Raw genomic sequence first — 57,671 nt, 5'->3', positions numbered from 1 at the left:
ACTTGGTGCTTGCCTAATACTACATTAAACGGCTGTGGGCCGGTTACTGTCATAATGTAACCTGCTTTTTTAACACCAAAAGCGATGCGATCGCCGTTGCCATCGTGAATTTCTACCCAGCTATCTTCATTGAAGTGCATCACCACTTCGCTGTGCTCAGGATCTGCCTTTTCAGTTTGTGGCTGAGCAGCAGATTGGTTTTGTGATGCAGCTTGATTTTGTGCTTCGTTGCTGGTCGTTGGCGCATCAGCTTCAGGCTGAGCGATTTCTTGCTCGCCTTCAGCGAGTGGTTGAATGGTTTCTTCAGCTGGTGCTTCTACAGTTAAGTCAGGTGAAATATCACTGCTTTCAAGTTGGTTTGGCATCGCAGTCGTGACCGGCTCTTCGATATTCTGGTTGCTATTTTGCCACCACCAAAACACAGACGAGCCAATGATCACCGCTACGATAAAGTAGCTAAACAGCATTAAACGGCTGTCATGTGCTTCTTTTTCTGTGCGGCGAGAAAAGCTCTGCATTTTTGACTTTTTCTCAGGCTCAACGTGCTCAGGCAGTAATTCAAGCATGGCTTGGCTATCGATTTTAAGCTCACGGCAATAGCTTCTGATATAACCTTTTACGAAGGTCGCAGGGCCTAGTAGTTCGTGCTCGTCGTTTTCTAGTCGTTGTAACTGTAAAACTGATAACTTTAATGCACCAGCAAGTTGCTCAAGGCTCATTCCTGCGTCTTCGCGGCGCTTTTTTAGCGCTTGGCCGAGCGTTTCTTGTGGTTGTTCTAAATTGTTTTCTTCATTCATAATGCGTATGAGTCTGGATCTACCAATAAGAGTCTATGCCCAGGTTCTAGGGCGACATCTGGGCTCAATTTGTTCCAGCGCATTAACTGATCGATCAATACGCTATGCTGTGTGGCTATGCTAAAGAGTGTGTCGCCATCATTGATGTCGTGATAAATGTTCGGATCGTTCAAATAAATGCGAGTACCGTTTTGTACACGATCCGATTCTTTTAAGCCATTCCACAGCAAAATCTTCTGTAGTTTAACATTGTATCGCACCGAAATGCTAAAGAGGTTTTCACCATTTTCAATAATATGATACGGGATATTCAGCGCCGGTACATTTGCGTTCAGCATGGGTAAGTTAAGCGGCTCGTTTGTCACGCTAAAGTCAGTGCTATTTGCGGTTGACGCCGTTGTTTGACTGCCACTAAATACGTTTTCGTCTTTTTCTGCTTCGTAAAACACCACAGTGCTGGCATCATTTTTGGTATTTTGCGAGTTTGCTGGCGTTTGTTGTTGAACGCTTGGCGTTTGCGGTGCACCAAATGACACTATGGTCACTTCATCATTGCTTTGCGCGTCTGTTTGCTGCTTTGCAATAACTGGAGTTTGTTCAACTTTACGAGAGGAAACTGTTTGGAAACCTTCGTCAGTTTGCTTTGTGAGCGTCTCTGGCGTTGTATCGCTCGTTTGTGAAGAGGCTAAAGTCTCTGTTACGGGCTTTTCTTCGCTGTCTGAGTTTACCTCAGTAGGCACCTGCTTATTACTTTGCGCTACAGTTTGTGGCTCGGGTTGAGTTTTGTTTACAGTTGGCTGCTCAACTAGAGAAGTTTGTTCATAAGTTGTTGGAACATTTGTGGTCTTTACAAGGCTTTGCCCGGTAGCAGCCACTGACGCCTGTGCAACAACAGCTTGTTTAGCAGGCGCTTTTCTTTTCACGATGCGAATTTTTGGCTGATCTTTGCTAACTATGCTGTTATCGCTTGAGATTTTCAGTTCTTCAAGCTGCGCTTGACGGTATTTTTCTCGTAGAACTTCAAATTCTGAGCGTTTAGTTTGCCCAGATGAAATGGTTTTCGCTTCTACTGAACCTGGATAGGTTTGTAGAATAATACCTGCCGTTGTTTCAGCTTTTTCAATATGGCCCATGCGTTGCTGAATTAAGTAGCTGAGCATGAGTGCTCGAGGTGTTACTCGGCCTAAAGATTCGTATTTTTCAATGATATCTTCAGCTTTATGAAGATCGCTTTTTGCGTAATACAAACCAGCAAGGCTTATCATTGAAGAAGGACGCTGTGAGCTGTGATTTAGTGCTGACTTAAGGTATTTTTCTGCATTTTCAAAATCATCAAATTCAATCGCGCACAAGGCTAAGTTTTCGTAACTTTCAGCTACACGGATATAGCTAGGAATTGAAATCGCCTTAAGAAGCTCTTCTGCTGCGCGGTCGTATTCGCCAATGCCACACAAAAATACACCGTAGTTATTTAAGGTGTTCGGATCATTAGGGGCGATTTTTAGTGCGCGTTGATAGGCTTTATCTGCTAGCTCAGGTTCATCAACCTGTTGATAGTAATAAGCTAAAGAATAGTGTACTTCAGGAAGGTCAGGGGCAAAGTCTGCGGCACGTTCTAGGTTATATTTTGCTTGCGAGTTGTTGCCTGTCTTTAAGTACTGTAACGCAAGGGCGATACGAGTACGAGCAGCACCGGTATTATTAATCTTTTTTTCAACAACGGGTCTGTCGCTACCATTGTAGCTGTTTTCTGTAACACACCCTGTTAATGCTATTGCACTAACAGTAATGGCAAGTATAGAACGCATTACCTAATCTCTTCTTTGATTCCGTATGCCTATCTTACCGAAAAGCCTTTGTGTTGCATCTATTATTTTAAAAATAACGAGTTTGTCACAAAGGCTTATCTTTAAAAGTTACGCTTATGCTTGGTGAACATTTACCGCAATAGCGTTATCTTCGCGCATTTTCTTTTTCGCTAAACGTTTAGTACGGTCTACAACATCACCCACTAATTGACCACAAGCTGCGTCAATATCATCACCACGGGTACGGCGAACAATACAGGTAATTCCCGCTGCTTGTAATACTTTAGAGAAGCGGTCGATGCGGCTGTTGCTCGAACGGCCATATTCATTACCTGGGAATGGGTTAAACGGAATTAGGTTCACTTTTGAAGGTGTACCTTTAAGAGTTTTAACCAATTCGTGAGCTTGATCTGTGCTGTCGTTTACACCTTGTAGCATAACGTATTCGATAGTCACATCTTTGTTTGCTTTAGAGCCATCAATATAACGACGACACGCCGCTAAAAACTCTTCGATAGGGTACTTTTTATTAATTGGTACCAGTACATCACGTAGTTCATTGTTTGGCGCGTGAAGTGAAATAGCCAGCGCTACGTCAATTTTCTCTTTTAATAAATCAAGAGCAGGTACCACACCAGAGGTACTTAAAGTAACGCGACGCTTCGATAAACCAAAACCCCAGTCGTCCATCATAAGTTCCATTGCTGGTACTACATTTTTAAGGTTTAGTAATGGCTCACCCATACCCATCATTACCACGTTAGTAACTGGTCGCTTAGTGCTATCGCCATCTAAACCAATGTCTTTTGCAACACGCCATACCTGACCGATGATCTCAGATACTGATAAGTTACGGTTAAAGCCTTGTTGTGCTGTTGAACAGAAAGTACATTCAAGGGCACAACCTACTTGTGATGAAACACATAAAGTTGCACGGTCTTTTTCTGGGATCCAAACAGCTTCTACTTCTTGGCCACCTTGTAGCATCAGGGCGTATTTGATGGTGCCATCACTTGCTACTTGCTTAACTGAGATTTCAGGAGCAACAATTTCACATTCAGCTTTTAGTTTCTCTTTTAGCTTTTTGTTGACGTTTGTCATGTCGTCAAAATTGTCTACGCCAAAATGATAAATCCATTTCATCACCTGATCGCCACGGAATGGCTTTTCACCGAATGATACAAACAGCTCACGCATTGCATCTCGGTTTAAATCTAATAAATTAATCTTTTTTTCAGTGGTCATGAAACAACCTCAATCAGTGACGGTGGTAAGTAGTTTGGGTGCGCGATTGTACATTATTTAATCGACTTAGTCATTAGCTAAACATATTTACAATAAGCTTAGCTAATGACTAAAAAAGGGCCCGAAAGCCCTTTTTCTTCTGCATCACAGACTTAGCTGTGAACTCGAAATTAACGAGTACGTGGGCAGATTTCTTCGTCAGCGAAGAAGTATGCGATTTCACGTGCAGCTGATTCAACAGCGTCAGAACCGTGAACAGCATTTTCGTCGATGCTGTCTGCGTAGTCAGCACGTAAAGTACCAGCTAGTGCTTCAGCAGGGTTAGTAGCACCCATGATTTCACGGTTTTTAAGTACTGCGTTCTCACCTTCAAGAACAGTAACCATTACTGGACCAGATGTCATGAACTCAACTAAAGCACCGAAGAAAGGACGCTCGCTGTGCTCAGCGTAGAAACCTTCAGCTTTTTCTTTTGAAAGGTGAACCATTTTAGCTGCAACGATTTTAAGACCAGCAGTTTCGAAACGGTTGTAGATAGCACCGATGTGGTTTTTAGCAACTGCATCAGGTTTTACGATTGAAAAAGTACGCTCTAAAGCCATCTTTATGCTCCAATAATTTTAAATTTAAAAGGTTAAATATTAACGGGCGCGAATTATACGCGCTTTACGTGAAAATTCCTAATTTAATTAAATAGTCATTTGATGGCATTTTCATGAACCCTAACCATGTATAGCAACACGGGTATAAAGTGTGAGCGAACTTTAGCAGTTAAGTACTTGTTGTGGGCTATTTTATAGGCAATTATTAACTCAGGAAATGATAAAACTAATAAGGACAATAATGAAAAATCTTTTACTGGCTAGTTTACTTGCAAGCTGTTTAGCTGGCTGTAATTCAGACTCAAACGATGAGCTTGAGTGCTCTCCTTACCCCATTGCAATCGATATTAATAATTATGTTGTAACCCCAGAGCAAAGCAAAGCTAATACAGCACTCGCCTATGATGCCTATACCATTAAATTAGGCGGTGTTGGTGAAGGCGTTTATAGTGAAGGAAATGAGCCCGACCCTAATAAAGAGTATGCAGAGTGTGCTATCCCAGCTGTGGTACTAGGGAGCGCGAACACCATTACAGCGATTAATATATACTCAAGCGCTGATTACAACAATGAACTCACTGCGGGTATGAGTTTAAATAGTGTGTTTGATATAACGGAAATGTTTGTTACTGATTTTGATTATTACAGTGATGGCAACTATGCCAATGTAGAAGACTTCACGAGCGTATTACCCACTACAGCACCTATATTTATTGAGCTTAAACCTAACCAAGCTCCTGAAGTTGAGAGTAGTCATATTTTTTATATCGATATAAGTTTTGCAAACGGCAAAACCTTTGCGCTTGAAACTGAAGAAGTGCAGCTGTTTTAAATTGCTATTAATCAGCTATTGTCGTGGGGCTTCTCTGCTGACATACCCAATCTCTACTCGCTTACAATTTGCTCACCCAACTAAGCTAATTGGTATAAATTTACCTTCTCCATAACACATTTAAAAAATGTAAAAACAACACCATCTGTTAACCTTTTATTCACTTTATCATGGGTAAGCTAATTACCCATGATAAAATGGGATTGTTTTAAATTATTGAAAATAATCTATTTTTGATTTTTATTGTGAATTTAATCTATCTTTTCATAGAAAAATAGCAATAATAAAATTGTAATCGAAATGTTAAATTTAAGTGTACAAAACGCTACATGGTTTTTCGTGAATTCCTGAACTTATTCAATCATAAAATATTGGTGAATTGATTTTTTATAAACCAAAAATCTTACTTCCATTTTTATTTTGAATAATCAAAGGAGAGAACAATGAAACTACGCAGTGCACTTTCTAAGGTGTCATGCGCGTCAGCTTTTGCACTTGGCACCATGCTGACTTTGAGCCCCGCAGCCAATGCAATGAAACTAAAACAACAAAACTTAAAAGAGATGGCTGTTGAGTCACAGAACATTATTGCCGGTCAGGTGGTAAGCGTAACAGATGGTTTTGATAACAATCGTCCCTATACCGAAGTGACTATTCAGGTTTCGTCAGATGCTAAAGGCAAATTAAAAGAGGATTCAAATTACACTTTTCGTCAGTTTGGCTTGATCAAGCCCCGCTCTATGGGCAATGGCAAAGTGTATTTAGGTGCAACACCAGAGGGCTTCTCTAAATGGCGTGAAGGCGAACAAGTGATTGCCTTTATGTATAAGCCAGCATCAATCACAGGGTTTCAAACGACCGTTGGTTTAGCTCAAGGTAAATTTGTAGTGCGCAATGGCAAAGTAGAAAACATTTTTGCTAACAAAGGCGTTTTTGAAGGGTTAGATACCAGCAGCTTATCAGCAGAGCAACAAAATCTCTTAACCACACCAGGCGCAGTCGATGTGGGAGTTTTTATGGATTTAGTAGGTGAACTGTCTGGAGTACAACAATAATGAAATTTTCTAAAATCGCAGCAGCATTAACCCTTGCAACTATTTCGACAGGTGCGTTAGCCGGTGGCCCACTTTATATTCATGAACCGACAATGCAGCCATATAAATGGGACACCTCAAAAGGCAGTATTCCAGTGTGGACAGATGGCGGCCAACTTATCAAAGATAAAGACGGTAACGATGTCGAAACCTTCACTGTACTTGAAAAAGGCACTGTTTTTAACGTTGATGTTACTTTACCTGATGGCACAGTGATCCCTGCATACACTGAACTTGACCGAGATTATACATTTTTAACGATTGAGCAAGCCAACAAAGTAACGGCGAATGCTGTGAAAGAGTGGTCTGATGTAGAAACGTCGACCTTCGAGATGTCAGTGCAGGGCACGATTTTTGAGAAAACAGGCATTGCGGATGTGACTGCAGAAAATGTTGATCAAATTTATGGTGTTGAGAACGGTTATGGCTTTTGGGTCAATTACGACACTGATGGTGGTATTTTAGAAAACTATTTTGGTGTGCCAAGAAGCGCTGTTTTAGGTATTGCATTCCCTGAATGGGCCGATGAAGAAACCGGCGAAATAATCGAAGCGACAGCCTTAATGAATGGCTGGTTTGTTGATATTAGTGATACCGATGGCACGCAAGTTGGTGGGGTATTCACCCATGAATTTGGTCATGCGATCAATATGTCTCATTCACAAGCAAATGGCCATTTAGTGTATATGTCGGCAAGTTATAGCCCGCAATATGACGGTGTACCAGGTTGTGAAGGTGTAACTAAATTTACCAGCTCTAGTATGTTAGATTATTCTGCCATTGAGACCATGTTTCCGTTTATTAATGTGCGCGGCAGTGCTGGTGCAAATCAACACACCATTAATGTGAAAGATGACATCGTTAATATTTCAGATCTCTATCCTACCAGTGAGTACAAATCACAGTTTGGCTCTATTCAAGGTAAGCTCTTAACAAAAGAGGGAGTAGAGTACTCAGGGGTGAATTTAATAGCGCGTAACCTTGATAACCCTTACGAAGATGTGATCAGCCAACAGTCAGGTAACATGACACAAGGCCGTATCGGCCCAGATGGCTCATTTACCATTAATGGCTTAACGCCTGGGGCACGTTATGCTCTTTATACTCAAGAGATCAATGCCGGTGGTTATCCAACTCAGCAAACGAATATTCTTTCTGAAGCTGAATATTGGAATGACAACGAAAGTGCAAACCCGGGAATAGATAATGCCTGTGCGATGACAGAGATAGTTGTTTCAGCGGGTGAAACTAAACAAGTTGAGATGTTCTTCAACGGTTATCAAGATGGTATTCAATATACGCCACTGATTTCAGCGTTTGTAATGGATCACGCTAAAAACGGTAAAAAAGCACTTGGAACAACCTCTTCGGGTATTCCTTTCTTATACGACAGTGCGACTAATTCGTTTGATACTTTAGTAAGCCCTGATGGCTACGCTTTATTAAGCTCTACAAGCACAGCAATGAACAAAACAGCCACTAAAGCTGCTATTACCGCACACTTTAATGATAATGGAGTGATGCAAGGCGGCGTCTGGGATATAAACTCTGGCAAAGTATCAATGCTTGAAGATTTAACGGGGAATAGTTGCTCGCTTTCAAGTCAGCAGGGGCAAAGCTCACATAGCATCTGGGATATGGATGATGATGGTAAATTGATTGTTGGTACAACACGCTTCCCATACGATGGTTCAAATCGCTGTGCTGAAGGCGAAGCTGCGCGTTCAGTTGGTATGCCTACTGTTTGGGATGCAAACACGGGTAAAGCAAGCGTTTTACCTGGCACCCAAATGGTTGACCGTTCTTATGGTAGCGGTAAAGAAATCGCTATTATGAATGGCGATGAGCAAATTCGTCGTACGGCATGGGCACGAGCAGATCGTATCTCTGGTAATGGCGAAACCATTACAGGTTCAACGAATGGCTTTACGCAAATTGCCTGGGTAAATGGCGAGCTTGTTGATACCTACACGGAGTTTGGTGCAATCGACAATTCAGTTATTTCTGAAAATGGTCGTTATGTCGCCTTTGGCGCCATCGAAAACCGTCGTCCTGCTGGCGTTAAAGTATGGGATACAGTAACCAATACAACTCAAAAAATTGGTAGCTTACGTTGGTGTGACAACATTCCTGCGATAAGTTTCTGGACCAACTATTGCGACCTAGGCTACAGCCATGAAGAATTAGTTGAACTAGGATTTGGCTTACCTTCAGTGATGGTTCTTGATGCAAATGAGGACTTATCGATGATCACCGGACGCGCTGGTAGCCCTCTATCTGGCGGTTTTGTTGGCGCTATTTATTTAAAAGGTATTGGCTGGATGTCATCAGCAGAGTTCTTTGCTAAGCAGGGGGTTACTGAAGCAAAAGGCTTGCTTACCGATAACATGTTTGGTCTAAGTGCTGATGGTTCTGAAATCATGGCTGGCATTGCTGGCGCAGTTTTATCAATAGAAATTGACGCGAATAAGGCATTTGTATGTGATAACGGCCGCGACCGTGAACTTAGCTTCCCTAAGCAAGTGGTTGATGCGGTGTCGGCAGGTGCTGAATTTGGCCGCTGCGCACATATTAATGACTAATACCATTTTGTGTTAAGCGCTTAAAGGTCCGGCTAGGTGGCTGGGCCTTTATTTCAATATCTTTGTAACAAAGGCCTGCTAATGTATAAAAGTTCATTAATAACAATAATATGGTTATGTATTCTAAGCTTTATTCCTGATCAAGCTAGTGCGCAAACCCATCAAGCTGCAAGCTCAACCAACAAAGGGTTTAATGTTCCTGAAGAGCTATTGACCACATGGGAGCTAGATGAAGCGGCTTCAATGGAATACGCAAAAAAGTCTGCGCACTGGAATGAACATATCGCTAATTTGATGCCGAAACTAATCGCAACAAATAAACAAATTAAGTACCGCTTTAATCAGGATGAAATGGTCACCATTCAGGCTGCAAAAGAGCACGAGCTTGCCATTAGTTTGATTAAGCAAACACTGACGTCATATAAATTCAAATTTGAATTCGACGATAGGCCAAAGCAATTGCAAGTAATAAAAGCCGCAGGTGGGCGGATCAATATTCAGGCCGATGGCCTACTTGGTTATCAGTTCTTATTGTGGAAAAAACGCCGAGAACGCTTAACTGGCGTATAAAAATATCAATGTTAAGGGCTTTGCTGTTAACATTAGCAAATCCAAACCAATTACCCTGGATAGTTAATTGAGTTTGATCTAAAAAGGTGGCCATAGGATTGGTCACCTTTTTTCTTTTCTGTATAAGTCCTTGCTTAGTTTAATTTCTGTAGCTCTAAAGTGCTAGTTTTTGTCTGTGTTTATAATATTTAAGTGCTTGATTACATTTTGGTACAGATTGATACACTTTTATATTGTGTAAATATTATTTTAATATGTTGTTAATTAAGGTGTTTTTTTACAGTAAATTTAATCGTTTTTCTTGCCATGGTTTTTACCCTTTTTAGTGTGTTGAATTCTCATTTTACTTCCTCTATTACTTGTTTTGTCACTCATAACTAATTGTATAAATTAAATATATTTTATTATTGAGTGGTTTTAGCTGTTTTTAATAAAAACAAACAACAAGGAATTAATATGAAAAAAGCGCAGTTAGGGTTGTTAATCACATCATTCGCTATTATGGGTGGATGTGCAAAGTTAGACGCTCAAGTTAACGCTGGCGGCACTCTTAATTCAAAGGGTGGGGCTGGAAAAGCTGTGTTTACAGCACATGCAGCTCGTTGTGATGGAGAAGTAAGCGGAAAAGTAAATTACAAAGATGTAACTGCATTAGATTGGCAACAATCTGGAGGAGTATCATTTAACGCACAGGTTTATGGTGCAGGCTTATGTAGTGAAGATCCTGTATCACCTGATGGGGCAGAGTCTGGTGATGAGCGATTATTTTGCAAACAAGATATTTGCACTGAGGGGATGTATCAAGTTGAGTTTAATTATAACTCAACCAATCCTAGCCTGCCTGGAGAGGGGGTTGGCTTTGCATGCATGATGGATATTTCTGAAGGTATTAAATCTGGATTTGGTGCAAATGGGTTATTGAATGTGATGTTACTCGAGTCTGGTCCATACCAAGGCTATAACAATGCCGGAACAATAAGTGGCAATGTACAAGTGAAAGATTGCCCAAGTAGCAAAAATGACGACAACGCAGAGTAGAGAAGGAGTTTAATGATGATAAATAAAAAAACAGTTTTAGCGGCAAGCATTGCTCTTGCTTATAGTTTTCCTTCTTTAGCTGATCAATCAATGCGAATTGTTCTAGAAGCAAATAGTAATAAAGCCTCAGCGCTTAAATCTGAGTTGTTATCAAATAATATTAAAATAGAAAAAGAGCTTAGTTCACTAGAAAGTTTTGCAATTTCGATTGATAAAACTCAGTTAGCCAATGTTACAGGGCTTACAAACGTAAAGACTTTTTACCCTGACGTACCAAGAAAGTTAATGTCTGAAGGCGCTTCGCAATATATTCCTTATGGTTTATCGATGGTTCAAGCTGATCAAGTTCAATATCAAGGCGGACAAAAAGTGTGTGTAATTGATAGCGGTTATGCCTTAGAGCACCCAGATTTGCCGAGTGCTGGTGTTACAGGCTCAGACGATGGTGGTGCTGGTGTGTGGTATCAAGATCCATTTGGTCATGGCACTCATGTTGCTGGCACGATTGTTGCAATCGACAATGAATTTGGTACGACAGGGATTGTCGATGATCATTCCCTTGATATGCACATTGTGCGTGTTTTTGCAGGTAATGGTAGCTGGGCTTACGCTTCGGATTTAGCAGGTGCGATTGATGAGTGCCAGCAAGCCGGTTCAACGGTTATTTCAATGAGCCTTGGTGGAAAATACTCAAGCCCGATTGAAGAAAAAGCGTTAGATAAAGTTGCTCGTGCAAATATATTAATGGTTGCGGCAGCAGGAAATGCTGGTGAAGCTTCACATAGCTACCCTGCCTCTTATGACAGTGTGATTTCAGTCGCAGCGGTTGATAGCACTAAAAATCATGCAAGCTTTTCTCAGCGAAGCAGTCAAATTGAACTAGCAGCGCCAGGCGTTAATATTTTCTCAACTGTGCCTGTTGACCGCGCGCGCTTTTCAAAATTTAATGTCACGCAAGATACTGTTAATTTCCAATATTATGGTATGGATGGCTCGCGTTTTGGTACTGTGACAGGGGAGCTCGTTGATTGTGGTTTAGGTACTCAGAGCTGTGGAGATGTAACAGGAAAAATCTGTCTAATCGAACGAGGGGAAATTCCGTTTTATAAAAAAGTAGAGCAGTGTGAAGCGGATGGCGGTGTGGGAGTTATTATTCGTAATAATAACCAAAGCCAGCTAATCGGCACTATTAACCCTACTTCTATGATTGCTGGCTCTGTGACAAGAAATGAGGGTCTTAATTTAATGGACAACCTCGGTAAGGAAACCACAATAACAGTCGCTGAGTTTTCAGATCATGACTTTAAATCAGGTACTTCGATGGCAACTCCTCATGTTTCCGGCGTAGCTGCATTAGTATGGAGTAATTATCCTGAGTGTTCTGCAAATGGCATTCGGTTAGCACTGAGGGCATCTGCCGATGATCAGGGAGATATGGGTTATGATCATGCTTACGGCTGGGGCATAGTGCAAGCCAAAGCGGCTGTTGATTATATCGCTGAAAATGGATGTAAAGCATCTAATAACGTATTACGTGGCGGAGATGGCTCAGCCCACTAACTACTCCCCTATATTGTTGTTATGACCAAAGCGCTTATGGCGCTTTTTTCGTTTGTCACCTACTCAACAATAAGCTCTATGAATCAATCATGATCTAGATCAATAAAATTACTGGGCAGGTTATTATACTGCCGCGCTTCATTCTTGTATTAATTCATGCAACCGACTTGTACTCGGTTCGATGTGTGGAGCTTTCATGTCGTCACCTATTTTGACCCCTCGTCCTTTTACGCCTGAGTTGTTATCACCTGCGGGTAGTTTAAAGAATATGCGTTATGCCTTTGCCTATGGTGCAGATGCCGTTTACGCTGGCCAACCTCGTTATAGCCTTCGTGTTCGTAACAATGAGTTTGACTTAGATAACCTGCAAACCGGTATCGACGAAGCCCATGCGCAAAATAAAAAATTATATGTAGTGTCGAACATTGCTCCTCATAATGCCAAGGTAAAATCGTATTTACGCGATATTGAGCCAGTCATTGAGATGCAACCAGATGCGCTGATCATGTCTGATCCTGGGCTTATCATGTTAGTGCGTGAAAAATGGCCAGATATGCCAATTCACTTATCTGTGCAGGCCAATGCGGTGAACTATGCCACAGTGAACTTTTGGGCTCAGCAGGGTATTGAACGAGTCATTTTATCGCGCGAATTATCGCTTGAAGAAATTGCTGAAATTCGTGAACTATGCCCTAATACAGAACTTGAAGTGTTTGTTCACGGTGCACTTTGCATGGCGTATTCTGGCCGTTGTTTGCTATCGGGTTACATTAATAAACGCGATCCAAACCAAGGAACGTGCACTAATGCATGTCGTTGGAACTACGATGTGAAACCCGGCACCGAAAATGAAACCGGCGAAATGGTGCATAAAATCGACCCTAAAGCGGTGATCCCAACCCTAGGTGATGGTGCGCCAAGTAACGAAGTATTCATGCTTGAAGAGCAAGGGCGTCCAGGTGAATACATGCCTGCTTTTGAAGACGAGCATGGCACTTACATAATGAACTCAAAAGATTTACGTGCAGTTCAATATGTTGATCAACTAACGAAAATGGGCGTGCATAGTTTAAAAATTGAAGGCCGTACCAAGTCTTTCTACTATGTTGCTCGCACTGCACAAGTGTATCGTAAAGCCATTGATGATGCCGTTGCTGGTCGTCCATTCGACGCAAACTTATTTAAAACCCTCGAAAACTTAGCGCACCGCGGCTATACCGAAGGGTTTTTAAAACGCCATGCTCATCAAGACTATCAAAACTATGAGTACGGTCATTCGGTGTCAGATAAACAGCAGTTTGTGGGTGAAGTATTAGGTCGCAACGATAATGGCTTAGTTGAAATTGATGTGAAAAATAAGTTCTGTACTGGTCACTCACTTGAACTTATGACACCAAAAGGCAACATCAACTTCGAACTGGATTTTATGGAAAACAAAAAAGGCGAAGCCATTAGCGATGCAAAAGGCTCAGGTCATATTGTTAAAATTCCTCTGCCAGAAGATATCGATTTAGATCACGCAATTTTGATGCGTAATCTAGATGCCGACCAAGATACCCGTAATCCATTCAATAAAGCCTAATAGAAGATGCGCTAAGTCATACTTAGCGCATTGCTCTCATCTTTTTTTGGTATTTCACTGTCGTTACTAGTTATTTTTACTATCCTTTTTTCTAAGGGTGTTAATTAAACATAGTCAAAAATTATAGTGAAATACGTTGTTCATCCATCACATCAAAAAGAGCTTTTACACACAGTACCTTATGTTGCGGTAGGGGTATTGCTGCTGGCTGTTGTCTTACTACTTGAGCGATTAGGGCTTATTGCTGCTATTCCTTTTTATGTAGCAATGCATACGAGCGTCGAATTATTCTCAGTTGTGATCTCGTTTTTAATTTTTGCAATTGGTTGGAATACTTGGCATTTCACCAATAACTACAAACTGTTACTGCTCTCTTGTGCCATGTTGTGCGTTGCTATTTTTGATTCATTGCATTTCTTGGCTTTTGACAGCATGCATGAAGGCAATGCAGACATGAACTTGGTATTAAGTTTTTGGCTCATTGCTCGGTTATTTAATGGAGCTGCTTTTTTAATTATTGCAGCAGGGATTTGGGTTAAATATAAACCGTTAAATGCGCGCGCTTTACTTACCTCTTTGTTGCTTGGTAGTTTGTTCATCGCAAGCACATTCTTTTACTTTCCTGATTTACTGCCAGAAATACACATCGAAGGAGTAGGCGGTAGCCATATTAAGTTTCTAATTGAGCTACTTGTTTTGGCGCTATACGGTGCCGCTGTTTTGATGTTTTCGACACAACTTCGTAAGCCCAGAACAAATTTAAATATTGCCGGTAAAACATTAGTTTGCCTATTAGCTATTTTAAGTGAGGCCTGTTTTGTGGTGTCTAATGATGTCTCACACACCACCAACACCTTTAATTTTTTTGGGCATGTGTATAAAGGGCTCACCTACTTTTTACTGTATAAAATCCTCTTTGTTGAAACCGTCACTAAACCTTATGCAGCACTCGATAACTCCTCTAATCAGTTAAAAGCAACACTTACCGCACTGCCAGACTCGGTTTTTGAGCTTGAAAAAGACGGTACTTTTCGCGAAGTCTTCAGTGATAACTCCGATAGCCATGTGTTTACTAAAGAGATGGTTGGGCAAAATATTAGCTGTATGTTTGAAAAATCTGATGCGCAAGACTTTATGCGCACGCTAATGGAGGCAAAAAAATCAGCTGTGTGTTTGGTCAATACCTTACCCATTAGCGTAAATGGTTGGGTTATTCATTTTGAATTTTCGATTACCTTGTTTGAGCACGATAATGATGGCCCAACGTATTTAGTGAACGCCCGCGATGTGTCAGAAAAAGTTGGGCGTATGGCGGCACTTGCTCAGCAAAGTAAATTTAATCGGGGTTTATTACAGCTAACCGAAATTTCGTTTCAAGACGATCAAGATGTGTTGTTGAATTATGCTGTTAATCAAGCCCTCGACATTACCAATTGCGATGGCGCAGCCTTGTTTATTTGTAACGAACAAAAGCAACATGATTATCGAGCCGAGAAAGGTAATGTTTTTGATGTGTGCACTGAAAAGTTACAAGGCAAAATTGCGGCTGGGCAAGCTGTCATTGTTAACCGAAAACATGCGAAAGAATACGGGTTACCTGGCGACTCTAACTCATTGTTAGTGGTGCCAGTGATACGCCATAGTCAGTGCCATATGGCCATTATTTTACAGCATCAAACTAAGGTGTTTAGTGTGCAAGATAAAAACATGCTAACGGTTTGGGCTGAGTCAGTGTGGCAATGGTTTCATAAAATTACTCTAAACAAACGCATGCACATACTGTCACAAGCGGTTGAGCAAAATCCACACCCCATTATGTTTACCAATACAGATGCAAAAATTGAGTATATGAATCGCGCTTACCTCGATATGTGCCAGTACGAGTATGACGAACTTATAGGTCAAAGCCCACATAAAATCAGTGCCGGACAAACTGAACCGGCTGTTTACCAAGCAATGTGGGAGCACTTAAAAAATCGAAAAGCCTGGGTGGGTGCTTTGGTTAACATGACTAAGCACGGTAAAGTGATTGTTGAGCAAACTACCATTTACCCATTAAAGGATCAGCAAGGGAAGGTGAGTAACTACATTTCGTTTCAGCATGATGTAACTAAAGAAGTCGAAAGTGAAACCCTCATACATCAACTTTCTTATTTTGATCAGCTAACGGGGCTTGCAAACCAAGACAAGTTGCAGATGGAATTTGAACAAACTATTAAGCTTCAAGCAGATACTAAAGCAGCCTTTATTTTAATTGGTTTAGACAACTTTAAGATTCTCAATAAAGCATTGGGGATGGCAAGTTGCAACCTAGTGTTACAAAGCTTGAGTGCGCGAATTTGTAACTTTATGGGTGAGGATATTATGGTTGCACGGCTGCAAGGCGACCGCTTTGCATTTATTACGCCTTATACCTCCACCGGCGCTATAAATAAGAGCAGCCACGATTTATTAAAAGTGATCAGTGAGCCACTGACGATTAATGATGAACTCATTGTTGTTACAGCATCGGTCGGGGTTTCCCTGTTTCCGATGGATGGCAAAGAATTTGAGCCGCTATTGCAGATGGCCGAGTCAGCGATGTTTGAGGTTAAAAGGCAGGGTAGAAACAATGCGTTATTCTACGCCGAAGAAATGAATAAATCTGGGCTTAGGCAATTACAAATCATCAATGCCCTTAATTATGCCCTTGAAAATAATGAGCTTTATTTAGTTTTTCAACCACAAATAGATATTGCATCAGGCGCTGTGGTGGCTGTTGAAGTATTAATACGCTGGCACAGCGAAACATTAGGCAATGTATCACCTGCTGAGTTTATACCTATTGCTGAAAGCAGTGGCCGCATTAGTGAAATTGATGACTGGGTATTCGAAAATACCGTTAAAACAATTCGCCAGTGGCAAGACGACAACATGCCACCAATTACCTTTGCAATAAATCTATCGGCAACGAAGTTTGTCAAAAAACAGCTACTTGGCGATTTAATCTCTGTATTACAAACTTACTCTATAGAGCCTGAGTGTATTGAACTTGAATTAACGGAAACCATTGCCATTGGTAACCCTCAGTTTGCTTTAAGTACGATTACAAAACTGCGTGAAGCAGGGTTTAAAATGTCGATTGATGACTTTGGCACAGGCTATTCGTCAATGAATTATTTAAAAGATTTTGCTCTCGATAAGCTCAAAATCGACAAATCATTTATTGATGATTTAGAAAACCCCAGCGACGCTGACAAAGCAATTGTTAAAGCTATGATTGATTTAGCCAGCGCGTTAAATATGGAATCAATTGCTGAAGGCGTTGAAAGCGAGCAGCAACTGAACATACTTAAAGAGCTTGAGTGTTCTCAAGTACAAGGCTATTACTTCAGTAAACCCCTGCCAATTAGAGTGTTATATGAGTTTGTGAAGTCACCAAGTTTTTCAAGGTAAGCCTACTTTTTAAATTGACTGGCAAGCTCTGCAAGCGACACTTCAGCAAAACGTTTTAATAACAGTGCTTCTGCATCATCCATCGCATTTTGCAGGGCGCTGTTCACTGCATGCTCGATAGGGCAGTTGCTGTGCTCATCGGTTAGACCAATTACAAACAGGTTCTTTTCGCCAAGCGCTTGGTGAATATCAAATAAAGTGATGTCAGTTAAGGGAGTGGCCAGTAGCCAGCCGCCATTGTGACCTTTGATTGCCGATACATAACCTGCTTGGCGCAGTAACGCCATAGTACGGCGCACAACCACAGGGTTGGTCAATAACATGTTTGCTAATGTCTCTGATGTAACAGGGTGGCTGTAACTGTTTAAATGGATCAGCACATGTAAAACCCGTGATAGTCGGCTGTCTTTTCTCATCTCAAATCGTCAATATGCGTTTTTTGCAGTGTATCACGAACTGCTTAATATTGACCGTTTGAATTACCAAACTAACGCTCACTAAACCAATTCCCAGCCAGCCAATTTGCTGAAATTGCTCATTTAAAATCACAATAGCCAGTACGGTGGCGATAATAGGCTCAAGTAAAGTAATGAGCACGGCTTGGCTAGCCGCTATGGTTCTTAAGCCAATACTAAATAGCCAATAACCGAAAAACATCGGTACTATGGCCATGTAAAGCGCCACGCTGGTATTGGTAGCTGTGGCAAAAAGCGCATCTCCAGTAATTAATAACGAAGGCAATAGCACACATGCAGCGCCGCCAAATAGGCTTGCCATGGTCGCTCTTGAATGAATGCCGTAGCTAATTAAGCGTTTGGCAACCCATGAATAACCCGCATAGGTAAGTCCTGCAATTAAGCCAAGTAAAATGCCGATGTTTTGGCTAAACAGCCCCTTAGCAGCAAGGTTATGCTCTTTACCTAATGCGATTAAGCCAATGCCAATAGCACCAAAGCAAAAGCTGACTAGCCAGCGAGTTGCAATGGGCTTTTTCTCAATTAAGTATTCTAATAAGACGGTAAATAAAGGCGCGCTGGCAATCGAAACAACAGTGCCAATTGCCACACCTGCGCTATTCATAGAGGTATAAAATGCCAGCGGATAAATAGCAACACAAGCTGAACCTAGTAGGGTTAGGGGGTAGTGCTTTCGCAGTGTACTAGCATTGTTTATTAGCTGTTTTATTGAGGTTAGGCAAAGTAATACGCCGCCAAATCCCATCGCAAACGCACCTATCGCAAAAGGGCTAATGTCTGGTGCAAAGCTTGCGGCTGTGCCTGTTGTGCCCCAAAAAACACTGGCAACTAAAACGGCAATGGTCGCGATGGTATGGTTCATTGATGATTCGCTTTAAATTTAAGATATCAAAAGCATAATCAAAATTGATGTGCAGTTTTTGACAAAAAGGACGGTTTTGTTGGCGTTTAAAACTAAAGTTACTTTTTGAATTTACTCGGTGATAAGCCAAAGTACTTTGAAAAACTGCGGCTAAAAGATGAAAGCTCATTGTAACCAACTAACTCACTAATACGTTGTAACGGATAGTCGGTATGACTGAGTAAGGCTTGGGCTTTTTCCATTCGCTGTTTGGTTACATAGTTCATGACAGTCAATCCGGTTTGTTGCTTAAACAGCAGCTTAAATTGCGTTGGGCTTAAACAGGCAATGCTGGCAAGGTGTTTGATTTGAAGAGGAGTACCTAAGTGACTGTCAATATAAAGCAGGGCCTCGCTAATACGGCTGTCGACCTTAGGCTGCATAATTTGCTCAGCTAACAGCAAATTGAAGGTGTTAAACATGGCAAGTTCTAATTCACGATTAACCGCTTGCTCAAGTTGCTTTGCCACAAACTGCAAAAATGCCCAAAGTGATTGATTAATTGCAAACACGCAGCGCTCAGCAGTGGCTAGGTTACCTGGTAGCTTTGGCATATCGGCCACCACAAATCGCGCCTCTGGCATTGCGGTAAACAGGTGTGTTTGCGAGGCTTTGACAACCACGCATTCACCGGGGGCGACTTTACCTTGAAAATCACCGACACTAATAGCAATCACACCTTTTAAGGGCAGTACAAGTTGATGATAGTCATGGCTATGACTAACAGGCTTAGTACTGTAAGAGCGGATAGATAGATTGCCTTGCATCATTTTGTGATAACCGTTTGCTGAATAACGCTATTATGCCTGTTTGCGAGGGATGATCAATTTTAGGCCATTAACGGGGTTAGCACATGCTCGTAGGCAATCATTAGTGCGACATAAACCAACAAAATAGCCATCAGCTTATTAAACATGTTAAAAACACCCGGCCGTGATACTTGCTTGCCAAGCATTAAGCCCGCTAACGAGTAACTTGTAGGCGCACCAAAGGCAAGAATGGCTAAAATAAGAGACCAAAATACGATTGCAGCGCCGGTAATATCTGCGCTTGGGAACTGAATCGTAGCAATTGGCAAAGTGGCCACCAAGGCTTTTGGATTTAATAGCTGCATAAACAGGCCATCGAAAAAGCTAAGTGAGGCATCCGCTGAGGTATCACTCACCTGTACTTTTGCTTTTGCGACCTTCCAAGCAATATACAAAATATAGCCGCAACCAATTAAGCTCACATAAGGCAAAAACTGCGGGTTGAAAACTTGTAAGCCAAGGTAGCCAAGTAGCACAAATAAGATAAACATCGCGCTACCCACGCCAATAAAAAATCCAAGGTGTGAACGAGTTTGTTTATTTAAGCCACTACTTAAGCCGAGCAAATTGATTGGCCCAGGGGTGTACATAATGCCAATAGCATATGCAAAAATATCTGCCATAACAGCTCCAAATCAGTAATTTAGCTCTATCTATGAGCCCATTGCAGTTGAAATTGTTTTGGTGTCATACCGAATACTCGTTTGAAGTTACGATTGAGGTGGCTGGCATCTGCAAAGCCAGATTCAACCGCTACGCTGGTGGCATCGCGGCCAACTTGTAACGCTCTACGGGCATAATTAATACGACAGTTCAAAACATATTGATGTGGAGTAATACCGAAGTGCTCGCGAAAGCGGCGGATAAAATGATACTTCGACATAGTGGCAGCATGGGCAATGTCATCAATAGCAATGTCATTGTCGATATTTGCCAAAATGTAGTCTTTTGCGCGCAGAAGTAAGCTATCAACTCGGGTGCTTAAAGCCGGTAAATCAAGGCTACCGTTTAGCCTTACTAAAGATTGCGCCATTTGCAATACTGCAGCTTCTCGCTCTATTTTGCTGGTGCTATTGGTTTGTAAAAGCCTTGATAAGTGAATCACTTGATTACGCAGTAATGGATCAGCATACAAGGTGTTTGCCATACGTAATGTACAATCTTGCTGATATCCTAGCGCTTTGAACAAAGGCTGAAATTCATCGGGATGAATATACAGCATTAGATACTCTAGGTTTTGCTCAGTGCCAGAGTGACCATCGTGAATATCTTCAGGGTTAAACAAAATAACATTGCCAGGTACGCTTTTATAAAACGCATTACGACAAAAGAAATCTTGCCGCCCCTGTAGAGTAATGCCAATTGAATACTCTTCGTGAGCATGCTTTGCATAGGTAAAATCACTCATAGTCGCAGTCAACATCGAGATGCTCTGATGCTGTTCGTTGTTGATGTACTTAAAGTGATTGTCTTTGCTCACAGATGCTCCAGAAGGTTGTGCGCTTCGTTATTATTCCTACGCCAATATAGCGAAGCAGGCAACCTAAAAACTTGAACAAAATTGCTGATATTGAAAAAAAGAGGTTTATTTTTTGCCTAAATAAAATCAAGCAGTGTCGATTCTTTTCATAATTTTTCAATGGTTTATAAAAAATGACTATCAGAATTTTCTTATATTTTAATTCAGTGTGAATGTTTTTATCCCTAACTGAGGTCTTTTAAACAAGCAGTAGAGAGGGGTTTAAATGAATTTACGTACATCAAATAATTTAGTGATTGCACTTATCACCATCAGTTTTTCGTTATTGGGTTTGTCTTTTATCTTGGGAGCAAACCCCAATGCCATTGGCAGTATTTTTTCGTTCTATAAATTAGACGCTCAGGTGCCAGCTCACATCATGAGTATGATCGCAGGCTTTGCTTTTTGCTTTGTTGGCATTACCAGCCTTCATTCACATTTGGGGTTTATCAATAGAGCGCTTCCGACCATCACTGCATTTGCTATATCAATGCTCTGTTTGATTACGCTGTTTGGCGCTAATCGTTGGCTTGCAAGTGAAGGAGGCTTTCCTGTGATTGGTTCAGGGCAGGGGATCATTAAGTATTTTGCTGTTATTCCACTGTTTTTATTTGTGTTTTACAAAGAGGCTTTAAGTGATAAAGCGCATATTGCTTTAAATTATGCATCGGTGGCATTAGTGTTGGTTTGGATTGGCGCCATGAAGTTTTTTGCTTTTGAAGCGAAGGGGATTGTGAGCCTTGTAGAAACATCGCCGTTTATGTCGTGGTTATATCAGGTTTTTAGTGTGCAGGGTGCATCGAATGTAATTGGTGTGTTTGATATTGTCAGTGTGCTGTTGCTTTGTGTTGGCTTGTTGATTAAAAACAACAAATTAATAGTATTGGCAGGGCTTGCCTGTTGCGCTGTTTTTATCATGACACAAACATTTTTAATTACCGCACCGAATGCGCTTAGCAGTTCGACGGTTTTAGCAGGACTTGGTCAATTTGTGATTAAAGATCTGTGGTTTATTGCAAACTTAGTGATTATTTATCACCTAGCTGTAATCAATAATACAGCCAACGAAACAGTCGCATAAAATAAAAAAGGCCTCAGAAGAGGCCTTTTAAATGATCACTAAACAACTACAACGGCTTTTTGCTTTTGAACTTTAGAAAACTCAAGCGCATCGTTGAGATTGTTAAATTCAAAGTCTGTAGGTTCTTCAACATTTAAAGTACCCGACGCAATGTCATTAAGGAGCTTTTCGCCATCACTTACAAGACGTTGCCATTGCTGTGTATCACCATAATCGTGTAATGCGCCAAGGGCAATTTCATGATAAGAAATAGTGCGTGTGAATGGCTCATCGACTGGGGTTTCAATACGCCCTAAAATACTGATCACATGACCATTTGCTTGTAGGAGTGGCACTAACTTTTTAGTTTCTTCAGGGCCATTAGCATCAAAGAGTGCAAAGTAGCCACCTTCAGATGGTGCGTCGCGTAATACTAACTTAACGCCAAGCTTTTCTGCTTGCTCTGCCGTTAAGCTTTTTGATAATGCATGAACTTCAAAGCCACTGTGGTTCAGCATTTGCGTCAGTAGTTTATTAACTGCTCCCATGCCGGTAACTAATACTTTTTCGTCTTTGCGTAATGGTATTTTGCTAAAGGCTTGCCAGGCAGTAAGCAGTGGGCAAGGCAATGCAGCAGCAACATTAGCAGCTAACTCTTTTGATAACTGCATAACACGTTCAGCATAAAGAACTGAGTGCTTAGCAAAGCTGCCGTTTTCACTTAAGCTATGATGATAAGCGACTGTTTTACCAATTAGTTTGGTATCGACGCCATCGCCTACCTGCTCAACAACCCCAGCACCGTCTACGCCAGGTGTGTGTGTATCTGGCCAATTAATAGGATCAGCTTGAATAAACTTCCAATCAACTGGATTGATACCAATCGCAAGGTTACGAACTAAAATTTGCCCTGCTTTAAGTGCTGGTACAGCTTTTAATCCCAAAGTGAGCGCTTTATCAGCCCCTTGAAATTGCCAAGCATGAGTTGTTTTTACTTCATCATGATCCCAGTCAGGAGCAAAATCCGGGTTTGCTTGCCTGTCGCCGCAGCTAAGGGCATCAATTTGATTAATCTCGTCTTGGCTTAAGCTAAGCGAAAGGGCTTTTAAGTTGGTAGCCATATTTTCGCGTTTGGTCGATGACGGTATTGTCACCATGTCATGCGCTAATTCCCAAGCAATGACCACTTCAGCAGTGCTTACTTTGTGTTTGTTTGCAATCGCTTTAATGGTTGGATCTTTAAGTACTTTACCTACCGCAAATGGCATATAGCCGGTAACGAGAATGTCGTTTTGCGTACAAAAATCACGTACCTTTTGGTTGGTTAGGTAGGGGTGTACTTCTACTTGATTGGTAAATAACGCGCCTTTTGGCAAAATACTTAAGGCTTCTTCCATTTGTGCAATGGTAAAGTTTGAAACACCAATTTTTTTCGTTAAACCAAGCTCTTTTGCTGATTGTAACTCGGTTAAATACTCATCCATGCTTTCGCCATTGGCAGGGCTTGGCCAATGAATAAGCAGTAAATCGACGTAATCTAGTTGTAGTTTAGTCAGGCTTTCTTTTACGCTGTTAATAAAGTCCGTTTTATTTAACTTATCATTCCATACTTTGGTGGTAATAAATAACTCACCACGTGCAACACCACTGTCTTTAATCGCTCGGCCAACAGCTTCTTCGTTACCGTAAATTTGCGCGGTGTCGATGTGTCTAAAGCCCTCTTCAATAGCTGTTAGCACACTTTGATATGCAACTTCTTCTTGTAATCTAAATGTACCAAAACCCAGTTTTGGTATAATTGATTGTGACATCATAACTCCTTAATTATGGAACTTGGGCAAAACATGTTCGCCGATGTGCTTTAATGCCCATTCGATGGGTAATTCGTTACGTCTAAAGTGCAGGCCAATGTGATTCACACCGGCATTTTTCATTGCCTTTAGTTATGACATGAGTCCGTTAATGCTTGTTTCAACCCCTAAAGAGGGGGCGATTGAATAGCGATATTATTGCTAGGAAAGTCTTTGCGAAAAACAGCAGGGATAACAAAACACCTTTGTCGTTTTTGCAAAGGTGTTTTAATCGTTATGAATTAGCTTCTTCTTTTGAAAGGGTAAAGTATGCGCGAGTGACAGGGTAGGCAATTTGTGAAATCAGTGCTGTGCCCCAAAGTAAGTTGCCAATGAGCGAAGGCACATGGGGTAAAATGGGAATGGTAACTAAAGCGAGTATAACGCCAAACATTCTTACTTTAGCTGTTGCAAAACGATGGGCTACACGGTGTTCGATCATTAACTGGATCCACAATAAACTCAATAAGTAGCCTGCTAACCCTACACAGCCAATGACACCATATTTAAGTGGGTAAGGTTGCCAAAACCCAGCTTTCACTTCGCCGGCGAGCGCAACGCCGACCATAACTGCACATAACATTAAAAATAGGTGTGCTAACCACCAACTTACGAGTGTCCATTTATGCTGATTCTTAGGTTTACCATTGCCAACAAAGTCAAAGTAAATCCAGCATTGCACAAATACTGCAATACCGCCAAACATAAAGTTAGCCAGTACAGAGGGGTCGACTTTATAAATTCCTTTTTCTGATAAAGTAATCACCAATTTAAAGAAACCTTCGCCTACGACAATGAGCAGTAAAAGGGCAAAGCGCTCAGACATATGCCCAAGGCGTGGTAAAAAACGTTTATTTTCAAGTACACCAATTTTTGGAGCCATATATAAAACTTGGATAGCGGCAATCGCAGTGCCAAATACCCAATAACGATAGGGAGCAGGCATAAAAGCTGTGGTCGCAAAGATAATGGCAAGAGCAAAGTAGTTACGGCTCACAGTGCGTGCTAATTTTGTTGATTCGATCCCCAATTGATTGGTGCGATGAAATAAATACGCTGTAATAAGTCGGTTTGCGGCATAGGCCAATGCAAAATATGTCCAGCCTTTGTCAAGTACATGGGGAATAGAGGCTGCCATAACCATGGCGGTGACAATTTGGCAGGCCATGATCAGCCGATGTTTTACATCGGTACTGACATAGAGTGAGTTAAAAACGCTGGAGTCAGCCCACGCGAACCATACGGTGATGAATAAACCTGCAAAAGTAAGAAAACCACTTAAATGTAAGTGGTCGCTTAAAAAATTACCTAGCAGAAAAATGATTACCACATGGATAAGGTCATAAAATAATTCAACCCAATGAACATGGTCATGTGAACTTTTTAAATCTAGGTGATGCTTAGGTAAGCGCCACATTGGGTGGTTTTCTAATGCCATAATTGATCCTACCTATTTCCTTTCGACAATAATTGCAGTGATGGTGGTTTCACCCTCATTTTTGACTTGATGAGTCCATGCGTCATGCCACATCACATAGCCATTGGGGATCTCAAGTGTTGTTTGTGACTCTTTTGTACTGATGGTTGCCTTTCCACCTGTCTCAAAGTAGACAGTTTCAGCATTATGCTTATGCCAATTATCTTGCTCACCTGGTGCTAAAGTCATACGCAAAACAAGTACTTCACTGTTATCTAGCAATACTTCATAGTGATTAGGTGAAGCAATATGTGCATGGGGGAGTTGTGCTGAAAAGGCATGTGGTGAGCACATCATTATGCTCACCAAGCCAATCAGCAAAGTTGTAAATTTGCTCATGGCTACTCTCTATTTATGCATACCGCGAATTGGGTAGTTATTTTTTGGATCGCGTATCCAGTTAAGTCCACTTACCAAGGTTGCTAAATCAGGTCTTACAAATGGGTTATTAGAATAATCAACCACATGTACATTACCTTGCTCGTTAACCACAAACAGTGCAGGCTCTGCGAAAGGGTGATCTGTTTCTTGCGGTGAACGGGGATCAGATATGTAAGTACCTAATGCTTGCATTTGCTCTGTAGTCAAACCGTAAGCAAGTGGAAATGACACAGATAACTGCTCTAAATGCGCTTCTAACTGCTCTTTGCTATCACCTGAAACAGCAATTACATCAACACCCGTCTCTAATAGCGCAGCTTTGTACTGCTCGAGGCTGTTTAAATAGCGAGTACATAAAGGGCAATGCTTACCACGATAAACAACCACAAGCTGCCAGCTTGCACCGTGTTGAGATTGACCAAGAACAGCCTCTTCACCATTCAAAAGTGCAGCACTAATACTAGGAAATGCACTGCCCGGATGGAGTTTATTGCTATAAACAGATTCGTTACTCATGAGTGTTCCTTAAAAATTTTCGTTTAAGTGTTTTTCAAAGCGCGCAAAGTCGCTCTCGATGTCTGCATTTTTCATCACGTCAAAACAGGAGAAAGTAGGTAACCCTTGCATACCGAAAAACTTAAAGTTCATATGCATTGGGAAAACAAGGTCATCAACACTTTTACCTTCAAAAAAGTCAGTGGCATCTGCAAATGATTCTGCAGGTGCATTTAAAGTCAGCGACATCATATATTGAGTGTTATTTAAGGTGCCGCCTTTACCGTAATTGGCTTTTGGATTGTCTTGATGGCGACCATCACCATGGCAAAGCGCTCCACCCATGCCCGCGGTGTACACTTCATCCATGTATTTTTTGAATGACCAAGTCATGCCCATCCAGTTAATAGGTGATTGCAAAAAGACGATATCTGCCCATTGATGGTTCTCAAGTTCAGTTTCTACATCAAATTCGTCTTGTGTATTAACCACACGAGTTTGATAGCCTTTTGCTTGAAAAAAAGCGTCGGCTTTTTCGATTAAAGCAGCATTTAACTTACCTTCAGAAAAAGGGTAATAGTGATGTGCGTTAAGAATTAATACGTTTTTCATAGTTGAGTATCCGTTTGCTAGTTACTTTATCGTGTTCAAAATACATTCTGTGGTATATAATAGTAACCTAGATTATTTAATCAACCAGTTACCTTTTTGTAACTAGGCTGAAAAATGCGAGGATGTTTTGGAAAGTTCAGTAGAAACAGATAGTAAGGGTAGAAAAAAAGTTTTAAATGCTTGCATGGAGCCGTGTGCTATTGAAAAAGGCATGCGTTTGATTGGCGGTAAATGGACGGGCTCTATTATCTATCATTTAAAAGATGGCCCTGTGCGCTTTAATGATTTAACGCGCATGCTGGGTGGTGCAAGTAAAAAAATGATCGACCAACGTCTAAAAGAGCTTGAAAGTAGAGCGATGATCACCCGTCATGTTATTAGTACGCGTCCGATAGCGGTGACCTATGAGCTTACTGACTTTGGCCGCTCAGCACTGCATATACTCGATGAGTTACGGGTTTGGTCTGAATCAAATGAGATTTAATTAGCTTAGAAAGGGCAGGGAATGCATAAGGCACAATTTGGAGAGGTTGAATCAATTAAAAAGCCACCTCATTATGAGGCGATTCATCAACTTGCGCTTGATATTGTTAATGCTCCAAATAAACAACAAGAGTGGGCGGCGTACAATAAAATAAAAGAAATATGCGACAAGTTTGCAGGCACACCGCTTGATCATCCGTTTCAATGGGAAACACTCGCTGACTTTACCTATCAAAAGCCAGAAGTTGCACTTAGCTATTATTTCAAAGCGCTAAAGCTAGCAATGTTACTCGAACTAGAGGATTATTTAGCGTCGATTAATTTGGCGATTGCAGAGAATTACCTAGAGAAAGCTGATAAGGCCCAAGCGCTAAACTTTGCCAATACAGCTTTAACTTTCGCGGAACAAGCAGCAGATGATGAATTACAGTTAGAAATTAACGAACTGATTCTCGAAGCTAACTCCTTGCCATAAAATTATTTATAAAAAAGCCAGCGCTATGCACTGGCGTTCATTATTTACGGAAAAGAGTAGCGCACAATCCGTTTTACAACAGAAAAGTACTGGCGAAAGAAGCCACCGGTATTGTAGTGGATGCCGTGCTCTTTAAAGATAGCTTGTACCTTAGGGGCAATTTCGCGGTAGCGTTTTGCAGGTAAATCTGGGAATAAGTGATGCTCTATTTGATAGCTCAAGTGCCCAGTCATTACATGAAACAGGTTACCCCCTTTGATATTTGATGAGCCTAACGCTTGGCGGTAATACCACTGACCTTGTGATTCATTTTCGCAGTCTTGCTGGTTAAATGTTTCAACTTCACCGGTAAAATGCCCGCAAAAGATAATGGTTGAGGTCCATAGGTTACGTAATAAATTAGCCGCTAGGTTGCCCGTAAAAACCCACAAAAATAAAGGCCCAGCAAGGAGTGGAAAGAGCAGGTAGTCTTTCACTAACTGGCGTGCACCTTTACTAAAAAAGCGCTTTTTCAGTTCGCTGTGCGGTACTTTGTAATCGCGGCCATCTTTTTTCTTGCCAAAAAATACTCGCTCGGCTGCCATTTCATGGTACGACACACCCCATTGAAACAGCACACTGAGTAATAGGTAAGTGACAAATTGCCACAGGTTTTTTACCCGCCAACGAAAGTCATTCGATAAGCGCAGTAATCCATAACCGAAGTCGCGATCTTTACCAATAATATTGGTATAGGTGTGGTGCTCGTAGTTGTGAACGCGGTTCCAACTAGCCCCATCGCAAGCTATATCCCACTCGTAAGACTTTGAATTTATGTATTTATCATTCATCCAGTCATATTGGCCATGCATCACATTATGGCCAATTTCCATGTTATCGAGGATTTTTGCAGTGGCTAAACTAAGCACACCCACGAGCCATAAAACAGGCTGGATAAAGCCTAGCATTAATAAAATTCGGCCACTCCATTCAAACACTCGCTGGCAAACAATAACGCGGCGAATATATTTTGCATCTTGCTCACCGAGCCTTGATTTTACATCTGCTTTAACACTATCGAGTTGAGCTGCTAATTTTTCAAAATTGACTGCTTTTGTTGTCTTCATGCTGATAACTCCACGTCACTGACTGGTTGCGATATACAAAGTTGAATTAACTGCTCTGAGCTATCAGAGAGCTCACCGGTGCGAATATCACGCACTATGCCTTGCTTTTTAACGCATTGGCATTGATGGCAAATTCCCATACCACAGCCAACTGTCACCGGTTGCTTATTCGCTTTTAAGTGGGTCAGTAAGGTTTGTTGGTTATCAATAGTGAATGTTTTGCCCTGATGAGTGAGTGTTAATTCGTGCTTATCAGAGGTTGCTAAAACAGCAGGGACTGCACTGAAATGCTCACTGTCGATAGGTGTATTTAATTGCTTAGCTAAAGCGGCTGCTTGTTTATACAAAGCAGCTGGGCCGCACACTAACCAGTGTTTATGAGCATTTGTTGTCAGCCATGTCGTCGCATCGCCATCTTTGTTGCGCTCAAGTAAGTGATAATCAAAATTGCTTAGTGATTGCTTTAGTTGCTCAAGCTCATCTTTAAGCCAGTGGCTGTTCGGCTTTGCATAGTAAAGCAGGGTTATAGTGTGTTTGCTATCTGCAGGTAAAGATTTAAGCATGGCTATAAATGGCGTAATGCCAGAGCCCCCGGCAAGCATGATTAAAGAGCGCGCGGTATTTGGCATAACAAACTGGCCTTTAGGCTCAGAAATATTAAGCCATTGCCCTGGCCTCAAGTTTGTTAGCTTTGATGTAAATGCGCCGATTTCTTGGCTGCGGATCAATAAACGAATTTGTCGCTGCTGCCTTGCCAATTGTGGTTCGCTTGCGATTGTAAATACACGCGTTAGCATTCGACCATTCGTTTGGATTGTTAACGCAATGTGCTGGCCTGCTTGATGAACTGGCCATGTTTTCTCTGGCTCAATAATCAACTCAACGCTTTGTTCAGCAAACACCTGTACATGTTTTACTTGTGCACGAAAGTAGCCTTCGCGCCAGCCTGGTTTAAAGCACTGAACCACAGGCTCCCAGTATCCTGCCCATGACTGATGATGCAATAAATGTTTTGATAATGAATTTAATAACGCTCTCATTTTTCGCCTTTAGCTTACAAGTGTACGCTCACTTGGCGCACAAGTGTAAGCTGAAAAGTGATAATTGCAAGCCTAATTTGAGTATTAGCTCTAAATTAAAAGGGCTTAACCTTGCTTTTAGGGGGTTATATTTAATGAAAAAAGAATGGATTAATTTTCTTTTTTTTATTTAATTCAAGGTTATATGTTTATTTTGTTTAGTTTTAATTGCCATGCATCTAGGGAAGGGAGTTTGAGCTCTTTTACAAGAAGTATTAAAAGGGCTCGTTAATTTCGGCTAATAATTAAAAACAGCTTTAGCCTTTTTGCTCTGAAGCTCTGTCACCGGCTCTAGTGGCAAAGCTTAATTTACAGTTCGAAGTGTAATATGGGGATATTCGTTGGTTTGTGAGCCAATTCAATCTAGTTAATTCCTATGCAAACATTATCCCATCTGAATCTTGTTTAAAGTTATTCTGACTTTCAACTTTACGCCATACTTTTTCGTGAAAGTAAAACGCAACAGTGTTTACAGCTGGCTCAACAATAGCAACCAAGCCACCAATTAAAAAACTACCTGTTAAAAAATAAGTCACTGTAAAAGCGATTGCGAAGTGCATCATTGCAAAAGTAACTGTCTTAATCATTTTGAATACCCTAACTCTCATAATTTGATGAGTTTAGTATTGCTCATTATTTTCAGTCTTTAAAATGGAATAAAAAGATTGTATTGATTGGTTAAATAGAATGGCTGTGTGTCAGTGTTGCTTGTTAGTTTTCAACTCAATATGCGCTCCTGACGAAGACGTTTAGAGCAGTTCGCAAATTTACTTCTCTAATGTGGTAATGCGAAAGCGTATTGCCAATGATAATGTAAGGCTCTGAACTAGAAAAAGTGATCTTTTATAATCATCGAGCAGTAAATAAGCTCTTTGTAAACTATGTTTGGAGCTTAGAGTTAACTTACATGGTTTCTAACTTCTCTTTGTACCCATTCATCTTAAATGTACTATTAATAACCAATTATATTTGTATGATGATAAAAATTACTCAAATCTTGAGTTCATAATCCAAAGGAACATACCTAATGTGGTTTACTAATCGCAAACTGTTATCCGAAAATATTTATTTAAAAGAGCAGGCTGCTGAATACGAAAATATAAAGCATGAGCTCAAAGAAGAGATGTTGTATTTTCTGCTGAACAAAAATAGCACCATCATTGAAGTAAATGAGCGATTTGCAGCAGCGCTAGACCTTCAAGCGAATGATCTAGTTGGTAAAAACTTAAATGATTTGCTCCTAAAAAAATCAATTAATAAACCCCACACACAAAAATTACTCTCGGCAATAAATAAGTTAAACCATTGGCACGGCGCCTTACAATTACAAACTAATACAGGTCGTGAACTGTGGCTCAGGAGCATTTTACAACCAATAAATGGCGAACTTGCCGTGTATTCAGCTGAACTGACAAGAACTATATCTCAATCAAGAGAGAAAGAAGATATGCTTACTGCTCTCAGTCGCTCTTCTGCTGTGATTGAATTTAGCCTGGATGGCATAATACTCAATGCTAACGATAACTTTTTGAAAGCCATGGGGTACTCTCAAAATCAAATATTAGGAAAGCACCACAGCATGTTTTGTGATCCACATGAAGTTGAATCGAGTGCTTATAAACAGTTTTGGTCTGAGCTGAAGCAAGGGCGCTTTATTTCAGACCGTTTTAAAAGGATTGATAGCCACGGTAATGAGGTATGGCTTGAAGCCTCATATAACCCAATTCATGACGACAATGGTGATTTATATAAAGTTGCTAAGTTCGCGACTGTCATTACAGAACAAATGAAAAGAGAGCAAGCAATCTCACAGACTGCAGAGATTGCTTACGATATTTCAAAGCAAACAGACGCAGATGCAGAAAACGGTTTAGAAGTTGTTAAGCAAACAATATCAACGATGAAAGCCCTCTCTAAGAAACTCGAAACAGCCAGTGAAGGTATCAATAAATTAGATGTACAGTCAGCTAAAGTAGCTGACTTGGTCGATAGTATTAAAGGTATTGCAGACCAAACTAATCTTCTTGCTCTCAATGCTGCAATAGAAGCTGCAAGAGCTGGAGAGCAAGGACGCGGTTTTTCTGTTGTGGCTGATGAAGTGAGGCAGCTTGCTTCAAGAACGAGTGCCGCTACTGAGCAGATAATAGGTGTCGTGACGGAAAATAAAGTACTAACACAAGATGCGGTAACTCAAATTGAATCTAGTCTAGTAGAAGCAAAAGATGCATTAGAGTTATCTAATAGCGCAGGAAGTGTAATCGATGATATTCAAAAAGGTGCTAAAGAAGTGGTTGAGGCCGTCAGTCAATTTAAAACGAATCTTTAGTAAAGGGTTATCGAATAAAGGAGTAGTTGTTCAGGGGAAGATCACTATAAAATTATATTCACATGAAGGTTTAGGGTGTCTAATCAATGTATAAAAGGATTTTGAAAGGACTCTTGTTTGGCATATTAGGCTACACAAGTACTATGTTTGGAATGTCATATAGAAGTAGTGAGCAGTTCATTTTAGCTCAAAAACGCTGCTTAAATGGCATCTTAGAGTCTTGTTTATCAGATAGTGATAAAGCCACACTACTTGCTAGTTGGTCACCTTATAATTTGTACTATTTAATTGTTTTAATCATTAGCTTTGCAATACTAATATTGCTAGATGACATAATGAAATTTGTGTCACTTGCATATAGCAAGGCAAATCAAAAGCGCTGACAAAACCAGTTGCTTTGCTCTTGCCTGACAAACCGCATGTCACAAAGACTTGAATATCACGTAACTTAAGGAATCTGAACATGGATGACCCTATTGAGAACTTAGATAAAATCGATGTCGTTGGAGAAAGAAAAGATGGTGGTGTCGATTTGGTTATTGTATTGTCAAGTGCACTAAGGGATTGTGAGTATCACGAACAACTTCTGAAAACTAAGATTCAAAGTTATACGGATACCATCTTCTCCGATGAGTGGATATCCAAGTATGGTCAGGGTAATAGCGATATTTATATCAAAGCCCAAGTAATGCCTGAACAAGAAATTATTAATCTAATTGGTGCAATTAAAAAACACCTAAAGGAATTCAATATTGATTTGTGGTTGGAAGTTGCATAACAAATTAAAGCTGCGTATTGCTGTAGCCTTTTCGCATTCCGAATAAGCAGAAAAATATGTAACTCGCACTATCAAATTCTTATGCATCTAGGGACAGACCAAATGGGCGCAGACATTGAACTAAATATCAGCTTCAGATTCTTGGCTCTTTCAGAAGAGTTAGTAAGCGAAGCTAAATTAAGCCTTAAAGTCTCTTCAGTGCTGATATAACAATTAAAGAGTATAAACGTAGTTGCTTTAAATCACCATTTGGGTAAAAGTAGCCCTAACAATCTAATAAACAAGGACAAAAAACAGTTTGCTGTTTTGGCTCCTCAACATTTAGCAAACAATTTTTAGCCCCTTATCGAAGCCTTGATACTTATGGAAGATTTCTGCACTTGTCTCGAAAATTAAAGTTTGTAACTGCAATATCACAGATGACTGAAAATGGTGCCTCCATTAATGGTGGTTTTAATCATTTCAGAGGTGAGGCTATATTCACGTCCACTTTGAATACGTGTTATTTCGAAGACAAAACTCTCGTTAAGATCAAAGGCGGAGGTTTAAATGGTAGCAACTATAAATGCTCTAATTCTGGTGAGTTTTACAGAGTAATGAAATTTGATAGGTTGTAATAAACTCGTATATAAAAAATTATGTCGCCCGCAAGCTGATTAGGACACAAGGAAAGTATGAAGATTGTTTTTAAATTTATTGGATTGATTTGGACTATTTCTTTTCTTTCGTTTTTTGTTCTATTCATCTACGTGGGAATTGGAGGTGAAATATCTCCTTTAGTTCAAGAGTATGTGATCTACTCTCAGACAGTTTTATCGTCTTTTTTCACTTCAAACTGGTTTTATGTTGTTTTTGTAGTTGGTTGGTTTGGAGTTTGTTATGGACTAGGAAAAGAAAGTGGCTGGCAAAACTTAGCTAAAAGATACAGAAAAAATAATGACTGGGGTTTAGAAGAAAGCTTCCGAATTGGAAGTGGGTATATTGGTAAAATACGACATAACGGAATCTTAAAGGTTGCAGCAAATAACAGGGGGCTTTATTTAAGAGTGCTTTTTCCCTTTAAGTTTGGTCATAAAAACCTGTTTATTCCCTGGCAAGAAATCTCGGCTGTTACATTAGAAAGTGGTTTGTTTTCAGAAAGTACTCCGGGCTTTCTGAAGCGTATGGCTAAACCAGTTTCAAAAACTGAGTACTTAAATATTCAACTACATGAGTTCCCAAAGCAGCGTTTAACTATTCAAAGTTATGAACAATTAATTCGCTATATTCCAAAAACCTTGAGAGGTAGTGCAGAGCAAGTGGTTTAAAAGCAACCTCTTTAGTCGCTCATTAGTGCTCGTTGGGAAACAAACACGCAGGCTCCCTATAGCCTGCGTATTTGTGTGGACTTCCCAGAGATTACCCTACGCTCTGTAAGTGAAATAGAAGAGTATTCTTTTAAAGAAAATACATAACAAGCCGCTAAATACTTATTTTCACTACCTGGCTAAAATTTATAAATTTTAGCCACTTCGCGCCTACAACAGGCTTGCGGAGCGTTACGATTAAATCCTCGATCGCACCTTTGTCCATAAACGAGCTATGCCCTTAAGACTCTGCCCATACCGAAAACTCATCTAGTCACCATAAAACCCCTCACTTATTTCGTCACATAGCTTGGTTCGATAGATAATCCCAGTGCATTAGTTCTGTAATATCTCTCTTGGAGAATCTTAACTACTTTTAAACTTGATCCAGATCAAAGAAACTTCATTCGCAGCAATCTATATTACGCGGCTGCAATTTTCGCTGCTTTTTGAAATCTATATTAGCTTTTAAAGGCAATACTCCATCATCGTGCTTAAAGGTGTGTCATGGCATTACTCATCAATAACAAATGTATTAACTGTGATATGTGTGATCCTGAGTGCCCGAATGAGGCTATATATATGGGCGCGAAGATATATCAAATAGACCCAAATAAATGCACTGAGTGTGTTGGGCATTATGATAACCCAACTTGTGTGAGTGTGTGTCCTATTGATTGCATTAAGCCAGATCCAAATCATCGTGAAACTTTAGATGAGCTGGCTGAGAAATACGTTAAATTGACCTCTCAAGCTTCTTAGTTAAATCACTTTTCTTAATTCTTTTTGCTTATCTTAAAGTAGCGCCCTGCGATAATTGTTCTACAATTTTATGAACAACAACACGTTAATAAAAAATCAGGGCGTTTTATGTGGTTTAGTAAATCCTTACAGGCTGAAATTGATGCGTTAAAAGCTGAGCTTTATCCGCTAAAAGATCTCACTTCAGGTATTGATGAAGAGATGTTGGTGCTTAGGCTGCGTGCTGATGGCACGATGGCTTATATTAACCAGAACTTTTTAGATGAATTAGGCTACTCGCACAACCAGCTAATTGACTCGCCTTTCCAAGATATTATTACTGAACAATCTCGAAATACTGACCAATTTAAAGACTTAAAAAACGCCATTGAAAATCAGCAGCATGGAGTAGGACACTTACAAATAACTCGCTATGACGGCAAGCTTGAGTGGCTCCGTTTGATTGCACACCCAGTACACACAGAGCAAGGTGAGCTTAATTACTTTGCTATTTACGGCACTGTGCTTACCGATGCCATTTCTACTTCTCGTGAACAGCGCGATACTATTAATGCAATCTATCGCTCGATGGCGGTTATTGAATTTGACTTAGAGGGTAAGGTTATTAACGCAAATGAACCGTTTTTAGAGAGTATGGGTTATAAGAGAGAGGAGATAGTAGGAAAGCACCATAGTATGTTTTGTGAGCCTGAACTGGCTGAGTCAGCTGAGTATGAGAAGTTTTGGCAACGCTTAAGACGTGGTGAGTTTGTTGTTGATCGCTTTAAACGTGTTGACCGTCATGGCAATGAAGTGTGGCTTGAAGCTTCATACAACCCCATTTCAAATGATTTTGGTGAGCTTTACAAAGTGATGAAGTTTGCCACTGTGATCACTGAGCAAGTTAATCGTGAACAGGCAATTTCACAAGCGGCCGAAATTGCGTATGGCACATCAACTGAGACCGATAAACTGGCTCAACAAGGGGCTGAGGTGTTACAAAACACCATGACGGTGATGAATGAATTAGCCCAGCAGATGGAGCAAGCAGCCCAAGAGATTTCAGCTCTTGATAAACAGTCACAACAAATTGCAGCCATTGTGCAAAGTATAAGTAGCATTGCGGAGCAAACGAACTTGCTGGCGCTAAACGCAGCAATTGAAGCCGCTCGTGCCGGTGAGCAAGGTCGAGGTTTTGCGGTGGTTGCTGATGAAGTCAGACAGCTTGCTTCAAGAACCTCAAAAGCCACCGAAGAAATTGTTGAAGTGGTAAATAATAATCAGTCACTTACGCAAAATACAGTAAAGGTTATTGAGCAAGGTAAGGTGAAAGCTGAACAAGGCGTGTCTTTATCAAATGAGTCTGGTCAAGTGATGGAAGACATACAGCACGGTGCCCAGCAAGTGGTTGATGCAGTAGGGCAATTTGCTAATCAACTGAATCAGTAATCTTTTTCATACTAGGTTTTAAGCCGAGTAAACTATCTATGTTTATATTGGGTTTTACAATAACCACGGGATATATCTGGATGGCGTAGTTTTAAGTGTTTGGTTTGCCTACCCGCTGCGCGTTTTCGCCAAAGTTTAAAACTCGAAGGTGTTAATTGCTCACGCATTAGCGCGATAACGTTTTTTTCGTTTAATCCAAACTGTTGGTTTATTGCTTCAAACGGGGTTCTATCTTCCCACGCCATCTCTATGATGCGTGATATTTCATGATCTAAGTGCTGCATTTCGGCTCCTTTTTATAGCCTATACGTATTTGCAGCAGGTTTAGATTATAAGATATCGTGTTGCCAGTGCTCTGCTAAAAAGTCGATGAACGCTCTCACCACATTTTGTTGGAAGTTACGCGATAAGTACACCGCCCATAAGTGAGAGCCCATAGTAGTGTGCTCTGGCAGTACTTTTACAAGCTCACCTGATGCCAAATAGTCATTGGCGAGATCACATGGTAGGTGAGCTACCCCGATTCCTTGTTTTGCTGCTTTTAAAAGTACGCCCATATCGTTGGCAACAATGTTGCCCTTAACCGTGACTTTTTGTGTGTTGTCGTCGTGTTGAAATTGCCAAATAGTGTGTTTGTTATGAACAAGGCAATTGTGAACAGATAATTCACTCGGCTCATTAATCGGTGGGTTCGCAGCTAAATAATCGTTAGAAGCACATACGGCGGTTGCGATATACATTAGCTTACGGGCAATAAGACCTTCGTCAGGCTGGTGGATGTAGCGCAAAGCGATATCAACGCGGTCATCAACCAGCTGCGATAAACTATCTGAAAGTAACAGTTCAAAGCGCGTCTGTGGATGGCGTTTGGTAAACTCTTTAATGGCATCAAACAGTTTATGTTGGCCAAGCCCAATCGGTGAGGCAACGCGAATAGTACCCACTAATTCGTTGTTATGGCTATGCGCTCGGCTTTGTAAATCAGATACTTGATTTAATATTTGCTGGCAATAGCTAAGGGCTTCTTCGCCTTGAAGGGTTAAACTTACTTTGCGTGTTGTACGATGAAACAATCTTAAATTTAGCCACTTTTCAATATCTTGAATATGTCTAGAAACTTGTAATCGGCTTAAACCTAAATGCTCTGCAGCCTGAGTAAAACTGCCTGTACGGGCAACTTCGACAAAGCTAGTAATTGAATTGAGTTTATCCATTGGTATCTTAAAGTGAAACAATGTGTATCTATTTAGTGTATTTATCAGTAATTAGTGAACAAGTAAACTGCAATCATTGAAACAAACAACGGAGAATTCCTCATGAAATTAGCAGTTATTGGCGCAACAGGTTGGATTGGCAGCCACATTACTTCAGAAGCAATCGCACGTGGTCATCAAGTAAATGCATTAGTTAGAGACGTAAGTAAAGTAACTCAAGATAACGTTACTGTGACTGAATTTGATTTAACAAAAGACGATATCGCAACTGCAGCTGCAGGTAGTGATGTTGTTATTGCGGCAATTGGTGGTCGTGCTTTAGGTAACCATGAAATTGTTGCAAACACAGCAAAGCAATTATTAAACGCGCTTGCAGGTACAGGCACACGCATTTTATGGGTGGGTGGTGCAGGTAGCTTAGAAGTGGCACCTGGTGTAACACTGGTATCAAGCCCAGACTTTCCTGCTGAATACAAAGCAGAAGCCATAGCTCAAGGTGAAGCACTTGATGTATTTAGAGCATCAACAGCAGATACAGCTTGGACTTTTGTATCACCAGCTGCGGTCATTTACCCAGGTGAGTCAGAAGGCCCGTACCGTGTTGGTGGCGACAGCTTCTTTACTGATGCAAACGGCGAAAGCAAAATATCAGTCACTGATTATGCTAAAGCGATGCTTGATGAAGCACAATCGGCAGCTCATTTAAATCAACGTATTAGTATTGCTTACTAATAGCGAGCCTTTCTTCAGGCTCATAAAATGGTATTCTTTAGCGATGTGTTAAGTTACCTATTTAATTTATGAGCCTGTTATTTTCTATTGCACTTGCAACCATACCTGCCTTACCTGAACCCGTCGCGAACAACGCTGTAGCCAAAGTTGTTATTGATGAACAAGCATACTTTTTAAGCTTTATGGGCTTGAGCTCAGGCAAAGCACATACAGATGTTCACAATAAAGTGTGGGTCCTTAAAGTGGGCGATAAGGCGTGGCAAGCAGCTAAAGCCGTACCAAGTACGTTGCCTCTTAGTGGCCGCTTGGCGAGTACTGCGGTGGGTGTGGGTCAACATGCCTATGTATTTGGTGGGTATACCGTTAGCGCCGATCATCAAGAAATCTCTACACCCGATGTATATCGCTATGATGTGCTCTCTAATTCATATACGCAACTGGCCAATATGCCAGTGCCGGTGGATGACAGCGTGGCGCTTTCGTACCAGCAGCGTTATATCTATTTAGTCAGTGGTTGGCATAACGATGGCAATGTTAACTTAGTACAAGTGTATGATACGCAAACGGATACTTGGCAACAGGCTTCGCCATTTTTAGGTCAACCGGTGTTTGGCCAAGCGGCGGCAATTAGTGGAAACACTATATTGGTATGTGATGGCGTTAAAACACAGGCGAATGCTGATAAACGCCGTTCTTTCGCTGCGGTTGCACAGTGCTTAAAAGGTACGATTGATGCTGATAACCCATTAAAGATAGATTGGCGTACCGTGCCACACCCAACAGGTGTTGCCCATTACCGTATGGCAGCAACCAGTTTTAATGGCGACATTTATATGATGGGCGGCTCTGATAACCCATATAACTACAATGGTATGGGGTACGATGGTAAACCAGCGCCAGCGAGTGATCATGTTTGGCGCTTTGATGTTGATAAAAACACGTGGCAAGTGATGCCAAAAGCCGGTACCGCGAGCATGGATCATCGAGGTTTATTAGAGCACCAAGGAAGTTTGTATCGTCTTGGTGGTATGGATAATAATCAACAAGTGACAGCCGATGCACTTGGTTACAAGGTAAAGTTATCTCTATGAATACACTCTATATTACAGGGGCGGGAGTGAGTGCCGCTAGCGGTATACCGACCTTTCGTGGCGAGGATGGTTATTGGACCATTGGCAGCAAAAATTATACGCCGATGGAAATGGCAACGCGTGCTATGTACGAAAATAATCCCCGCGAATTTTTAGCTTGGTATTATCATCGTTTTGCAACCTATCGCCATCACGGTCCCAATGAGGTGCATCATTGGTTGAGTGATAAAAATCTCATTACGCAAAATATCGATGGCCTTGATGGTAAAGCAGGTAACACTGACTTTATTGCGATTCATGGTCGTTTAGATCAAATGACACTGTTTCACCATCAAGGTGACGATGTAATGGCTTTTAACGCGCCGTGGGATAAAGTCAACGAAGACAACCTCCACCACTCACTACTTGAGGTGTTCAATATTATTAATGAAAGCCCCAAGCTCAACGAGTCGTTTAAGCCTTACGTGTTGTTATTTGACGAATACTACACTGAGCTTTATCGAATCTCTGAGGCGCAACAGCGTATGCTTGATGCCGATAAAATCGTCTTTATTGGCACCTCATTTAGCGTCAATATTACCCAAATGGCACTCGATATTGCACGCAGTCAAGGCACGCCAATTGAAGTGGTTGACCCAGATCCTACTCATGTATTTCATCCTAATGTGACATATCACAAAATGACTGCACTTGAGTATGTTCAGCAGCAAGGGTAAAAATAAGGCGCTTATATTAAGCGCCTTATTTGATTAATTTTCAGCTTTTGTTTCTGTGATGTTTAACCTTGCTTGTAAGGGATCCGGTAAAAACTCTGCAGTCCCTGATTTACTCATTTGCAGTATAAAAGATTCATCATTTTTATATGCTTGCCAAGTCGGTAAACCCGGGCCATTTGGTGTGCCTAATTTAATAAAATTCGTCACATAACGGTGCACTATTTTAGCGGCTTGCTTATCTTGCTCAGTGGTGACATGACCATATTTCGCTGCCACAGTATTAAAAAAGTATGGAATTTCGCTAGCGTGCTCTGCACCAGGTTTATCTAAGGTTTGCGCCACATAACCAAAACGATACAAAAAGGCATCTTTCCCCATATCTGTCACACGTTTTGCAACGAACCTTGCAGGCTCTTGCATTAAAGCATCTTGACCAACTTGGTAATTGAGTAAAGGCAATGGCGTTTCGCCGCTTGCATCGTAAGTCATTTTTGCTTGTGTACTGTGTGGAGCAAAACTTGCGAATAACGCCTCTTTAGAAGCAAAATTAGCAAAGCCTAAATCCATATCTGTTGTGCCAACCATGGTCGCAACATGGCTAAATGTGCCTTTACTCAAGCGCGCTTCAGTCGCCGAATTGATGATGGTGCCATCAATAATTGGCCCGCCAACGTACGTAGGTTCAACATCATTTTGTCGGTTTAATGTGCTCAGATTTAGGTCATCAACCACGTCTTCGGCAGATAACTCACGTAGTGCAGCAAGGGCATTTTCATCACTGCCTAAAATGGTGTGTTGCTTGGCAAAGTTTTCGCCAATTTTTTCGGCGCTTAATACGGTGTCATCATCACTAGTTAGAGGCAACTGCTTAAAAAGCTCTCGTCCGCCTGCTGACATAATAATCGCTTGCTGGAATAAGCCATTAGCAGCAGGGGTTTGCATCATCGCATGTACCGATGCGCCCCCCGCAGATTCACCCATGAGTGTTACTTTTGCAGCATCACCACCAAATTGAGCGATATTTTGTTTAACCCATTCTAGAGCCGCAATTTGATCCATTAAAGCGTAGTTGCCCAGTGCATCGTTCTCAAAACGACTAAGAGCAGGGTGCGCAAAAAAGCCAAATCGGCCTAGGCGATAATTAAAGCTAACAAAAATAACCCCTTGTTTAGCAAAGCTCTCACCTGAATAAACAGCGGGTGATGCGCCACCGTTTACAAAGCCACCACCGTGTATCCAAACCACAACAGGGTAAGGGGTATCGCTGTGTTTAGTGGGTTTAAATACATTTAAATAAAGGCAATCTTCCGAAGGGGTTGTTGTAAGCGGTGCTGCATCGGCTGCAAATGGTTTTTGCATACAGTCAGGCGCATAATCGTTAAGTACTTTTACATCTTGCCACTTAGGCACAGGCTCTGGTGCTCGCCAGCGTAACTCTCCCACCGGAGGTGCAGCATACGGAATGCCTTTATAGGCAATAAAACGCCCTTCTTTTTGCCCTTGGATAAGCCCGCCAGTGACGGCGATTTGATCTGATTGAGGTTGTTCTTGGCAGCCTTGCAAAAATACAGCAGAGCCTAATAGAAAAGATGAGTAAAAAATCGATTTGAGAATACGCGAGGTCATAACAAAGCCTAGGCTGTTTAGGTAAGGCTTATAATATTATATATTTGCTCAATGTTTAAGAAGAAAGCGCTTGAGTGTTAGAACTGGCAGTTGGTTAACCTGTTAATCATTAAGAAAAAAGAACCATTTTGTAATTCTATTTCTTGTGCTACTGAGCTAATATTTATTTAACTACCCTAATAACTGGTGTTTCAATGTGGTTTAGTAAAAATAAAGATCAACTCATTGATGCCTTGCAGCATGATGTTGATAAAAGTCAGCAATATTTAGCTGGGATCAGAGAAAATATTGCTTATATCGAATTTACACCAGATGGAACTGTTCTCGAAGCCAATGATTTGTTTTGTAAAACAATGAAAGTGCAAGCTGGCGATATTATTGGTCAGCATCATAGTAAGTTTTGTGCGCCTGAATATAGCAGCTCAAAAGAGTATCAAACGTTTTGGCAAGATATTGCTAGAGGCCAAGCAAAGTCAGGGGTTTTCTCGCGCATAAATGGTGCCGGCGAAAATATTTGGCTGCGTGCAACCTACTTTCCGGTACGCGGTGATGATGGCAAGGTGCGCTGTGCAATTAAGTTCGCTTCAGAAATTACTAAAGAAGTCGAAAAACTTGATGAAATGTCGGCAATCTATGATGCCGTTAATAAAAGCACCGCGATGATCCGCTTTACGCCGGATGGTCATATTATTTCTGCAAATGATAATTTCTTAAATGTTGTAGGTTACAGTCTTGCTGAAATCCAAGGTCAGCATCACAAACTGTTTTGTTATGACGACTTTTATCAAAAGAACCCCAACTTTTGGCAAGAGCTTGCTAACGGGCGCATTTTCTCTGGGCAATTTTCTCGTAAAAAACGTGATGGCAGCCCGCTTTACTTAGAGGCAACCTATAACCCTATTTTTAATAAACAGGGTAAAGTGACGCAGATCATTAAGTTTGCATCTGATGTCACTGCCAGAGTTAACAGCACCGAAGAAGTTAAACATGCAGCTGAAAATGCCGGCCACACGTCTGAAGAAACCTCGCAAGTCGTGACTAATGGTCAGCAGCGAATTTTAAGTAGTGTTGCGTCTTCAAAAAAAGTGAGCGAGCAGGTTCATCAAACCCGCGAACTGTCGGATGTTTTAGCGCAGCAGTCATCACAAATAGGTGAAATTGTAACCACCATTAATAGCATCGCAGAGCAAACAAACTTACTTGCCTTAAATGCAGCGATTGAAGCTGCCAGAGCCGGGGAGCATGGCCGCGGCTTTGCGGTGGTTGCCGATGAAGTAAGAAATTTGTCGCAACGTACTTCTGTGTCGACCAGTGAAATATCAGGCTTAATTGGTAAGACGCAAGAAATCGCAGCAAAAATGACGGCTCTTATCGAAGAAATCGAAGCTCTGTCTGGCGAGTCTCAGCAAAATGTTGAAGAAGTCAGCATGATCATGGAAGACATTAAAACCGGTGCGGATAAAGTGGTGGATCAAATATCCGAAGTAATTATTCGTTACGATACATTATAAACAACAAAAAGCCCGCAGTGCGGGCTTTTGATGGGGTATGCCAATATTATTCAGAAACAGTGAAAGACACGTCTAAGTCTTCACCCGATGTTACTGTAATTGGTTTTACTTGATAAAGCGTAAATGCTTCGTCTTGCGTTTCAACGTCATCGATATGTGCTGCACAGGTATAAGCAAGTTGATAATCACCAGGTTGAATGAACGCAAGTTCAAATTCGTATTGGTTATCTTCGCTATCGAAAACAACATCCGCCGTTGCAAGAGGTGCATCTAATGGTGTTTCATCTTCGTTAACTTCATAGTTGTCCATTGGCATTTCAACATCGCTGCTATATAAGTAAACAGCATGACCGAATGAGCCATCTTCCAGTGCGATATCGATATTATCAGTTTCACAGTTAGCGATAAGTACATCGCTTACAGTGCCTTCGATATCTTCAGATTCAGCAAGGTTTTCTAAGCGAACACCGCGTGGTTTTAAGAAGATCTCATCACTATTTTGTGGATCAACTAGTGACTTTTTAAGGTCAAATTCAATAACAAACTCGTTACCAGCTTGGTTTAGGGTAAAACCATCAAGTTGAATTTCACCGATACCATCGTTGCCTTTACGTTTAACAACCAGTGGTGCAATGCTGTCATCTTCGTAAACAACATGCGAAGTCATGGTTAAATCGTTTGTGTCACCATTGATGACATCTGCACGGATCCATTGATATTCACCCGCAGCTACTTCTTCATCTTCTAATAAAGAAAATACATCATCACCTGTGTAGTCTAATAAATTAACCATTTCAGGCATGGTTTCATCATCATCTTCACGGGTCTCAAAAGTGAACTCTTCACCACCTTGGGTTTTCAATGTGATTGAATCAAACACAACATTTACAGCTTTTAAACCTGTTACAGGTGCATCAGACACACCTAACGTGAACTGTGCAGTTTGCGGCTGAGGATCAACCGAATCGTTCTTGTCGTCATCTGAGCCACAACCAACAAGTGCAAATAAAACGGCGCTGCTAAGTAATGTAGTTTTAAAGTTCATCATTTCTTCCCTTTGTGTTCTAAAAATTTACTAATAGTGTAATAACTAAAACTTAATGTAACTTGAATTGCTAATGATAAGTTTCGATCAACACCTTTGTACCTTTTATGTAACAAGCTGAAAGTGAGAATAAAATAAATGCTAATTTAGCGTGCTTTTAGGTAAATCCATTTTTCTTCCACATTTTGCTGACACCATCGCAAAAAATAAAAATCTAGGAACAAAAATGAAGGTCATTGATTTAGAAAAGCGCTATGAGTTTAGGGGATGGGCACTGCTAGCTGCATTTAACGTAATCTTATTTGTGGGATTCATTTATAGCTCATCAGAAGTGAGCAGCTTACTTTTTAGTTTTTTACTGTGCACTGTTTCATTACTATTAGCGCTGTTGGTGTTTAATTCAAAGCGTAATTTAACGGTGTGTCGCCATGGTGTGCATTACCGTAATTTATTTGGACAATGCCGTCATATGCATGCAAGACAAGTGCAGTTTATTCACCATTACTCATTTTTTGGTTTGCGCTTAGTACTTATTATGGGCGAAAAGTATATTTGTATTGCGCCTTTTTATAGCCTTAATGACAAACATCAACAGCGTCTAAAGCGCTACGATAATGATTTGTTCGATTGGTTAAAGAACTTACAAAAGACCAATGATTTTTGTTAAGCAGGCTGCAATGCCTGCCTAACCATCAATCAGTTATTAGGTTTTATAACGGCTTACATTTTGTTCTAACTGCGTTGCCGTGTCTGTTAGTTCATGCATGTATGACGTTGCTACATCGGTATCATTAGCGGTTTTGTTAGCAATATCGACAATGGTCGTCATGTTTTGATTAATCGCTTCAGACACTGACGTTTGCTCTTCAGCGGCTGTGGCAATTTGTGCATTTTGTGATGTGATGGTGTTAACCGAAAGCAGTACTTCATTAAGCGCTTTTTCGACTTCGCCTGCCTCATTAACACTGGTTGCACTGCCAGATTTGATTGACTGCATAATGCTATTTACAGTTGTTGTTCCTTGCTGTACTTGCTCAATCATTGCCTCTATTTCATGAGTACTATCTTGCGTGCGTTTTGCTAGAGTTCGCACTTCATCAGCCACCACTGCAAAACCACGACCCGCTTCACCTGCTCGGGCAGATTCAATAGCCGCGTTCAGTGCCAGTAGATTAGTTTGCTCGGCAATGTTTCTGATCACATCAAGCACACTACCAATTTGACTCGATTGTTGATTAAGCTGATCCACCGCATTAGCCCCTTCATCAACTTGTTTGGCAAGGCCATTAATCACCTTTATAGCAATCAGTAATTGATTGTTAGCTTGTTTTACTAAATGATCGGCATGTTCAGCAGCGGTTGAGGCCTCTTGGGCGCTGCGGGCAACTTCCATTGACGCCGCCGACATTTCGTTTATTGCGGTTGCAACTTGCTCACTTTCTTCATGTTGGCGATTAATACCTGCGTGCATGTTAGCAAGTAGCTCGTTGAGTTTGTGTGACGCTTGATTCATCGATTGCGATGATTGGCGTATATCAATAACCATTTTACCAACGTCATCAGCAAAGCGGTTAAACGAGCTGCCAAGCTTGCCAAGCTCATCGTCTCGTTTCACCATTAAACGCTGGGTTAAATCGCCATCACCTTGTGATATATCGTTCATTGCGAGTACGGTTGTGTGCAGTGGGCTAGTAATACTGCGCGATACCACCACTGCAATCGCTGCGGTAATTGCAACTGCGAATATTGAAGCGATAACTGTGTTTATAAAGGCATTATCGATACCTTCATTAACCCGTTGTTCTGTTACTGCAACTTGTTGCTCAAGGCCACTGATCCAAAAGCCGGTTCCGAGCACCCAATTCCATTTTGGTACCAAAGCGGCATAGCCGAGTTTAGGGTTTACACTGCCGTTGGTATTTTTCCAAGAATACTGCACATAACCACCGCCTTTCTTCGCAGCATCAATCAGCTCTCGTATCAGATAAACCCCATTAGGATCTTTAAAATCATAAAGGTTTTTACCCTCAAGTGAGGCGTTAACGCCATGGGCAATATTGATCCCTTTTACATCATAAACAAACACATAACCTGTATCGCCAGCATCATCAAAACGCAAATTTCGCAAAATACTTTTTGCTTGGTTTTGCAGCTGTTCAGTATTAGAGCCATCATCTTGTGCGATGAGATGAGCAATCGAACTCATGGCAATTTTTTGATAGTTACTGACCTCGGCCTTTCGGTCGTTTTCCATTTGTGTAGCAAAACTTTCAACGGTTTGTGCACCACTGTGTTTTGACTGCACATAGTTGTAGAGTGTCAGCATAATTGCAATGAGTAGGGGGGGAAGTAGGGCTAGAAAGAGTACCCGTTGCTGTATTGATAGCGCCATTTATCGCTCCTAATAAAAATCCGCAGTACTAGTTTAGTACGTTTAAAGATTTTTATTAGTCGACTTTATGATTATATCAATTGGCTATAAAAGCAGATCTAGGCGACCTGCTTATAAAAATACACCGTTGCGTCAAATTCACCGGAGGAACTTTTCGCAAAACCAGGAATCGTGCCAGCTTCAATGTAATCGAGTTTTCGATACAAATATGAAGCAGTGTCACCTTGGCGGGTATCAAGTACGAGTAATTGAATTCCTAAGATACGGGCGTCGGTTTCTAGGCTATTCATCAATTGTTTTGCAATTCCTTTGCCTTGATATTCGCTGTGTACCATGAGCTTTTCTACCTCGCCGCGGTGAGCGCCATTGGCTTTAGCGCACAAAGAAAGCTGCACTGAGCCAATCACCGTATCACCATCAAGGGCAAGGTAAAGCCTACGGTAAGGCGTTGCTAAATCGCCATCGACCCCTTGCCAGTAGTCATGTGCTGACTGTAATGATAGCGGAGCTATAAAGCCGATTGATGCGCCACTGGCAACGCTATCAATCAGTAAACTATTGAGTGATTTAGACACCCCTTTAATAGAGTGTACTGCTTTAATTTTCATTATTTATTCTTGTTGAAATGGATACACAGAGCCTAAGTTAAGTAAGCTAGTTAACTCATCAAGTGCCTGGTAGCTTTCGGTTAAAAGCATTGGATCGGCAAAGTCGTCGCTACTTAACGAGTCACGGTAATGCTTATTAGCCCAGCTCACTAATTGGTTATATTTTTCTTCGCTGAATCGCACACCCGGATTGACCGCTGCGAGTTCGTCAGTATTGAGCGCAACACGCAAGCGTAAACAAGCAGGGCCACCGCCATTTTGCATGCTTTGGCGCAAGTCAAAAAAGCGCACTTGCTGAACTGGGTTGTCAGCCAAAATCATTTCTTGAATGTAATCGTGAACAGCTTGATTACGCTGACATTCTTTAGGTGTAACCAGCATCATGCTGTCATCACTTAAGGTAATTAATTGGCTATTAAATAAATAGCTGCCTACAGCATCTGTAATGCTCACTTTATTTGTTGGCACTTCAATAATATGGAGTGGCTTGTTGCCAATATAAGCTTGTTTAATTTGTTTTAACGTATCAGCTTGATGCAAAAACGCTTGTTCGTGGCATAGAAGTACATTGCCATTGGCCACTGCGATTACATCGTTATGAAAGACACCTTGGTCTATCACATCAGGGTTTTGCTGAATAAATAACTGATTTTCTGGCTTTAGCTGATGTAAACGGGCAATTGCTTGCGAAGCTTCAAGAGATTGTCTTGCAGGAAATTTAACGGGCTTTGGCAAGGCGCTATTAAAACTACTTGCACCATAAACAAAGATCTCAAGCCCTGAATCTGCATGACTATCGCATAATCGATTATGATTTGCGGCGCCTTCATCACCAAAAAAACCTTGATCAGGCAAGTGCGCATGATGGCTAAAGTAACGCTCATCGTTAAACATGGCTTTTAATAAAGCCGTAGTTGTAACGGGCTCTAGCGAGCGGTGAAATTTGTTATTTAAGTTAGCAGCCGTAAAGTGCACTTTGCCATCAAGCGTATCGACTGAAGGCGAAATAGTGCCAGCATTGGCTGTCCACATGGCCGATGCACTGTAACAAGCTCGCAGTAAAACAGGGTCGGCTTTAAATGCTTTTTCAATAATTTGACTATCGCTGCCTGTAAAGCCTAAACGCTTTAACACATTAATGTCGGGGCGAGCATGGGGTGCAAAAATACCTTGTTCTAGCCCTAACTCGTGCATTGCCTTCATTTTTTCAAGGCCTTGTAGCACGGCCTCTTTGGGGTTCGAATGCGAAGAGGCGTGACTTAGTGAAGCGACATTGCCATACGATAATCCCGCGTAATTGTGAGTAGGCCCCACTAAGCCATCAAAGTTTACTTCTACTGCGTGCATACTTAATCCATCATTATTGTGCATGTATTTTAACCATACAGAAGTTATTTAGCTGAAGCTAGCTAACTCCATTTCTACATTACGTAGACTTTGTTGAAGGCGCTTCTGAGTGGCAATTAAATACGCTTTTTGTTTGTTCTGTTTAACTTGTTGCTGTCGTGCGGCTTTGTATAACACACGCTTAGGAATGTCGTACTGCTCAGACGCTTCGGTGATTGTTAGTTGATGAACCGAAATTTTTTTAAGCGCTTCAATAAATGCGGGGTCATTATTTAACATAGCGACGCTCCAAATCAGCAACATTATGCGGATCGTTTGCTTCATGCATATGCCATGTGCTGATGTCTAATCGCCAAAGTAGATAAAGAGTGTGAAAGAAGTTAGTCACGTTAGTCTCCTTGTTAGTGCCAGTTCATACTCACTATTGGAAGATCTGTGCCAAACCTTTATTTAAATTAAATACATTAAAAATCAATTGGTTAATATTGGGCGGTAAGGGCGTCCCTAAAAACAGGCACTAAAATAGTGAAAGGTAAGTGCTGTAATGCACTTTAATGATGCGTGTTATTATTGTTGAGTGAGGAAATACGCGATGTGAAATTTCAGCTACAAGCTGGCACCTCGCTTCTCGTAACTTTACTCTCGTAACTTGAATCTTAATTTTTTGTTTCGCGCGCCAAGCAAGCGTGACGCCTACAGGTAGTACCGGCTTTATGCCGCAACATGGTTGAGGTAGGAGGATACGAGAATAAAACGCGATGTGAAATCGCTGCTACAAGCTGGCACTTCGCTTCTCGTATCTCGCACCTCGTATCTCGTAACTTGAATCTTAATTTTTTGTTTCGCGCGCCAAGCAAGCGTGACGCCTACGGGTAGCAGCGGCTTTATGCCGCGTTATTGGTGAGGTAGGAGCGATTCGAGAATGAAACGCGATGTAAAATCGCTGCTACAAGCTCGTATCTATTTCTCGTAGGAATGACTTTAGTCATGAATAATTAACCACTACACAAAAGTAAAACCTTGGACGTAGGCGTGAAACTTGTTTCGCGCGCCAAGCAAGCGTGACGCCTACAGGTAGCAGCGGCTTTATGCCGCGATATTGGTGAGGTAGGGGCGATACGAGAATAAAACGCTATGTAAAATCGCTGCTACATGCTCGCACCTCGCTTCTCGAAACTTTGCTCTCGAAACTTTACTCTCGCTAACTTTCCTCTCGTAGCTTTAATCTCGCTAACTTTCCCCTCGCAACTCGTTACTCAAACCCTTCCAACACAAGCTTTCCGCGAGCTTGATGAGATTCTAAAATTCCATGGGCTTTAATAAGGTTTGCTACGTTTATCTTACCTAAATGCTCACCCAATGTTGTTTTGATTGTGCCGTTATCAACTAAGCTAGCAAGCTCTGAAAGAAGCTGATGTTGGGCAATCATATCATCGGTTTGGAACATTGAGCGGGTATACATAAACTCCCAATGCAACGAAATACTTTTACGCTTTAACTTTAAAATATCAAAGCTTGCAGGGTCGTCGATCAGTGCCAATTTACCTTGTGGCTTGATCACTTCCATAATGCTATCTAGATGTTGGTCGGTGTGCGTTAAGCTCACTACGTAATCAAATTCACTCAGGTCGGCCGCAAGACGTTGCTCGTTAAGGTTTTTGCTATGATCAAGCACATGATCAACACCTAAACCTTTAAGCCAGTTGGCGCTTTCTTCTCGTGCGGCGGTACCAACAACTGTTAAATTGGTAAGCTGCTTGGCAAGTTGCACTAAAATTGAGCCTACACCACCGGCTGCACCTATCACTAATACAGAGGCTGGCTTATTGTTTTTAGATTTTTCAATCTGTAAGCGGTCAAACAATAACTCCCATGCGGTGATACTGGTTAATGGCAGGGCGGCTGCTTCACTATTACTAAGGCTTGTTGGTGCAAGACCGACAATGCGTTCATCAACAAGTTGCAGCTCAGCATTACTACCTTGGCGCGTTAAGTCGCCAGCATAAAACACACGATCACCGACATTAAATAACGAAACCTTGTCGCCAACAGCTTTAACCGTCCCCACGGCATCCCAGCCAATAACTTTGTAGCCAATGTCTGGTGACACATTAGCGCGAATTTTAGTATCAACGGGGTTTACTGAAATTGCTTCTACGGCTACAAGAATGTCGTGACCTGTGGCAACGGGATCAGGTAATTCAATCGCTTGTAGTGATGAGTCCGATAACGTTGGGGTTGCTGTAGTGTATCCAAATGCTTTCATGATGGTGTCCGTATTGATGAGTTTTGAACACTATAGCGCATCTAGTTTTATTAAAAAGCAGTGTAATCCAAATTCACTTTCAAATAATTTTTGTTAATTGAGGTCACTATTTACTAAATCGAGTAATTCAATCAGTTGCAGTGCTTGTTGTTCGTTAATGCTTGGGAAGCGACAACGAATTTGCGACGGTATATCGGCGGCTTGATCTTGCATCACCTTGCCTTTGGCTTCGAGCTGCACGAGTCGTTTGCGTTTATCTTGGCTATCTTTGGTGATCGACAACAATGCTTTATCGCTCATTTTTTTCAAAATTTGCGTCATCGCACCGCCATCAATGGCAGTTTTTTCAAGTAATTCAGCAATGCTGATCTGATCTTTTTCCCACAGCGCCATCATCACTACGTATTGCGGGTAGGTTAAATCTAATTGATTGAGAGAATCTCGATACGCACGGGCAATCCCATTCGATGCCATATATAAGCGATGGCATAGCTGGTTATCTAATTTTAGTTGTGGGTATTTCATACTCGATCCTCAAAATTCAATACGAGTATTTTAATTTGCATGCAAAGTGTTTGCAATCACGAAAAAGCTGATCTAATATATTTTGCATGCAAAATATATTTTCACTCAATTAGGAGAGTAATCATGAAAGAACTACAAAGCGTCGCATACACAGCAAAAGCAACAGCAACAGGTGGCCGTGAAGGCACAGCAAAATCAGATGATGGTCGTTTAGATGTGGCACTATCAACTCCTAAGGGGTTAGGTGGTGATGATGGTCAAGGTACAAACCCTGAGCAATTATTTGCAGCAGGTTACGCGGCTTGTTTTATCGGTGCATTAAAGTTAGTGGCTGGCCAAGCAAAAGTTAAATTACCAGCTGATACTCATATTAACTCTGAAGTATCTATTGGTCCTATTGAAGGTGGTTTTGGTATTGCTGTTAAGCTTGCTGTATCGGTAGTTGATCTTGATAAAGACACCGCCCTTGCACTGGTTAATAAAGCGCACGAAGTATGCCCATACTCAAACGCTACACGCGGTAACATTGCTGTAGAGTTATCAGTGATCTAATCGCTATTTATCAAAATAGGCCGTGCTTTATGCACGGCTTTTTTGTTTTTCAGCAATCGATTTTGCTAAATCACCTGAACCCGTAAGCGCAGATACTAGGCCTTCGCGTGGTTCACTAAATTCTATTGGTTTTATCTTGCTTGCTCGGGCTGCATCGAATACCGGCACTTGGCTCATTGCATATTCCGACAATGCGGTAATGGTTAATGATGGGTTTACCCCTAAATTACCCGGTATGATTGAGCCGTCAATAACTCGTAGGTTTTGATAGCCGAACACTTCTCCGGAGCTATCAACTACGCCGTTAGAGGCATCAGTTCCCATGGCGACTCCACTCATTATATGCGCCGTCATCGGTGCTCCAAATAGCACTTCAGATAAGGCTGAGCCTGGCACGCCACCGAGTTTTTCGGCGTAGAGTTTGGTTGCTTCTTCTGCTTTTGGAAAACTAACACTAAGCGGCGTGTCATTGTCTTTTTGCACCGCAGTAATGCCGTTTTTAAATAAGCGATACCATTTACGTCGCCATTCTAGGTGAATAAACGCCTCGGATTTTTGCATCACCAAAAATAGAATCGAGCTGCGGGCTTTTCCTTTTGGTCGCAATACTTTGGCTGTTTTTATTGGATGGCGCAGTGTATTCACTAAAAACTTAGCAATACGCTTGAGGCCTTTTCCAGTCACCATGGGAACGTAAGGTAAATATAGCCATGTGCCATCGGCGCCTTCTCTAAACCGGCAAATTTCAATATTGGTGTCTTTGTCGACCGAAATAAATGAGCTGATCGCAACACCATCATCAACTTTTTTAGTAGTGTTGTTCGCGGTGGTGAGGGTTTCTGAATTAGTGCGAATTTGCTGACCAAGCCAAGCTGAAATATTGGGCAATGTTTTGTCTTTATCGCGCATTTTTAAAAGCAAAGGCACGGTGCCCATGACCCCTGCGCTTAGCACAACGCCACGTGTTGTTAGCGTATAAATATGGCTGTTGCGATGACTGGTATCTTTAATCTTAATTTTGTATCCGGCGCTGCCATCTGCATTGAGCGGGGTGATTTTGATTACTTCAGAGCTGGGTCTTATCTCTACGCCATTGCGTTCGGCAAAGTACAAATAGTTTTTCATCAAGGTGTTTTTGGCATTATGGCGACAACCAATCATGCAGCTACCACAGTAATGGCAGGTATTTCGCCTTGGACCATCGCCATTAAAGTATGGGTCGGGTAGCTCTTTGTTATAGGCTTCGCCGGGTTTTGCAAAAAGCACCCCGGTATTCACGGTTTTGAACGAGTCACCTTGACCCATCTGCTCTGCAATCTCTTTTAATGTGCGATCGGCAACATTGGTATAGGTATTTTTGGCACTGCCTAACATGCGCTGTGCAAGGCCATAGTAGGGCATTAGACTTTCTTTCCAGTCTGATTTTATTCGTGTCCAGGCTGGAGATTGAAAGACCTCATCATCAGGAATAAGGTGCACATTGGCATAAATTTGTGAACCACCACCCACACCCACACCATGCAGCACAGTGACTTTGCTGGTAAACGAAAATTGAATGCAGCCTTTTAGGCCAATTTCTGGCTGCCACATATAGTTTTTGATATCTAGGTTGGTTTTTGGAAACTCTTTATCGTCGCGGCGTAGGCCTTTTTCGAGTACTAAAACTCGGTTGCCTTTTTCGCTTAGGCGAAGCGCACTCACAGAGCCGCCAAATCCAGAGCCTATAATAATTTGGTCAAAATCAAATGTGTGTTGCTGCATTATTATCACCTGTTGGTGTTTATTATTATGAATTTAATTTACTTAAAAAGGCTAAAAGCTTATCGGCAAACCTGCCGTAAGGCGGCATTAAAAATTTCACGCTCGAAAACTTGGCTTGATAAAACACCGGACGTAATTTTGAAAAGGTTAAAAAGCCTTCATAGCCATGGTAATGCCCCATACCACTGGCACCTACGCCACCAAAAGGTAAGTCGTGCTGACCGACATGAAACAGGGCATCGTTAACGCTTACACCCCCCGACATCACCTGCTCAATATAAAAGTTAATAAGCTGTTTGTTGTAGCTAAACGGGTAAAACGCTAAAGGTCTATCTCGCTCTGCAATATAATCAACGACCTGCTGCGAGTCTTGATAGGTTTTTACCATTAAAATAGGTCCAAAAGTCTCGCGGGTATCAATGCTCATACTGTCATTGCTGTTTAAAATTAATGTCAGAGGCAGTTTTCGCGTGTTGGCATCTGCCACTTGGTCGCTAAGCGTAATAACGTCAGCGCCGAGTTGTTTGGCTTCTTCAATACAGGTTGTAAGGCGTTTAAATGCGCGGTCATCAATAATGGCTGTGTAATCTTGGCTATGAATATCTGGAACATGTTTCTTCGCCCAGCGAGTTGCTGTATCGATAAACAGCGCAAGTTGAGACTGATGCACAAATACATAATCAACATTGGTACAAATTTGCCCAGCGTTCATTTGCTTTACATACATGATGCGCTCGACAGCTTTTTGCATCGGGTAATCAGTAGCAATCACAGCAGGAGATTTACCTCCTAACTCAAGGGTTACAGGCGTTAGGTTTTGCGCCGCTGCAGCCATCACTTTTTTGCCGGTTTCACCTGAGCCTGTGAACATTAAATGATCAAAGGGAAGCTTTGAAAAGGCGATGCCTACTTCACCAGTCTCACAGTAAAATTGCAGCTTTTCGGGCTTAAAATAATTGCCCACTAGCTCGCCTAAAAGCGCGCTTAAATGCCGAGAGTTTTCAGACATTTTAACCATCGCCTTGTTACCTGCTGCAAATGCTGCGGCTAATTGACTAAAGGCTAAATTTATCGGGAAATTCCATGGCACAATTAACCCTACAACACCAAGCGGCTGGGGAATAACTCGGTTCTTTGCCCCTAAATACATACGGTGATCAACATGTCGCTTTTGCACTTTCATCCACTTTTTAAGGTGCTTTAAAGTGCTATTGATATCTGCACAGGCATTAATGATTTCGGCAAGTAAGGTTTCATGGCGAGAGCGATTACCATAGTCTTGATTAATAGCCTCGATAATACGTGCTTGGTTCTCAGTAATCATGGCTTTTAACGCAAGTAAGTGTTCACGTCTTTGCTGGTAGTTTTCAATACCTGCTGCTTTGGCATGGCTGCGCTGCGCAACTAAGTCGGCCATTAAAATGCTATCGATGCTTACTGGTTTTGTGGCAATGTTCATCTGTAAGTTCTGTTTGTCAGAGTTTGTTCTAGCATAAATAAATCGCTTGCAGTTGATTTGACTTTTTAGGACACTGAAATGACTCTTTAGGACAAAAGGCACACTGCGTGGAAAGTTTAATTCGCTCTTCTAGTTTAGCTGGGTTTGAGAATTTAGTGAGGCAATATGGCGTAAATCCAATTACTTTGTTGGAGAAAGCAGGTATTTTACCCGCACAGTTACGCGACCCAGACAGCTTTGTTGTTTACGCTCATTACCTTGAATTACTTGAGCTTGCTGCTCAAGCGTGTGATGAGCCATGTTTTGGCTTAAAGCTTGGCGCATCACAAAGTATGAGTACGGTAGGCTTGATTGGTGCTTACATGTCGCGCCAACCTAAGATTCTTGATGCCCTCAATGTTGCCCAAAAATACATATACCTGCATGCTGAAGGTATTGTGCTAAACCTTGCCCTGCTTGGGCAAACGAGTTGTGAGGTACGTTTTGTCCGACTGTCTGACGAAAAACACGAGTTTGAGCAAAAGTCTCAGTTGGCAGTGTGTTTGGTCAATAAAATATTAAAAGAATTAGTTGGCCCGAAATGGCGCGCCGATAAAGTGTGCTTACGGCAATCTGTCGCAGTGAAACAGCGGCCATTATTTAATAAAGTGCTTAATTGCGAGGTTGAGTTTAACAGTGACGTAGATGCGATTTACTTTTCAAGCGCATTTTTATCCTATAAACCCCAGCTCAATGATGCCATTTTAGACACCTTAATAGCCGACCAACTTGAGCTGCAACGCCTTAATAAACTCCCCGATGAAATGCTGCAAATAGAAGGTGCGATGAAAATGTTGCTAGCAACTGGTGAGTGCAATAAAGAAAATACCGCCAAAAGTGTTGGGCTACACCCCAAAAAGCTGCAACGCATATTAACTGAGCATAACACCAGTTATCGGCAATTGTTGGACGAAGTTAGAAAGTCAGAGGCAATGCGACTATTACAACAAAAGCATATCAATATGACCGACTTAGCACTGCGTTTAGGCTATGCGGAGCTGTCGATTTTTAGTCGTCGCTTTAAGTTATGGTTTGGTATGTCACCCACCGAATGGCAGCATAACTTGCGCTAACTAAACAAAGCAGCTTAATTACGGCAAAACTTCATACTTTTTTTCTAATTGTCCCTGTGTAGTCATGCAAATGGTCTAAACTATTAGCAAACCTACAATAAAAACAGGAAATGTCGATGCGGCAGTTAGCATTAGCGAAAAAGTTATTATGGCTTACGGTAGGCAGTATTTTTATTACTGTGTTTGTTTTATCAAGTGTTTTATGGTGGCAGCTGTCAAGCAGCAACCAGCAGTTAGCTTCGCAATCAGAAAAGCTGATTGTTGCAGAGGTGGAGGATAAGCTCGCTTCAAATGCCGCCGCATATGGTGAACAAGTTGCTGGGTTTATTAATGAAGCGTACCGAGTGCCTTATTCATTTGCCGCTATCTTAGGTGACAACGATGCGGCAGCTACCTTAACCCGCGATGCTGTGGTTGAGTTGAATCGCTCTCTATTACAAAAAAATGATATTCTTTCATCTATCTACTCGCAATTTGAAGCAAATGCGTTTGATGGCCGTGATGCTAATTTTATCAGCGGGTATGATCATTCTGTAGCAGGCGTTGGCACACTAGAAATTTATTTCACGCGCAACCGAGACGGCGTAATCGAGCAACAAGTGGTTGACGATGTAGCTGAAAAATATGTGGATACGCTCAATGAATTTGGCCAGCGGGAAGCTGAGTGGTACTTGTGTGTAAAAGACACCAAAGTGCCTTGCATTATGGAGCCCTACCTATACGAAATCACCCCGGGTTACTCTGAAATGATGACCTCTCTAACTGTGCCCATTCTTCGTGATAACGAATTTATAGGTGTTGCTGGGGTTGATTTAACATTGCCTGTATTTCAAAGCATGACCGAAAAGCTCTCAAAAGAGCTGTATAACGGTAAAGCCCGCGTTACCTTGCTAAGTTCACTCGATTTAGTGGTTGGTAGTAGCCATTACAAAGATAAGCTAGGCAGACCGTTAAAAGAGGCGGTGACTAAAAGCATTTTAGACAATTACGTAAAAGCGAAAAAACAAAGTGGTGTATTTAAAGTTGGTGATGAGTATTTAGTTAACTACCCAATTAGCATTAAGCTTGCGAAAACACAGTGGAACTTATTGATTGAAGTACCCGCTGAGCTTGCCCTTGAAGGGCCTCATGCGCTAGCAAATAGCATGAGCGAAAATGCCAATACACTAGGTGGCTTAATCTTGGTTACAGGTATTATTATTGCTG

At 41.4% G+C, this 57,671-nt stretch carries 53 protein-coding genes and 1 pseudogene (2 of these 54 running past the window's edge); 24 read left to right on the top strand and 30 right to left on the bottom strand.

The genetic code is table 11. From position 1 onward, the window contains the following. The 4 genes from VRK28_RS04365 to ndk form a co-directional block, all read right to left on the bottom strand. Positions 1-797, bottom strand: partial view of a RodZ domain-containing protein gene (locus VRK28_RS04365; protein WP_062565864.1) — the 5' portion only. It extends 91 nt beyond the left edge of the window; only the first 797 of its 888 coding nucleotides appear in the window; the start codon lies at positions 795-797; its stop codon lies off the left edge, out of view. Then, positions 794-2,605, bottom strand: a complete 1,812-nt coding sequence (pilW, locus tag VRK28_RS04360) for a type IV pilus biogenesis/stability protein PilW (RefSeq protein WP_062565863.1) — start codon at positions 2,603-2,605, stop codon at positions 794-796. Before pilW ends, VRK28_RS04365 begins: the two co-directional genes overlap by 4 nt. A 114-nt stretch (positions 2,606-2,719) precedes the next feature. Then, positions 2,720-3,850, bottom strand: a complete 1,131-nt coding sequence (locus VRK28_RS04355) for a bifunctional tRNA (adenosine(37)-C2)-methyltransferase TrmG/ribosomal RNA large subunit methyltransferase RlmN (RefSeq protein ID WP_250660805.1) — start codon at positions 3,848-3,850, stop codon at positions 2,720-2,722. A 170-nt stretch (positions 3,851-4,020) separates the two neighbouring features. After that, positions 4,021-4,452 (bottom strand): nucleoside-diphosphate kinase, encoded by a 432-nt coding sequence (gene ndk, locus VRK28_RS04350; RefSeq protein ID WP_036972405.1) that lies wholly within the window; start codon positions 4,450-4,452, stop codon positions 4,021-4,023. Positions 4,453-4,693: 241 nt separating this feature from the next. On the opposite strand from ndk, the gene VRK28_RS04345 reads away from it, so the two are divergent. The 8 genes from VRK28_RS04345 (at position 4,694) to VRK28_RS04310 (ending at position 17,145) form a co-directional block, all read left to right on the top strand. Continuing rightward, the gene (locus VRK28_RS04345) at positions 4,694-5,284 is read left to right on the top strand and encodes a hypothetical protein (protein WP_332393562.1); all 591 of its coding nucleotides are present in this window, start codon (positions 4,694-4,696) and stop codon (positions 5,282-5,284) included. 443 nt (positions 5,285-5,727) lie between these two features. Next, a complete protein-coding gene (locus VRK28_RS04340; protein ID WP_332393560.1) occupies positions 5,728-6,339 on the top strand; it encodes a hypothetical protein in 612 nt (203 codons plus the stop codon). Continuing rightward, positions 6,339-8,960 (top strand): hypothetical protein, encoded by a 2,622-nt coding sequence (locus VRK28_RS04335; protein ID WP_250660807.1) that lies wholly within the window; start codon positions 6,339-6,341, stop codon positions 8,958-8,960. Before VRK28_RS04340 ends, VRK28_RS04335 begins: the two co-directional genes overlap by 1 nt. 81 nt (positions 8,961-9,041) lie before the next feature. Further along, positions 9,042-9,530: a hypothetical protein gene (locus VRK28_RS04330; protein ID WP_332393556.1), complete on the top strand. Its 489-nt coding sequence runs from the start codon at positions 9,042-9,044 to the stop codon at positions 9,528-9,530. Between the two features lie 456 nt (positions 9,531-9,986). Then, complete coding sequence (locus tag VRK28_RS04325; protein ID WP_058584534.1) at positions 9,987-10,568, top strand: hypothetical protein; 582 nt, start codon at positions 9,987-9,989, stop codon at positions 10,566-10,568. A gap of 12 nt (positions 10,569-10,580) precedes the next feature. Next, positions 10,581-12,128, top strand: coding sequence for a S8 family serine peptidase (locus VRK28_RS04320; RefSeq protein WP_332393553.1), 1,548 nt, complete (start codon positions 10,581-10,583; stop codon positions 12,126-12,128). Between the two features lie 196 nt (positions 12,129-12,324). Further along, positions 12,325-13,710, top strand: coding sequence for a prephenate-dependent tRNA uridine(34) hydroxylase TrhP (trhP, locus tag VRK28_RS04315; protein WP_332393551.1), 1,386 nt, complete (start codon positions 12,325-12,327; stop codon positions 13,708-13,710). Positions 13,711-13,836: 126 nt separating this feature from the next. Continuing rightward, positions 13,837-17,145 (top strand): EAL domain-containing protein, encoded by a 3,309-nt coding sequence (locus VRK28_RS04310; RefSeq protein ID WP_269407301.1) that lies wholly within the window; start codon positions 13,837-13,839, stop codon positions 17,143-17,145. Between the two features lie 2 nt (positions 17,146-17,147). Here the strand turns inward: VRK28_RS04310 and VRK28_RS04305 are convergent, their stop codons facing one another. The 5 genes from VRK28_RS04305 to VRK28_RS04285 form a co-directional block, all read right to left on the bottom strand. Next, positions 17,148-17,561: an Rrf2 family transcriptional regulator gene (locus tag VRK28_RS04305; RefSeq protein WP_269407300.1), complete on the bottom strand. Its 414-nt coding sequence runs from the start codon at positions 17,559-17,561 to the stop codon at positions 17,148-17,150. 1 nt (position 17,562) lies between these two features. Next, positions 17,563-18,483 carry a DMT family transporter gene (locus tag VRK28_RS04300; protein ID WP_269407299.1) on the bottom strand — a complete coding sequence of 307 codons (921 nt, stop codon included), beginning with the start codon at positions 18,481-18,483 and terminating at the stop codon, positions 17,563-17,565. 98 nt (positions 18,484-18,581) lie between these two features. Beyond that, positions 18,582-19,292 carry a helix-turn-helix domain-containing protein gene (locus VRK28_RS04295; protein WP_250660818.1) on the bottom strand — a complete coding sequence of 237 codons (711 nt, stop codon included), beginning with the start codon at positions 19,290-19,292 and terminating at the stop codon, positions 18,582-18,584. A gap of 59 nt (positions 19,293-19,351) precedes the next feature. Continuing rightward, on the bottom strand, positions 19,352-19,954 hold the full coding sequence (locus VRK28_RS04290; RefSeq protein WP_332393542.1) for a LysE family translocator: 603 nt from the start codon (positions 19,952-19,954) through the stop codon (positions 19,352-19,354). A 26-nt stretch (positions 19,955-19,980) separates the two neighbouring features. Continuing rightward, positions 19,981-20,811, bottom strand: a complete 831-nt coding sequence (locus tag VRK28_RS04285) for an AraC family transcriptional regulator (RefSeq protein ID WP_250660820.1) — start codon at positions 20,809-20,811, stop codon at positions 19,981-19,983. 265 nt (positions 20,812-21,076) lie between these two features. Here VRK28_RS04285 and VRK28_RS04280 point away from each other — a divergent pair, with 265 nt between their 5' ends. Beyond that, positions 21,077-21,931, top strand: a complete 855-nt coding sequence (locus VRK28_RS04280) for a DUF417 family protein (protein WP_332393540.1) — start codon at positions 21,077-21,079, stop codon at positions 21,929-21,931. Between the two features lie 38 nt (positions 21,932-21,969). On the opposite strand, the gene VRK28_RS04275 is transcribed toward VRK28_RS04280, so the two are convergent. The 6 genes and pseudogenes from VRK28_RS04275 to VRK28_RS04250 form a co-directional block, all read right to left on the bottom strand. Then, the gene (locus VRK28_RS04275; protein WP_332393596.1) at positions 21,970-22,854 is read right to left on the bottom strand and encodes an alcohol dehydrogenase catalytic domain-containing protein; all 885 of its coding nucleotides are present in this window, start codon (positions 22,852-22,854) and stop codon (positions 21,970-21,972) included. Between the two features lie 60 nt (positions 22,855-22,914). Then, a pseudogene (dkgB, locus tag VRK28_RS04270) lies at positions 22,915-23,721 on the bottom strand (2,5-didehydrogluconate reductase DkgB); the annotation flags it as partial. Between the two features lie 274 nt (positions 23,722-23,995). Next, on the bottom strand, positions 23,996-25,198 hold the full coding sequence (locus VRK28_RS04265) for a low temperature requirement protein A (protein WP_332393539.1): 1,203 nt from the start codon (positions 25,196-25,198) through the stop codon (positions 23,996-23,998). Between the two features lie 12 nt (positions 25,199-25,210). After that, positions 25,211-25,576, bottom strand: a complete 366-nt coding sequence (locus tag VRK28_RS04260; protein ID WP_240704567.1) for a hypothetical protein — start codon at positions 25,574-25,576, stop codon at positions 25,211-25,213. Positions 25,577-25,585: 9 nt separating this feature from the next. Beyond that, a complete protein-coding gene (locus tag VRK28_RS04255; protein WP_332393534.1) occupies positions 25,586-26,134 on the bottom strand; it encodes a redoxin domain-containing protein in 549 nt (182 codons plus the stop codon). 9 nt (positions 26,135-26,143) lie between these two features. Next, entirely contained in the window at positions 26,144-26,725 is a 582-nt protein-coding gene (locus tag VRK28_RS04250) for an NAD(P)H-dependent oxidoreductase (RefSeq protein WP_332393532.1), read from the bottom strand. Between the two features lie 127 nt (positions 26,726-26,852). On the opposite strand from VRK28_RS04250, the gene VRK28_RS04245 reads away from it, so the two are divergent. Together VRK28_RS04245 and VRK28_RS04240 are read left to right on the top strand one after the other, a co-directional pair. Further along, the gene (locus VRK28_RS04245; protein WP_054553546.1) at positions 26,853-27,209 is read left to right on the top strand and encodes a winged helix-turn-helix transcriptional regulator; all 357 of its coding nucleotides are present in this window, start codon (positions 26,853-26,855) and stop codon (positions 27,207-27,209) included. Positions 27,210-27,230: 21 nt separating this feature from the next. Next, positions 27,231-27,683, top strand: a complete 453-nt coding sequence (locus tag VRK28_RS04240) for a hypothetical protein (RefSeq protein ID WP_250660826.1) — start codon at positions 27,231-27,233, stop codon at positions 27,681-27,683. Positions 27,684-27,727: 44 nt separating this feature from the next. Here VRK28_RS04240 and VRK28_RS04235 read toward each other — a convergent pair whose 3' ends face one another. From VRK28_RS04235 to VRK28_RS04225, 3 genes are all read right to left on the bottom strand, one after another. After that, positions 27,728-28,789, bottom strand: a complete 1,062-nt coding sequence (locus VRK28_RS04235; protein ID WP_332393522.1) for a fatty acid desaturase family protein — start codon at positions 28,787-28,789, stop codon at positions 27,728-27,730. Further along, positions 28,786-29,829: a flavin reductase family protein gene (locus VRK28_RS04230; RefSeq protein WP_269407295.1), complete on the bottom strand. Its 1,044-nt coding sequence runs from the start codon at positions 29,827-29,829 to the stop codon at positions 28,786-28,788. The genes VRK28_RS04235 and VRK28_RS04230 overlap by 4 nt, the downstream gene beginning before the upstream one ends. 413 nt (positions 29,830-30,242) lie before the next feature. Continuing rightward, positions 30,243-30,455, bottom strand: a complete 213-nt coding sequence (locus tag VRK28_RS04225; RefSeq protein WP_175078744.1) for a DUF2061 domain-containing protein — start codon at positions 30,453-30,455, stop codon at positions 30,243-30,245. 440 nt (positions 30,456-30,895) lie between these two features. On the opposite strand from VRK28_RS04225, the gene VRK28_RS04220 reads away from it, so the two are divergent. The 5 genes from VRK28_RS04220 to VRK28_RS04200 all read left to right on the top strand — a co-directional run bounded on the left by VRK28_RS04220 (position 30,896) and on the right by VRK28_RS04200 (position 36,508). Further along, on the top strand, positions 30,896-32,194 hold the full coding sequence (locus VRK28_RS04220; protein ID WP_062565836.1) for a PAS domain-containing methyl-accepting chemotaxis protein: 1,299 nt from the start codon (positions 30,896-30,898) through the stop codon (positions 32,192-32,194). 463 nt (positions 32,195-32,657) lie between these two features. Then, on the top strand, positions 32,658-32,972 hold the full coding sequence (locus tag VRK28_RS04215) for a DUF6572 domain-containing protein (protein WP_332393516.1): 315 nt from the start codon (positions 32,658-32,660) through the stop codon (positions 32,970-32,972). 674 nt (positions 32,973-33,646) lie between these two features. Continuing rightward, a complete protein-coding gene (locus VRK28_RS04210) occupies positions 33,647-34,279 on the top strand; it encodes a hypothetical protein (RefSeq protein ID WP_062565834.1) in 633 nt (210 codons plus the stop codon). A gap of 546 nt (positions 34,280-34,825) precedes the next feature. After that, positions 34,826-35,080: a YfhL family 4Fe-4S dicluster ferredoxin gene (locus VRK28_RS04205; protein ID WP_054562570.1), complete on the top strand. Its 255-nt coding sequence runs from the start codon at positions 34,826-34,828 to the stop codon at positions 35,078-35,080. 108 nt (positions 35,081-35,188) lie between these two features. After that, positions 35,189-36,508 (top strand): methyl-accepting chemotaxis protein, encoded by a 1,320-nt coding sequence (locus tag VRK28_RS04200; protein ID WP_332393512.1) that lies wholly within the window; start codon positions 35,189-35,191, stop codon positions 36,506-36,508. Positions 36,509-36,540: 32 nt separating this feature from the next. Here the strand turns inward: VRK28_RS04200 and VRK28_RS04195 are convergent, their stop codons facing one another. Both VRK28_RS04195 and VRK28_RS04190 read right to left on the bottom strand, forming a co-directional pair. Next, positions 36,541-36,792: a TIGR03643 family protein gene (locus VRK28_RS04195; RefSeq protein ID WP_062565831.1), complete on the bottom strand. Its 252-nt coding sequence runs from the start codon at positions 36,790-36,792 to the stop codon at positions 36,541-36,543. A gap of 45 nt (positions 36,793-36,837) precedes the next feature. After that, positions 36,838-37,722, bottom strand: coding sequence for a LysR family transcriptional regulator (locus tag VRK28_RS04190; RefSeq protein ID WP_062565830.1), 885 nt, complete (start codon positions 37,720-37,722; stop codon positions 36,838-36,840). Positions 37,723-37,824: 102 nt separating this feature from the next. Here VRK28_RS04190 and VRK28_RS04185 point away from each other — a divergent pair, with 102 nt between their 5' ends. The 3 genes from VRK28_RS04185 (at position 37,825) to VRK28_RS04175 (ending at position 40,261) form a co-directional block, all read left to right on the top strand. After that, a complete protein-coding gene (locus VRK28_RS04185; protein WP_062565829.1) occupies positions 37,825-38,454 on the top strand; it encodes an NAD(P)-dependent oxidoreductase in 630 nt (209 codons plus the stop codon). Positions 38,455-38,522: 68 nt separating this feature from the next. Next, a complete protein-coding gene (locus VRK28_RS04180) occupies positions 38,523-39,545 on the top strand; it encodes a Kelch repeat-containing protein (protein WP_062565828.1) in 1,023 nt (340 codons plus the stop codon). Continuing rightward, entirely contained in the window at positions 39,542-40,261 is a 720-nt protein-coding gene (locus tag VRK28_RS04175; RefSeq protein WP_062565827.1) for an SIR2 family NAD-dependent protein deacylase, read from the top strand. Before VRK28_RS04180 ends, VRK28_RS04175 begins: the two co-directional genes overlap by 4 nt. Before the next feature lie 33 nt (positions 40,262-40,294). Here VRK28_RS04175 and VRK28_RS04170 read toward each other — a convergent pair whose 3' ends face one another. Further along, positions 40,295-41,887: a carboxylesterase/lipase family protein gene (locus tag VRK28_RS04170; protein WP_062565826.1), complete on the bottom strand. Its 1,593-nt coding sequence runs from the start codon at positions 41,885-41,887 to the stop codon at positions 40,295-40,297. Positions 41,888-42,081: 194 nt separating this feature from the next. On the opposite strand from VRK28_RS04170, the gene VRK28_RS04165 reads away from it, so the two are divergent. Then, a complete protein-coding gene (locus VRK28_RS04165) occupies positions 42,082-43,398 on the top strand; it encodes a methyl-accepting chemotaxis protein (RefSeq protein ID WP_062565825.1) in 1,317 nt (438 codons plus the stop codon). Positions 43,399-43,444: 46 nt separating this feature from the next. Here VRK28_RS04165 and VRK28_RS04160 read toward each other — a convergent pair whose 3' ends face one another. Then, positions 43,445-44,443: a DUF4382 domain-containing protein gene (locus VRK28_RS04160; protein ID WP_062565824.1), complete on the bottom strand. Its 999-nt coding sequence runs from the start codon at positions 44,441-44,443 to the stop codon at positions 43,445-43,447. A gap of 226 nt (positions 44,444-44,669) precedes the next feature. Here VRK28_RS04160 and VRK28_RS04155 point away from each other — a divergent pair, with 226 nt between their 5' ends. Beyond that, positions 44,670-45,110, top strand: a complete 441-nt coding sequence (locus tag VRK28_RS04155) for a hypothetical protein (protein ID WP_062565823.1) — start codon at positions 44,670-44,672, stop codon at positions 45,108-45,110. A gap of 36 nt (positions 45,111-45,146) precedes the next feature. Here VRK28_RS04155 and VRK28_RS04150 read toward each other — a convergent pair whose 3' ends face one another. The 6 genes from VRK28_RS04150 to VRK28_RS04125 all read right to left on the bottom strand — a co-directional run bounded on the left by VRK28_RS04150 (position 45,147) and on the right by VRK28_RS04125 (position 51,581). Beyond that, on the bottom strand, positions 45,147-46,835 hold the full coding sequence (locus tag VRK28_RS04150) for a methyl-accepting chemotaxis protein (protein ID WP_062565822.1): 1,689 nt from the start codon (positions 46,833-46,835) through the stop codon (positions 45,147-45,149). 98 nt (positions 46,836-46,933) lie between these two features. Next, complete coding sequence (locus tag VRK28_RS04145; protein ID WP_062565821.1) at positions 46,934-47,443, bottom strand: GNAT family N-acetyltransferase; 510 nt, start codon at positions 47,441-47,443, stop codon at positions 46,934-46,936. 3 nt (positions 47,444-47,446) lie between these two features. After that, entirely contained in the window at positions 47,447-48,790 is a 1,344-nt protein-coding gene (gene astB, locus VRK28_RS04140; RefSeq protein ID WP_062565820.1) for an N-succinylarginine dihydrolase, read from the bottom strand. 48 nt (positions 48,791-48,838) lie between these two features. Next, positions 48,839-49,069, bottom strand: coding sequence for a helix-turn-helix domain-containing protein (locus VRK28_RS04135; RefSeq protein WP_054562555.1), 231 nt, complete (start codon positions 49,067-49,069; stop codon positions 48,839-48,841). Between the two features lie 973 nt (positions 49,070-50,042). Beyond that, complete coding sequence (locus tag VRK28_RS04130) at positions 50,043-51,056, bottom strand: zinc-binding alcohol dehydrogenase family protein (RefSeq protein ID WP_332393507.1); 1,014 nt, start codon at positions 51,054-51,056, stop codon at positions 50,043-50,045. A gap of 93 nt (positions 51,057-51,149) precedes the next feature. Next, positions 51,150-51,581 carry a MarR family winged helix-turn-helix transcriptional regulator gene (locus VRK28_RS04125; protein WP_332393505.1) on the bottom strand — a complete coding sequence of 144 codons (432 nt, stop codon included), beginning with the start codon at positions 51,579-51,581 and terminating at the stop codon, positions 51,150-51,152. 123 nt (positions 51,582-51,704) lie between these two features. Between VRK28_RS04125 and VRK28_RS04120 the strand changes: the two genes are divergently transcribed. Further along, positions 51,705-52,133, top strand: a complete 429-nt coding sequence (locus tag VRK28_RS04120) for an organic hydroperoxide resistance protein (protein WP_332393503.1) — start codon at positions 51,705-51,707, stop codon at positions 52,131-52,133. Between the two features lie 27 nt (positions 52,134-52,160). Here VRK28_RS04120 and VRK28_RS04115 read toward each other — a convergent pair whose 3' ends face one another. After that, entirely contained in the window at positions 52,161-53,894 is a 1,734-nt protein-coding gene (locus tag VRK28_RS04115) for a GMC family oxidoreductase (RefSeq protein ID WP_332393501.1), read from the bottom strand. Between the two features lie 25 nt (positions 53,895-53,919). Further along, complete coding sequence (locus VRK28_RS04110; protein WP_332393500.1) at positions 53,920-55,353, bottom strand: coniferyl aldehyde dehydrogenase; 1,434 nt, start codon at positions 55,351-55,353, stop codon at positions 53,920-53,922. A gap of 107 nt (positions 55,354-55,460) precedes the next feature. Here VRK28_RS04110 and VRK28_RS04105 point away from each other — a divergent pair, with 107 nt between their 5' ends. Both VRK28_RS04105 and VRK28_RS04100 read left to right on the top strand, forming a co-directional pair. Then, the gene (locus VRK28_RS04105) at positions 55,461-56,465 is read left to right on the top strand and encodes an AraC family transcriptional regulator (protein WP_332393498.1); all 1,005 of its coding nucleotides are present in this window, start codon (positions 55,461-55,463) and stop codon (positions 56,463-56,465) included. Positions 56,466-56,581: 116 nt separating this feature from the next. Continuing rightward, positions 56,582-57,671, top strand: the 5' portion of a protein-coding gene (locus tag VRK28_RS04100) for a methyl-accepting chemotaxis protein (RefSeq protein WP_332393495.1). It continues 1,034 nt past the right edge of the window; the window shows 1,090 of its 2,124 coding nt (coding positions 1-1,090); its start codon is at positions 56,582-56,584; its stop codon lies beyond the right edge, outside the window.

The organism is Pseudoalteromonas sp. P80D2 (assembly GCF_036680945.1).
Classification (GTDB): domain Bacteria; phylum Pseudomonadota; class Gammaproteobacteria; order Enterobacterales; family Alteromonadaceae; genus Pseudoalteromonas; species Pseudoalteromonas shioyasakiensis.
The sequence above is the reverse complement of the archived record's forward strand: the minus strand, read 5'-3'. Positions and strand labels throughout refer to the sequence as shown.

Excerpts from the sequence above, each read along its gene's own strand:
- pilW (WP_062565863.1), bottom strand. The coding sequence starts at position 2,605 with ATGCGTTCTATACTTGCCATTACTGTTAGTGCAATAGCATTAACAGGG.
- VRK28_RS04355 (WP_250660805.1), bottom strand. The coding sequence starts at position 3,850 with ATGACCACTGAAAAAAAGATTAATTTATTAGATTTAAACCGAGATGCA.
- ndk (WP_036972405.1), bottom strand. The coding sequence starts at position 4,452 with ATGGCTTTAGAGCGTACTTTTTCAATCGTAAAACCTGATGCAGTTGCT.
- VRK28_RS04345 (WP_332393562.1), top strand. The coding sequence starts at position 4,694 with ATGAAAAATCTTTTACTGGCTAGTTTACTTGCAAGCTGTTTAGCTGGC.
- VRK28_RS04340 (WP_332393560.1), top strand. The coding sequence starts at position 5,728 with ATGAAACTACGCAGTGCACTTTCTAAGGTGTCATGCGCGTCAGCTTTT.
- VRK28_RS04335 (WP_250660807.1), top strand. The coding sequence starts at position 6,339 with ATGAAATTTTCTAAAATCGCAGCAGCATTAACCCTTGCAACTATTTCG.
- VRK28_RS04330 (WP_332393556.1), top strand. The coding sequence starts at position 9,042 with ATGTATAAAAGTTCATTAATAACAATAATATGGTTATGTATTCTAAGC.
- VRK28_RS04325 (WP_058584534.1), top strand. The coding sequence starts at position 9,987 with ATGAAAAAAGCGCAGTTAGGGTTGTTAATCACATCATTCGCTATTATG.
- VRK28_RS04320 (WP_332393553.1), top strand. The coding sequence starts at position 10,581 with ATGATGATAAATAAAAAAACAGTTTTAGCGGCAAGCATTGCTCTTGCT.
- trhP (WP_332393551.1), top strand. The coding sequence starts at position 12,325 with ATGTCGTCACCTATTTTGACCCCTCGTCCTTTTACGCCTGAGTTGTTA.
- VRK28_RS04305 (WP_269407300.1), bottom strand. The coding sequence starts at position 17,561 with ATGAGAAAAGACAGCCGACTATCACGGGTTTTACATGTGCTGATCCAT.
- VRK28_RS04300 (WP_269407299.1), bottom strand. The coding sequence starts at position 18,483 with ATGAACCATACCATCGCGACCATTGCCGTTTTAGTTGCCAGTGTTTTT.
- VRK28_RS04295 (WP_250660818.1), bottom strand. The coding sequence starts at position 19,292 with ATGATGCAAGGCAATCTATCTATCCGCTCTTACAGTACTAAGCCTGTT.
- VRK28_RS04290 (WP_332393542.1), bottom strand. The coding sequence starts at position 19,954 with ATGGCAGATATTTTTGCATATGCTATTGGCATTATGTACACCCCTGGG.
- VRK28_RS04280 (WP_332393540.1), top strand. The coding sequence starts at position 21,077 with ATGAATTTACGTACATCAAATAATTTAGTGATTGCACTTATCACCATC.
- VRK28_RS04265 (WP_332393539.1), bottom strand. The coding sequence starts at position 25,198 with ATGGCATTAGAAAACCACCCAATGTGGCGCTTACCTAAGCATCACCTA.
- VRK28_RS04260 (WP_240704567.1), bottom strand. The coding sequence starts at position 25,576 with ATGAGCAAATTTACAACTTTGCTGATTGGCTTGGTGAGCATAATGATG.
- VRK28_RS04255 (WP_332393534.1), bottom strand. The coding sequence starts at position 26,134 with ATGAGTAACGAATCTGTTTATAGCAATAAACTCCATCCGGGCAGTGCA.
- VRK28_RS04250 (WP_332393532.1), bottom strand. The coding sequence starts at position 26,725 with ATGAAAAACGTATTAATTCTTAACGCACATCACTATTACCCTTTTTCT.
- VRK28_RS04240 (WP_250660826.1), top strand. The coding sequence starts at position 27,231 with ATGCATAAGGCACAATTTGGAGAGGTTGAATCAATTAAAAAGCCACCT.
- VRK28_RS04235 (WP_332393522.1), bottom strand. The coding sequence starts at position 28,789 with ATGAAGACAACAAAAGCAGTCAATTTTGAAAAATTAGCAGCTCAACTC.
- VRK28_RS04230 (WP_269407295.1), bottom strand. The coding sequence starts at position 29,829 with ATGAGAGCGTTATTAAATTCATTATCAAAACATTTATTGCATCATCAG.
- VRK28_RS04225 (WP_175078744.1), bottom strand. The coding sequence starts at position 30,455 with ATGATTAAGACAGTTACTTTTGCAATGATGCACTTCGCAATCGCTTTT.
- VRK28_RS04220 (WP_062565836.1), top strand. The coding sequence starts at position 30,896 with ATGTGGTTTACTAATCGCAAACTGTTATCCGAAAATATTTATTTAAAA.
- VRK28_RS04215 (WP_332393516.1), top strand. The coding sequence starts at position 32,658 with ATGGATGACCCTATTGAGAACTTAGATAAAATCGATGTCGTTGGAGAA.
- VRK28_RS04210 (WP_062565834.1), top strand. The coding sequence starts at position 33,647 with ATGAAGATTGTTTTTAAATTTATTGGATTGATTTGGACTATTTCTTTT.
- VRK28_RS04205 (WP_054562570.1), top strand. The coding sequence starts at position 34,826 with ATGGCATTACTCATCAATAACAAATGTATTAACTGTGATATGTGTGAT.
- VRK28_RS04200 (WP_332393512.1), top strand. The coding sequence starts at position 35,189 with ATGTGGTTTAGTAAATCCTTACAGGCTGAAATTGATGCGTTAAAAGCT.
- VRK28_RS04195 (WP_062565831.1), bottom strand. The coding sequence starts at position 36,792 with ATGCAGCACTTAGATCATGAAATATCACGCATCATAGAGATGGCGTGG.
- VRK28_RS04190 (WP_062565830.1), bottom strand. The coding sequence starts at position 37,722 with ATGGATAAACTCAATTCAATTACTAGCTTTGTCGAAGTTGCCCGTACA.
- VRK28_RS04185 (WP_062565829.1), top strand. The coding sequence starts at position 37,825 with ATGAAATTAGCAGTTATTGGCGCAACAGGTTGGATTGGCAGCCACATT.
- VRK28_RS04180 (WP_062565828.1), top strand. The coding sequence starts at position 38,523 with ATGAGCCTGTTATTTTCTATTGCACTTGCAACCATACCTGCCTTACCT.
- VRK28_RS04175 (WP_062565827.1), top strand. The coding sequence starts at position 39,542 with ATGAATACACTCTATATTACAGGGGCGGGAGTGAGTGCCGCTAGCGGT.
- VRK28_RS04170 (WP_062565826.1), bottom strand. The coding sequence starts at position 41,887 with ATGACCTCGCGTATTCTCAAATCGATTTTTTACTCATCTTTTCTATTA.
- VRK28_RS04165 (WP_062565825.1), top strand. The coding sequence starts at position 42,082 with ATGTGGTTTAGTAAAAATAAAGATCAACTCATTGATGCCTTGCAGCAT.
- VRK28_RS04160 (WP_062565824.1), bottom strand. The coding sequence starts at position 44,443 with ATGAACTTTAAAACTACATTACTTAGCAGCGCCGTTTTATTTGCACTT.
- VRK28_RS04155 (WP_062565823.1), top strand. The coding sequence starts at position 44,670 with ATGAAGGTCATTGATTTAGAAAAGCGCTATGAGTTTAGGGGATGGGCA.
- VRK28_RS04150 (WP_062565822.1), bottom strand. The coding sequence starts at position 46,835 with ATGGCGCTATCAATACAGCAACGGGTACTCTTTCTAGCCCTACTTCCC.
- VRK28_RS04145 (WP_062565821.1), bottom strand. The coding sequence starts at position 47,443 with ATGAAAATTAAAGCAGTACACTCTATTAAAGGGGTGTCTAAATCACTC.
- astB (WP_062565820.1), bottom strand. The coding sequence starts at position 48,790 with ATGCACGCAGTAGAAGTAAACTTTGATGGCTTAGTGGGGCCTACTCAC.
- VRK28_RS04135 (WP_054562555.1), bottom strand. The coding sequence starts at position 49,069 with ATGTTAAATAATGACCCCGCATTTATTGAAGCGCTTAAAAAAATTTCG.
- VRK28_RS04130 (WP_332393507.1), bottom strand. The coding sequence starts at position 51,056 with ATGAAAGCATTTGGATACACTACAGCAACCCCAACGTTATCGGACTCA.
- VRK28_RS04125 (WP_332393505.1), bottom strand. The coding sequence starts at position 51,581 with ATGAAATACCCACAACTAAAATTAGATAACCAGCTATGCCATCGCTTA.
- VRK28_RS04120 (WP_332393503.1), top strand. The coding sequence starts at position 51,705 with ATGAAAGAACTACAAAGCGTCGCATACACAGCAAAAGCAACAGCAACA.
- VRK28_RS04115 (WP_332393501.1), bottom strand. The coding sequence starts at position 53,894 with ATGCAGCAACACACATTTGATTTTGACCAAATTATTATAGGCTCTGGA.
- VRK28_RS04110 (WP_332393500.1), bottom strand. The coding sequence starts at position 55,353 with ATGAACATTGCCACAAAACCAGTAAGCATCGATAGCATTTTAATGGCC.